The sequence below is a fragment of the Neisseria sp. LACPHL-SPEC-2024-00856 genome (assembly GCF_047915665.1).
In the GTDB taxonomy this organism is placed as follows: Bacteria; Pseudomonadota; Gammaproteobacteria; order Burkholderiales; family Neisseriaceae; genus Neisseria; species Neisseria polysaccharea.
The window spans coordinates 56527-108349 of the sequence record NZ_JBLRPR010000008.1 but is presented as its reverse complement, the minus strand read 5'-3'; the positions used below and the strand labels follow the sequence as shown (position 1 = coordinate 108349).

Sequence of the window (51823 nt, the reverse complement as noted above, 5' to 3'; positions counted from 1 at the left end):
TTCGTCAGCAGCGAAGAAGCGAACTATACGCTTGAAGACGTATACGGTCAATACTTTCAGCGGGATTTTTTTTGGGGAAATTCGTCATATCCCTGTCGGATAAGGGTTTTTATTTCCGCCAAACGCTGTGCCACCTCCAATAATCCCTTCCTCCCCCTCCTCTGACTGGTGCGCCTTTGTGAATATGCCGTCTGAAACTCGAGGCTTCAGACGGCATCTGTTGGCTCTTCTTATCTTTTCAGAATGATTTCCAATACGAACTTGCTGCCCATATAGGCAATCATAAGGCTGACAAATCCGATGATGGTCCACACGGCGGCTTTTTTGCCGCGCCATGCGGTCATGCTGTGCTTGAGCAGCAGTCCGCCGTAAATCAGCCATGACAATATGCCGAATACGGTTTTATGGGTAAAGGTCATGGGTTTGCCGAATACGGCTTCGGCGAAGAATGTGCCGCTGACGACGGAATAGGTCAGCAGGATGAAACCTGCCCACATGACCTGGAACATGAGTTTTTCCAAACTGAGCAGCGACGGCAGGAATCCTGCGAGCTTGGAGAAGTTCCTGCGGTGCAGGCTCCGATTCAGCAGCAGGGTCAAAACGGACAATAATGTTGCGATGCCGAACAGCCCGTATGCGAGCAGCGAAGTTCCGATATGCAGCATAAAGGGAAGGTCGGTAATTTCATATCCCGAGAATTTTCCAGGAAAAACCAAACCTGACAGCAGCATCAGTGCAGCGCAAGGATACAGCAGCAACTGCACTCCGCGCAGCGGATAAAAGAAGCTGCCGGCAAAATAAATAAACAGCATCATCCAAACAATCAGGCTGCCGGAATACCCGAAGCCCATAATGATGATTTTGTCTTGAATGACCGGCATAAGCAGTGCCGCGCCGTGGACGGTCAATGCCGCGCCCAAAACCGGCAATTCCGTCTTCCACGGGTAATCTCGGCCGCGCCCCTGCTGTTGGCAGTGCCATGCAAATGCACCCAATCCTGCGTAAACCGCCGTCAAAAAGATGAAAACTGTCGGCATGGTGGACTTTCTCTAATCTATACTGTTGCGCCGTATGCGGCCGCTTATGAAATATTGGAACTTTTAACGTTGGAATTGTAAAATCCCCGTTTCGGGCAAGCCTTGACGGATTTGCCGATATGCTGTCCGGCACACAAGCCGCATCAAATTATTTTGATTTTATTTTAACAAAGAATGCCCCTGATGGGGCAAGCTATTCTTATTCAGACCAAGGACCAGTATGTTAGACAATTTAACCAGCCGCTTCAGCAATGTCTTCAAAAACATCCGCGGGCAAGCCAAACTGACCGAAGACAATATTAAAGAAGCCTTGCGCGAGGTTCGTCTTGCCCTGCTTGAGGCGGATGTTGCCCTGCCTGTCGTCAAAGAGTTCGTCAACAACGTCAAAGAAAAGGCCCTCGGTCAGGAAGTGGCGGGCAGCCTGACGCCGGATCAGGCATTTATCGGCGTGGTCAACCAAGCCTTAGTCGAACTGATGGGCAAGGAAAACAAAACGCTGGATTTGTCGGTTTCACCGCCTGCCATTGTTTTGATGGCCGGTTTGCAGGGCGCAGGCAAGACGACGACCGTCGGCAAACTCGCCCGCCTGTTGAAAAACGATCAGAAGAAAAAAGTTTTGGTGGTATCGGCCGACGTTTACCGCCCTGCCGCGATTGAGCAGCTGCGTCTGTTAGCCGAACAGGTCGGCGTGGATTTTTTCCCGTCCGATACCAACCAAAAACCGGTTGAGATTGCAACTGCCGCCGTCGATTACGCCAAAAAACATTTTTACGATGTCTTGATGGTCGATACCGCAGGCCGTTTGGCAATCGATGAAGAGATGATGAACGAAATCAAAGCGCTTCATGCGGCGGTCAATCCGGTGGAAACTTTGTTCGTCATCGATGCCATGTTGGGTCAGGATGCGGTGAACACTGCTCAGGCATTTAATGAAGCTCTGCCGCTGACCGGTGTCGTATTAACCAAGATGGACGGCGACTCGCGCGGCGGCGCAGCTTTGTCCGTGCGCCACGTAACCGGCAAACCGATTAAATTTATCGGTGTCGGCGAAAAAATCAACGGCCTCGAACCTTTCCACCCCGACCGTCTTGCCAGCCGTATCCTCGGTATGGGTGATGTATTGACCTTGATTGAAGACGTTCAAAAAGGTATTGATGAAGAAGCCGCCGCCAAAATGGCGAAAAAGCTGCAAAAAGGCAAAGGCTTCGACCTCAACGACTTTAAAGAACAAATCCAGCAAATGCGCAATATGGGCGGCTTGGAAAGCCTGATGTCGAAAATGCCGGGCGAACTGGGTCAAATCTCGAAACAAATCCCCGAAGGCACGGCTGAAAAAGCGATGGGCAAAGTCGAAGCCATCATCAACTCGATGACTCCAAAAGAACGCGCCAACCCTGCCCTGCTCAAAGCCAGCCGCAAACGCCGTATTGCAATGGGTGCGGGCACGACCGTGCAGGAAGTGAACAAATTGCTCAAACAGTTTGAACAAATGCAGCAGATGATGAAGATGTTCAGCAGGAAAGGCTTGGGCAACCTGATGCGTATGGCGAAAGGAATGAGGGGGATGAAAGGGATGTTCCCGGGTTTGTAAGGTTTGAAAACGGATGCCGTCTGAACCGATTTTCAGGCGGCATTTTGTCTGCTACCATATCCGCGTGCCATCTTGCATCATTTTAAAACAGGGCGGCGCGCCTTTTCTTAAATTTCCGAATAGCCGAACTGCCTGCCCGTGCGACAATCCCGCACCGGCAAAATCAGTCGGTTGTTCAAAAAAGCCCCACGGTCGGGGCAGTATGCGGGGGAGTGCCTTGTGCCTGCCCCACTTTCTTAAACCATAAAGGAAACATTATGAACCGTCGTCAATTTTTGGGCAGTGCCGCTGCCGTCTCCCTGGCTTCCGCCGCTTCTTTCGCGCGTGCACACGGACACGCCGACCACCATCATCATCACGATATGCAGCCTGCCGCCGCATCCGCCTACACCGCCGTCCGCCAAACTGCCGCACACTGTCTGGATGCCGGACAGGTTTGCCTGACCCACTGCCTGTCCCTGCTTACCCAGGGCGATACGTCTATGGCCGATTGCGCGGTTGCCGTGCGCCAAATGCTTGCCCTATGCGGTGCGTTGCACGACCTTGCCGCACAAAATTCCCCTCTGACACGCGACGCGGCAAAAGTATGCCTCGAAGCATGCAAACAATGTTCCAAAGCCTGTAAAGAACATGCCGCCCACCACGCGGAATGCAAAGCCTGTTACGAGTCCTGCCTCGACTGTATCAAAGAATGCGAAAAACTCGTTGCCTGATACTGAAAAATGCCGTCTGAATCCTTTTCAGACGGCATTTTTTTGACCGAGAAACTATGCGCCGAACACTTTCAAACGTTCTGCAACGGGTTGGAACGTTTTTTCTCCGGCAGGCGCACCGATTCCCCCGACGACCATTTGCGCGCGCAACAGCCAGTTTTCGGGGATATTCCACGCTTTGGCAATCGCCGCATCGGGCAAGGGATTGTAATGTTGCAGGTTTGCACCTACGCCGACCACGGCAAGTGTCGTCCAGACGGCATACTGTACCATAGCGTTCGCCTGGTCCGCCCAAACGGGAAAGTTAGCGGCATAAGCAGGGAACTGCTCCTGCAAACCTTTGACAACATTTTGATCTTCATAAAACAAAATAGTTGCCGCACCCGCCTTAAACAGCTTCAATTTTTGCGCGGTCGGTTCAAAACTATCGGCAGGCACGACGGCACGCAGCGCGTCTTCGACAAATTGCCACACTTTGTCGTGCTCTTCGCCAAACAGCACGACTACACGGGCAGATTGGGAATTAAACGAAGAAGGCGTGTGCAAAACGGCGTGTTCGACGATTTGGACGATTTCATCTTTGCCGACGGGCAGGTTTTTATTTAGCGAATAAACGGAACGGCGGCTTTCCGCAGCCTGTTGCAGAGATTGACGGGTCATTTCTTTTCCTCAAAAACATTCAACAAAATACACTTTAGGCAGTCCGGTTCAGGCTTTACGCTTAAAAAACAGCCTGTCCAGCGACCATGCTCCGCCGCCCGCCGCCGCGATATAGAGGAATACGAAGCAGAACAGCACTGCGGACTCGCCGCCGTTGGCAATCGGGAACAAAGCATTTCCGGAAGCGTGCGCCATAAAATAGGCAACCGCCATCTGGCCGGACAAAACAAACGCGGCAGGGCGCGTAAACAAGCCCAACACCAGCAAAATGCCGCCGACAATTTCTAAAATACCGGCAAGCAGCATCAACCCTTCGGGCGAACCGCTGCCCATTTCAATGGGGAAGGCGAAGAATTTTGCCGTACCGTGCAACAAAAATAGGTAGGCGGTTACGATACGCAAAACAGAAAGCAGAACAGGTTGGATACGGTTGCAGCAATTAGACATAAAAGCTCCTTCGATATTTGTCTTCATTTCAGGCGGCAGAGTATAGATGTTTCCCCTTTTCAAATATATACTGCTTTTATTGATACAACTTTTCCACACAAGAAAATATGGACACCCTGTTCAGCCTCAAGGTTTTCCGCCAAGTCGTCCAAAGCGGCGGCTTCACACGCGCCGCCGACGCGCTCGGCATCTCCACCGCAATGGCAAGCAAACACGTCAGCCACTTGGAAAACACCGTCCAAGCCAAACTCCTGCACCGCAACAGCCGCAACCTCAGCCTGACCGAAGCCGGGGAAGAATACTACCGGCAATGCAGTTACGCGCTCGACACGCTCGACGATGCCGCGCAAAAAGCCGCCGGGGGGACGGAAAAACCGCAGGGGCTGCTGCGCGTAACGATGCCGCTGTGGTTTGCCGGCAGCCTGATATGCAACTGGCTGGCAGAATACCGCGAACGTTATCCCGAAGTAACATTAGAACTGATTTTGGACAACCGCCACGTCGATTTGATTGCTGAAGGCGTGGATTTGGCGTTGCGCGTTTCCCAAACCCTGTCCCCGTCGCTGATTGCGCGCCCGCTGGCGGAAATCGAATTTGCCCTGCTTGCCTCGCCCGACTTCCTGAGGCGCAACGGCGTGCCGGAAACGCCGGAAGAAGTGGCGGGGCTGCCCGCCGTCCTGCCGACCTACACCAACCAGCAGAAACTTGACCTCACCCGCAAATCGGACGGCAAAAAATACCGGCTTGAGCTGACCCCCGTCATCCGTACCGACAACACGCTGATGATGCGCGAAATGATTAAGGCGGGCGCGTGCATCGGTTATCAGCCGCTTTGGGCGGCGGAACACGATTTGCGTTGCGGTACGCTGGTGCGCCTGCTACCCGAATATACCGTCCCGACCGACCGCCTGAATGCCGTTTATGCGGACAGGGCATTCTTAAGCGCGAAAGTCCGCAGCTTCATCGATTTTCTGAACGAAAAAATCGCCAGCAGGAAAGGCTGCCGAAATGCCGTCTGAAACCGCCCGCCCCCTTTATGCGGACACGCGCGCCGCGCGCACGCTCGTCTGGTTCCGCCAAAACCTCCGCATCCGCGACAACGCCGCCTTATGCGCCGCCGTTGCCGAAGGTTCGCCCATTATCGGTATTTGGATTGACGATGCCGAAACAGACAACCCTCGCCGCGCCGCGTTCTACCGCCAATCCGCCGCCGAACTCGCCCAAGGGCTTGCAGGGCGCGGCATTCCGTTCTATACGGCGGCATCGCCTGCCGGGCTCGTCCGGCTCGCCGTCCACCTCAATATCCGCGCCGTCATCGCCGACGAATCCCATACTTTTGCCGACAAACTCGCCGACAACGCCCTTTGGCACGAATTGGACAAACACGGCATCGCGTTAACCTTCGTCAACGACCGTTCCGTTTTCGGCAAAACCGACCTGATACCCGACGGCGGCACGGCATATGCCGATTTCGACCGCTACCGCGAAGTATGGCTCGACTGCTTTTCCAAGCACCCCCCCGCCGATTCGGACCTATTCGCGGCATACCGCCAACCCCTCCCCGAAAACCTGCCCGCCCCGCAGCCTGCCGCGTTTTCAGACGGCATCTTCCCAATACGGCACGGCGGCAGCTCTGCAGCATGGAAGCAGTGGCAGACCTTTCTCAAACAGGCAGATTTTTATGATGTATTAAAAGATTTTCCTTCGCGCAAACACACATCACTGATGAGTGCCTATCTGAATGCAGGCTGCCTTTCGCCGAGGCTGTTGGCACGGGAAGGCATCAGGTACCGCTTGGATTCGTGGACGGACAACCTGATCCGCCGCGACTTCTTCCTTCAGCTTGCCTTGCAGCACGCGGATGATGCCCCTTCAGACGGCAATCCGGAAAATACCCGATATCTGGCACTCTGGCAGCAGGGACAGACCGGGATCCCGATTATCGATGCCTCTATGCGCTGCCTATATAAGACGGGCGGCCTCCATCCCATACTGCGCCGGCTGTGCGCCGACTTCCTATGCCATACGCTTCGCGTACCTCGTCATGAAGGCGAAGCATGGTTTGCCCGACAGCTGACCGATTTCGATGCAGCAATCAACCAAGGCAACTGGCGGCTTGCCGCCTCACGGCACACCTACCCCGACATTGCCGCCGCCGCACACAAGACCGACCCCGACGGCACCTTTGTCAGACGGCACATCCCCGAGCTTGCCCACCTGCCGGCAGCAGTCATCCATACCCCGTGGCGCGCCGCCGGCAGCATCGACACCCACGGCTATCCCGCCCATCCTGTCGCCGGTATTCCCTAAGCGGTACGGCAACCTAAAACAAATGCCGTCTGAACTTCCGTTTCAGACGGCATTTTGCCCGAATGACTCAATATCTTCCGCTTTTTTCACTTTCAATAATCAGATATGCCCAAATCACCGCCACCCAAGCCGACACCGTTCCCATCGCCAGCAAAAAATGCTGCCAATCCGTCATCGGCGGCACAGGGCAACGGCTGCATTCGATTTCCGCACCGCCCAACAACCGGTACAGCAGCATATCCGCAATCCAAAGCAACAACGGGTATTTCAAACGCCGCAACCAAAAAACCAACCACGTCCGCACGATTTGCCTTCCCCCATTCCGACAACGATATTGTACCGCTTCCGTGCAATGTTAAAATATAGTGGATTAACAAAAACCGGTACGGCGTTGCCTCGCCTTAGCTCAAAGAGAACGATTCTCTAAGGTGCCGAAGCACCAAGTGAATCGGTTCCGTACTATCTGTACTGTCTGCGGCTTCGTCGCCTTGTCCTGATTTTTGTTAATCCACTATAAGCCCACTTCTACCGCCGTACAAAACGCTATGCTCACCGATTTAGAAAAAAACGCCATCCGCGACCATTACCAAAACATCGGCAAAAACCTGCCCGGTTTCCGTCCGCGCGCTTCGCAGCGGGAAATGATTGCGGCGGTTGCCAACGCTTTTTCGCGGACGTTGACGCGTGAAGAAGGCGAAGAAGCACCCAAGCGCGAGGGCGAGAGCATTGCCGTAATCGAAGGGCCGACCGGCGTGGGTAAATCGTTGGCCTATCTTTTGGCCGGCGGCATTATGGCGCAAACGCGCGGCAAGCGGCTGATTGTGAGCAGCGCGACGGTGGCTTTGCAGGAGCAGTTGGTTGACCGCGATTTGCCGTTTCTGGTCGAAAAAAGCGGTTTGGAGTTGAGCTTTGCGCTTGCCAAAGGGCGCGGCCGTTATCTTTGTCCGCACAAACTCTATCAACTGACGCAAAACAACGCCCAGCAAAACCTGCTTGGTTTTGAAGCGCCGGAAGTGTTGTGGGACAGCAAGCCCAAGCCCGAAGAATTGAAGCTGCTGCGCGACATTGCCGACGAATTTTCCGCCCGCCGCTTTAATGGCGACCGCGATGCCTGGCCGGAAAAAATCGATGACGCGATTTGGCTCAAAGTTACCAACGACCGCCACGGCTGCCTGAAAGCCGCCTGTCCCAACCGCGCCGAATGCCCGTTTTACCTGGCACGCGATATGTTGGAAACCGTCGATGTCGTCGTTGCCAACCACGATCTTCTGCTCGCCGACATCAGTATGGGCGGCGGCGTGATTCTGCCCGCGCCCGAAAACAGTTTCTATTGCATAGACGAAGCGCACCATCTGCCCAAAAAAGCCCTCAGCCGCTTTGCCGCCGAACATTCATGGAATATTGCCGTTTGGACGCTGGAAAAACTGCCGCAGCTGACCGGCAAAATTGCCGCGCTGACCGACAAAGCCGAACTTGCCAACCTTGCCGACGAAGCCGCCGCATCATTGCTCGACAGCCTGCACGAATGGCAGTTCCATTTGGCGGAAGAGCCGTCTTTGAGCTTGGGGCCGTCTGAAAACGACAGGCGGAAACACAACGAACCGACTTGGCTGTGGGAAGACGGCAAAATCCCCGAAGGCCTGGAAACCACCGTTTCCAACACCGCCATTGCCGCACGCAGCCTGCTCAAACACGTTATCGGGCTGAACGATGCGCTTTCCGCCGCACGCCGCGAAAAAGAGCAGGACGGCGCGCTCATCGACCGCCTGACCGGCGATTTCGGCCTTTTTATCGCCCGTATCGAACAAATCAGCGCGGTTTGGGATTTGCTCTCCACTGTCCCCCTCGAGGGTGAAGAACCGCTGGCAAAATGGATAACCCGCCGCGCCGACGACAAAAACGACTACATTTTCAACGCCAGTCCCATCAGCAGCGCGTCCCACCTTGCCAACAGCCTGTGGCGGCGCGCGGCAGGCGCGGTGCTGACCTCCGCCACCCTGCAATCCTTGGGCAACTTTAACCTGATGCTGCGCCAAACCGGGCTGCAATGGCTGCCCGAAACCACCACCCTCGCCCTCAAAAGCCCCTTTGACTTTGAAAAACAGGGCGAACTCTACATCCCTCCCATATACGCCAGCCCCAAAGACCCCGAAGCCCACACCGCCGCCATCATCGAGTGGCTGCCCAAGCTCATTTCGCCCACTGAAGCCATCGGCACACTCGTCCTGTTTTCCTCGCGCAAACAAATGCAGGATGTCGCCCTGCGCCTGCCCGGAGACTACCTGCCGCTCTTGCTCGTACAAGGCGAATTACCCAAAGCCGTCCTCCTGCAAAAACACCACCAGGCTATAGAAGAAGGCAAAGCCAGCATCATCTTCGGACTCGACAGCTTTGCCGAAGGACTCGACCTGCCCGGCACCGCCTGCGTGCAAGTCATCATCGCCAAACTCCCCTTCGCCATGCCCGACAACCCCATCGAAAAAACCCAAAACCGCTGGATAGAACAGCGCGGCGGCAACCCCTTCATCGAAATCACCGTCCCCGAAGCCGGCATCAAACTCATCCAGGCCGTCGGCCGCCTCATCCGCACCGAACAAGACTACGGCCGCGTAACCATCCTCGACAACCGCATTAAAACACAGCGGTACGGCCAACAATTATTAGCCGGCCTGCCACCGTTTAAAAGGATAGGGTAAACCTACCGCCCTTCCCGCAACAGAAAGGAAAAGTCATGAACTTCACCCGACTGCTCAACCAAGTCTTAAGCACGGTTCAAAAAAAAGGCAACACATTCTCCGACAGCCCGCTCAATTCATTCGGCGGAGGCGCGCTGGTTGCCGGTGTCGCCTCCATGCTGCTGAACGGTAAAAACCGCAAAACCATTACCAAAATCGGTTCGACCGCCGCTTTGGGCTACCTCGCCTACTGGGGCTATCAGATGTGGCAGCAAAACAAAGGGCAGGCAACCGTAACACAAAGCGATTTCCAACCTGCCGGAGAAACTGAAGAAACATACAGCCGCACCGTATTGCGCACCATGATAGCTGCCGCCGCTTCAGACGGCATGATAGACGAAGCCGAACGCCGGACTATCGAACAGGAAAGCGGCACAGACCCCGAAACTGCCGCATGGCTCGCCGCCGAATACCGCCTTCCCGCAAGCATCGAAGACATCGCCGCCGCCGTCGGCAACGATGAGGCGTTGGCGGCGGAGGCCTATCTGGCGGCAAGACTGGTCTGTGCCGATTTGTCGCGGAAAGAAACCGTCTTCCTCGCCCGCCTGTCGCAAGCTTTGGAACTGGATGACAATCTGGTGGAAAACTTGGAAAGGCAATTGGGGTTTTGATTAAAAACTCCCTCCCGCAGGGGAGGGAAAAGCATTAAGAGAACAGTTATTTCCAACCACTGTCTCTCAAAACAGCAAATGAGAACCGTCCGCCGACCCGAACGGGAAACGGTACACGGCGGCATACGACGGCACAAACGATATCGGACGGCAAGGCAGGTTACTGTAATGCGTTGGCGTGTGAATGCTTGAGCAAGCTTTCATGTTTGTGGAATTCCCGCCCCATATAATAAGAACCGAAATAGGTCAGGTGGTCTTGGTCGCCGTAAAGATAGCGGCCGTGTATTTCGACCGTGTTTTCAGGAAGGTATTTCTGTGCGTCAACCCAATGCACATTGGGGATATCTTTAACCAAATCAAATACCGCCTGATTGCTCTTTTCAATATTACCCATGGCTTGAATAGGTTGGAGATATTGGTTTATAGCAAATCTTTTCAATTTTTCCTCCCTCAAGGGCGAACGGCTGATTGATGCATTATTCGCAAAAACATATACGGGTTTGACGGCGGCTATCCTTATGTCCCGGTATTTTAAAAATGCCGTCTGAACGCGCGTTCAGACGGCATCGGTTTCAATAAACGCTCAAATCCGTTTCGCCAACGCTTCCGCCTTGCCCACATACAGTGCGGGGGTCAGCTCAAGCAATTTGGCTTTGGCTTCGGCGGGGATTTCCAGCGATCCGATGAAGACTTTCAGCACTTCGGGCGTAATGCCGCCTTTGCCGCGCGTCAGGTCTTTCAGCTTCTCGTAAGGATTGGCCACGCCGTAACGGCGCATCACGGTTTGAATCGGCTCGGCGAGCAGCTCCCAAGTGGCATCCAAATCGGCGGCAAGCGCGGCAGGGTTCGGCTCGAGCTTGTTCAGACCGCGCAGATGGGCGGCAAAGCCCAATACGGTATAGCCCACGCCTACGCCCATATTACGCAATACGGTGCTGTCGGTCAGGTCGCGCTGCCAACGGGAAATCGGCAGTTTTTCGGACAAAAAGCCCAATACGGCGTTAGACATGCCGAGGTTGCCTTCGGAGTTTTCAAAGTCTATGGGGTTGACTTTGTGCGGCATTGTGGAAGAACCGACTTCGCCCGCTTTGACTTTTTGTTTGAAATAGCCCAAAGAAATATAACCCCAAACGTCGCGGTTAAAGTCGATGAGAATTGTGTTGATGCGGCTGAGGGTTTGGAAAAACTCCGCCATATAGTCGTGCGGCTCGATTTGGATGGTGTAGGGGTTGAAGGTCAGGCCGAGGCTGATTTCGACGAAGTTGCGGCAGTGGGTTTCCCAATCTACATCAGGATAGGCGACCATGTGGGCGTTGTAGTTGCCGACCGCGCCGTTGATTTTGCCGAGGAACTCTTGCGCTTGCAGGATTTTGAACTGGCGTTGCAGGCGGTACACAACATTGGCGATTTCTTTACCCAGTGTGCTTGGTGTAGCAGGCTGGCCATGCGTGCGGCTCATCATCGGGACGGCGGCAAGGTCGTGCGCCATAGCGGTGAGTTTGCCGATGATTTCGGCAAGTTTGGGCAGGATGACGGTTTCGCGCGCTTCTTGCAGCATTAAAGCGTGGGACAGGTTGTTGATGTCTTCGCTGGTGCAGGCGAAGTGGATGAACTCGCTCACGGCGGCGACTTCCGGCACTTCGGCAAAACGTTTTTTCAGCCAATATTCGATGGCTTTGACATCATGATTGGTCGTGGCTTCGATGGCTTTGACGGCGGCCGCGTCTTCAAGTGAGAAGTTTTCAATCACCGTGTCGATTTCGGCAAGCGTTTCGGCACTGAAGGGCGGCACTTCGACAATCTTCGGCTCGGCGGCAAGGGCTTTGAGCCAGTTTAATTCGACTTTGACGCGCGCCTTCATCAGGCCGTATTCGGAAAAAATCGGGCGCAATGCTTCAACGGATTGGGCATAACGGCCGTCTAAAGGGGAAAGCGAGGCGATGGGGTTGATCATATCGGCATCCTGTTCGGAAAAGACATTAAAAATTGTTAAATTGTTTGCAATTATACATCACTCTCAGGACGCTATGCCGTCTGAAGCCCGTTTTCCGACAGATACGCAACGATTTCTTCTTCATCGTCCGATATGGCAAACAAAGAGGCTGCCCCTTCGGAAATCAGACCGCGCGCCAAAAGCTGCGCGTTTATCCACTCCGCCAAGCCCGACCAAAACGCCCTTCCGACCAAAACGACCGGACGCGGCGGCACTTTGCCCGTCTGCACCAAAGTCAGGATTTCAAACAATTCGTCCAGCGTCCCGAAGCCGCCCGGCATCACGACATAAGCTTGGGAATGGCTGAAAAACGCCGCCTTGCGTTCGGCAAAACGGGAAAACTGCAAGGCGATGTCCTGATACGGATTCGGTTTCTGCTCGTGCGGCAAAACAATGTTCAGCCCCACCGAAACCGACTTCCCTGCAAACGCGCCCTTGTTTGCCGCCTCCATAATCCCCGGCCCGCCGCCCGAAATGACGGCAATGCCCGAATCTGACAGCCGCCGCGCCAGACGACAGGCGAACGCATAATCCGTATGATTCTGCGGCGTGCGCGCACTGCCGAAGATACTGACTGCCGGAAACACGCCCGCCAATGCTTCGTCTGCCTGCCGGCGTTCGGCATCGTAACGCGCCTGCTCCGGCACACGGTTTACATTCTCCATTCCGTCCTCCGTTCAAAAACGGCGATTGTACCCCGTCAAAAACGTATAGTGGATTAACAAAAATCAGGACAAGGCGACGAAGCCGCAGACAGTACAAATAGTACGGAACCGATTCACTTGGTGCTTCAGCACCTTAGAGAATCGTTCTCTTTGAGCTAAGGCGAGGTAACGCTGTACTGGTTTTTGTTAATCCACTATAACGCAAGCACCGCAAAGCCGCGCCAACCCTCCCCCAACCTTTTTTCAGACGGCATTTTCGGTAATCTGCTAAAATCGCCCGCTTGAGTTTCCACAGAAAAATCCGAAAAATGTTTCAACACACAGGACGGCACATAAAGCACCGCCCTATGTGTTGCCCTGATTTGGAAGGGGTTGCGCCCCTCCCAAATAAATTCTGATTCTACCGCCCTAAAGGTTGGGGTTTCAACCGAAAAGGAAACACGATGAATATCTTTTACGAAGAGTCCGGCCAATTCAAAGTTGCCTCCATCGTCCAAAAAAACGATGCCACCTACCAAGTCGATACCCAACACGGCAAACGCACCAAAGTGAAGGCAAACAACGTCTTTGCCGAGTTTGACGGCGATATGGCGGCGTTTTTGGAAAACGCGCAGGCACAGGCGGCGGACATCGACACCGATTTATTGTGGGAAGTATGCGGCGAAGAAGAATTTTCCGCCGAGGCGATTGCCGAAGAATATTACGGCCATGCACCGACCAAAACCGAGCTGGCGGCGACCTTGATTGCGCTGTACGCCGCGCCGATGTATTTCTACAAAAAAGCCAAAGGCGTGTTCAAAGCCGCGCCCGAAGAAACCTTAAAACAAGCGCTTGCCGCCATCGAACGCAAAAAACAGCAAGACGCGCAAATCGACGCTTGGGCGGAAGCCTTGAAACGCGGCGAGATGCCGTCTGAAATCGCGGCGGATTTGAAAACTATCTTACACGCGCCCGACAAGCAATCATTGACCTACAAAGCCTTTACCAAAGCCGCCGACGCATTGAAAACCTCCGCCTACGAATTGGCGAAAAAAACGGGCGGCATTACGTCCATTCCCCAATACCTGCAAGACGGGTTTGAAATCAAATACTTCCCCAAAGGAACAGGCTTCCCCGACCTTCCCCTTCCCGAAATGCCCGACCTGCCCAAAGCCGACGTTACCGCCTTTTCCATTGACGACGAATCGACCACCGAAGTGGACGACGCTTTAAGCCTGACCGATTTGGGCAACGGCATGAAGCGCGTCGGCATCCACATTGCCGCGCCGTCGCTTGCCATTAAACCGGGCGACAAAATGGAACAAGTCATTATGCAGCGGTTGAGTACGGTTTATTTTCCCAACGGCAAAATCACTATGCTGCCCGAAAACTGGATAGCCGCGTTCAGCCTTGATGCAGGCGCGTACCGTCCTGCCGTCAGCATTTATTTTGATGTGGACGGCGAGTTCAACGTCGGCGCACCGGCCTGCAAAATCGAAGCCGTCAACATCGCCGCAAACCTGCGTATCCAAGCCATCGAGCCGCATTTCAACGCCGAAACCGGCTTGGACGAAGCCGGCGAAATGATGTTCGCCCACCATCAAGACCTGATTTGGTTCTATCAATTCGCCACCGCCCTGCAAAAAGCACGCGGCAAATACGAGCCCGACCGTGCGCCGCAATACGATTACAGCATTGAATTGGATGAGGAAGGCAACGTCTCCGTCGTCCGCCGCGAACGCGGTTCACCCATCGATACGCTGGTCAGCGAGATGATGATTCTTGCCAACAGCACTTGGGCGCAAATGCTGGATGAAAACGGGCTGCCCGGCCTTTTCCGCGTCCAACCGGCAGGCAAAGTGCGCATGAGCACCAAATCCGAGCCGCATATCGGTATGGGTGTGCAGCATTACGGCTGGTTTACCTCGCCGCTGCGCCGCGCCGCCGACTACATCAACCAAAAGCAGCTGATCAGCCTGATCGACGACTCTGCCGAGCCGCTGTATCAAAACAGCGATGCCGAACTCTTCGCCGCCCTGCGCGACTTCGATGCCGCCTATACCGCCTACGCCGACTTCCAACGCCAAATGGAAGCCTACTGGAGCCTCGTCTATCTGCAACAGCAAGGCACGAGCGAGCTGACGGCTACTATCCTCAAAGAAGACCTCGTCCGCATCGAAGGCCTGCCGCTGACAACGCGCGCCAACGGCATCCCGTTTGACGCGCTGCCCAAATCACAGGCATTGTTCAAAATCACTGAATTGGATGCCGAGAAGCAGTTTGTCTCGCTCAACTACATCAAGGCAGCCGCACCCGCAGGCAAAACGGCAGGCAATGCCGTCTGAAGCCGTGATGCGGCAAACTCCGGCAACAAAAAACGGACGGCAAAAAGGCAAGATAAAATGTTATATAAATGTAAAATCAAAAAGTTAGATAACACCATTGAAGAGGCAGTATTGATTGAAATAAATGGTTATGAACTACATTGTTTTATATCATACTGCCCATTCAAAATATTTGAAAATCAATTTTATGAAGTGGAATTATCCTATGAAATCTTTAATGATTACATACTGGATAAATCAACTTCAAATATTGGATTTAGAAAAATAGATGATAGTTTCAAGTATGAAATAACGGCAGAATTAAGAAATAATCATCTAACCCTACAAAATATACAATTTGAAGAAGATGAGTATTTAATAAACTACTCTTATCTTGATAATTGTTTGGTTACATTAACGGTTGATAGAATAAGTGTTTCATTTATTAGAGAAATTCAGGCAGCCTGAAACCTGTTGTGGATACCGTTGGCAGTTTAGCGATTGGTTATGCCACAGGCGGCAATGCTGGGGCTTTTACTGGTGCGAATGCAGATTGGAATAATCGGCAGTTGCATTCGAGTGAATATAAATTAGCAGAACAATATGCAGACATAGTAGCTTCTCGTCTAAACATTTCAAAAGAAGAAGCACTTGGGCGAATTATTCGGCATATGCAACGAACCGTAGATTACGCAACAGCTAAAGCGGATAATTTCCGTACTGATGACGCCATTATTTCAATTTTAGGAGCAAACAATTTACCCAAGCAAGATCAACATTACACTAATCCGAACTACAACAAACAATACATTCAAAATTATGTTCGTGATTTCAATTTAGCCAATAAATACAATTATTTTATGCCGTCCGTTTTTACTTTTATCCCGATTTGTGGGACAAGTTTTCCAACTGCATCCCGTCAAAAAATTCCATTATTTTCAAATGATTAAAAGTTAAAAAGGTTGAATTTTTCTTAACAATCAAAAACATTGTTTGACGGAACATTAACTTAAAGAGCAGCCGGAAAACGAGCTTTTCGCCGTCCACCGGAAAACTTTTACGGCGTTTGTTTATTTTTTTCAATATGTTCCACCGCTTCGTCCGCCTGTCTGCCGCCGCAGTTTGAAAAAGCCGTGCCGCCCGAAGGTTGTCGGGACGGCACGGCTTTTCAGTCACGACCGTTTCAGCGGATGTCCACGTAGGCACCGGAATGCAGGTCGCGCAACAGGTCGGCGGTCGCACGCTCCGCCTTCTGTTGGAAAATATACTGGCGCACGGCGTTGCGGACGCGTTCCTGAGGCGTGCCGGCCTCGCGTACTTCGTTCAGCTTGATGATGTGCCAGCCGAACTGGGTGCGTACAGGCGCGCTGACTTGGCCGGGTTTGAGGCTGCGGACGGTTTCTTCAAAGGCGGGAACCATTACGCCGTCGGCAAACCAGCCCAAATCTCCGCCATTGCCCGCGCTCGCGTCTTGCGAATATTGGCGCGCCAGGCTGGAAAAGTCTGCACCGCTGCGTGCCTCTCCGTAGATTTTGCGGATGGTACTTTCTGCGCCGACGGCGGCGTTTTCGCTGTCGGCCTTAATCAGGATGTGTTGGGCGCGGTATTGGCGCATCGGCTCGCCTTCGGGCAGGGTAACGCCCTGTTTCTGCGCCTGTTCGATAAAGCGGTCGACCTCTGCCTCGTTTACCCGGCTGTTCTGCATCACTGCCTGCTGGCGGACTTTTTCGGCAATAATGCTGTCGGCAAGTTCGCGGCGTTGTTCGGCAGACAGGTTCTTAAGCGAGGGGTTTTGCGCGGCGACGGCGGCAATTTCTGCCTCGCCCGCCTGAATGTTGCGGCGTTTGCCCGCCTGTACGATCAGGGATTGGTTGACCAGCTGCATCAGTACTTGTTCGGTCAATGCCGTATCGCTGATTTGTACGCCTTTGGGCAGGTTTGCCTTGGCATCGGCAACAGCCTGTGCCAGCCTGCGGCGTGTGATGACTTCGTTGTCGGCAACGGCGGCGATGCCGTCTGAAAAGTGTATGCCGCCTTCCTGTTGCGCGGTTTCTTGGCGTGCCGTCTCCGCCGACTTGGCGGCTTTTGCGGCAGGTGCGGGTTTTGCCGCACGGGGTGCCGCTTGGCTGTAGGAGGCGCTCAGCAGTGCGGCGGCTATCATCAGGGTTTTTATCTTCATCGATATTTCCTTATCGGTTGGATTCCGCACTTGGGTTCGGCGGAATCGGGGTTGTTCGTCGGACGGCAGGTTCGTTGGAACAGGACGGGGATTCGGTCTGTTTACGGCTGCGTTCTGCGCCTGCCTGAAAGGTCCAGATTCGGGATATAGCCAGGTACGGCAATGTCCATCGCACCTTTGGGAACCCTGCCGATATTGCTCAAGTCTTTTAATTGCAGGGTAAGGAAGACGGCGTTTTTGTAGGTGTTCTCTCCGGTAACGTAACGTTGCGCATACATGCCGGCGCTCCAGCAGCCGCAACTGCTCCGATATTCGGCACCCGCCAGCATCTCTATCGGTTTTTTGGCTTCAAAACCGTAGTTATAGCGGGCGACGGCCGACAGGTTGCGCGTCAGCGGCCATTGTGCGGACAGATCGAGCTGGCTGAGTTTGTCGTAAAAATAGGAGCCGTCGGCCTGCAGGTAGATTTTTTCATTGCGCCCGTATTTGTAACGGGCGTTCAGCACTTTGCCCTGTGCAGGACGGTAGCTTGCACCGACGGCGTAGTTCTCGGCGCGTTTGTCGTTTTGGTTGTAGTGGATGCTGCTGTCGAGAGTGAAACGGCCGCCTATGCCGCCGGATGCGAATGCCACCCAGTCGGAACGGTTGCGCGGATTCCTGCCGATACTGCCGTCAAGCATGACTGCGTCGTTTTTGAAATAGAACTTCTGACCGATGCCGGCGCGGAACCGTTCTTCTCCGGTCGCGTTGTCGAGAATACGGCTCTGCACGGCAGCGGAAAGGCTGTTGGCGGCGTTGATGCGGTCGTTGCCGTAATAGAGGTTTTCGCGGAAAAGCTGCCCGTAGCCGAAGCTGCTTTCCGACGAATCAAAATTGGGCAGGTCGTTTTGGGATTTGGCAGGAATATAGTTGTAGAACAGGCGCGGCTCGAGGGTTTGCAGGACTTCCCCGCCGAACATCCGCGTATTGCGTTCGAAGGTCATGCCGCTGTCGATGTTGACGATGGGTAGAGTGCGGCTGACGCGTCGGGCTTCTTGGCTGCCGAAGCGGTTGAGGCTGTAATAGGTGGCGTGCAGTCCGAGTTTGGGACGGACGTAGCCCCAGCTGTTGCTGAAATCCCATTTGATGTCGGGATACACGACCAGTCGGCTGCCGTCTTGGCGGCTGTCGTGGCTGAAGCGGGTAAATTGTGCGGACACACCGATTTGCGCCCTGCCTGCGTTTTTATGCCAATCGGCGGAAAGGCGCGGCATCAGGGCATACGGTTTGTCTTTGTAGCCGCTTTGGTTTGCCAGCGTCTGGTATTTCTGAACCGAAAGGCCGGCATTCAGGCTGCCTCCCGCCGCCCTGCCGCCATAATCCAGCCATACGCGGCGGTTGAGGTTGACGTTGCCGGCGATTTCTTCGCTGCCGTAAAAGTCGCGGTAGTAGCCGCTGTCGGAGACTTGGTTGAAATCGACACCCGCCTGAAGCGTGTCGGAAATGTCGTGCCGGTGCTGCCATTTTGCCTGATAGCGGTTGTTCCTGCCGCTTTTCTTATCGTGCGGCAGCCAGGCCAGGTCGGCCTGTCCGCTGTAATCGGGACGCAGGTAACGGATTTGTCCGTCAAACATCGCACCGCGTTCGCCGATCACGCCGGGCGCGAACGTGGCATCGAAGTTGGGGGCAAGGTTGAAATAATAGGGAACGGAAAGGGAAACGCCGTCCGAACCGGCGGACAGTGTGGGAACGAGCAGGCCGCTTTTGCGGTTGCCGTCAAGCGGGAAGTCCGCCCAAGGGGTGTAGAAAATAGGAACGCCGCCGAACACGAAGGCGGCGTGTTTGGCAACGCCTATGCCTTTTTCCCGATCGGCTTCGACAGAGGCTGCCTTGACATACCAGCCAGCATCGCCGGCGGAACAGGTGTTGAATTGGGTTTCCGTCAGTTTGTAATGCCCTTCACCCAACATTTCGGCGGTGCGGCTGACGCTTTGCAGCCGCCGTCCGCCTTGTTCGGTTTCCATGCGGACGTTGTGCGCTTCGCCGGTCTGCTGCTCGAGATTGTAGGTCAGGGTTTCGCCCCGAATCAGCGTACCGTCCTGTTGGAGAGCGAACCGGTCGCCTACGGTAACGGTGTCGCCCGACTGGTCGTAATCCGCCCAATCGGCATTGAGGGTCGTCCGGTTGCGTTCGACGACGACGTTGCCTTCGGCACGCACCTGCACCTGCGACTGTCCTTCCATCCTGTCGGCAACAATGCGCGTATAGTCTTCGGGGATGGATGCTTCGCCGCTCCCTCGGACGGCGGCTTCGCCTGTTTCGGACCCGCCGCTTTCGTTACTGCAAAACAGGCAGGTCGAACCGAGGGTCAAATCGGAAGCTTGTGCGGATTCGGACGCGCCCTGCGCGCCGCCTTCTGCGATACGCCCGTCCGCCCCTTCCGCCGCAACGGTATCGGCGGCGCAATGCGTGCCGAAACAGAAGCCCAATGCCAACACCAGTGGTTTGAGTGAAAATAAACGAGCCAAAATCGCCCCTCGAGTCGGTTTACCGGTTAGAATAGCGTTTATTGTAACCTGAAATGCTTTAGTACTGTTATGCAACGACAAATCGAACTGAAAAATTGGCTTCAGACCATCTATCCCGAACGGGACTTCGATCTGACTTTTGCGGCGGCGGATGCTGATTTCCGCCGCTATTTCCGTGCAACGTTTTCAGACGGCAGCAGTGTCGTCTGCATGGATGCACCGCCCGACAAGATGAGTGTCGCACCTTATTTAAAAGTGCAGAAACTGTTTGACATGGTCAATGTGCCGCAGATATTGCACGCGGACACGGATTTGGGGTTTGTGGTATTGAACGACTTGGGCAATACGACGTTTTTAACCGCGATGCTTCGGGAACAGGGCGAGACGGCGCACAAAGTGCTGCTGCTGGAGGCCATCAGCGAGCTGGTCGAATTGCAAAAGGCAAGCCGTGAAGGGGTTTTGCCCGAATATGACCGTGAAACGATGTTGCGCGAAATCAACCTGTTCCCGGAATGGTTTGCCGCAAAAGAATTGGGACGCGAATTAACATTCAAACAACGCCAACTTTGGCAGCAAACCGTCGATACGCTGCTGCCGCCCCTGTTGGCGCAGCCCAAAGTCTATGTGCACCGCGACTTTATCGTCCGCAACCTGATGCTGACGCGCGGCAGGCCGGGCGTTTTAGACTTCCAAGACGCGCTTTACGGCCCGATTTCCTACGATTTGGTGTCGCTGTTGCGCGATGCCTTTATCGAATGGGAAGAAGAATTTGTCTTGGACTTGGTTATCCGCTACTGGGAAAAGGCGCGGGCTGCCGGCCTGCCCGTCCCTGAAGCGTTTGACGAGTTTTACCGCTGGTTCGAATGGATGGGCGTGCAGCGGCACTTGAAGGTTGCAGGCATCTTCGCACGCCTGTACTACCGCGACGGCAAAGACAAATACCGTCCGGAAATCCCGCGTTTCTTAAACTATCTGCGCCGCGTATCGCGCCGTTATGCCGAACTCGCCCCGCTCTACGCGCTCTTGGTCGAACTGGTCGGCGATGAAGAACTGGAAACGGGCTTTACATTTTAAACCCAATCAAAATGCCGTCTGAAAACCAAGTTTCAGACGGCATTTTCCAAACGGGCTTACTGCGCGGCTTTTTGTTCTTCGCGTACTTTGTCCGCCAAAAGGTCGATGGTGTTCATACCAGACTCCCAGTCGGCAAATTCGACTTTATATTTGCCGCCGACGATAACCGTGGGCGTACCGTCGATTTGGAAGGTTTCGGTCAGCTCCTGCATTTTGTCGGCGCGCGCCTGGCTTTCGGGAGATTCGTAGGCGGCAAGGACTTTTTTGCCGTCAAAGGCGGTTTGTTCGCCCAGCCATTTTTTGAGGACTTCCGGCTCTTGCAGCTTAATTTTCTGATTAACCATCGCATCGAAAATATGGCTGTTCGCCACATCTTTGCTGTCGGCGGCAGCCATATCGACGGCGGCGGCAAGGCGGGCGAGCGGCAGCATCTCTTTTTGCCAGACGACATGCTCGGTACGCAGGTACATATCGTCTTTAAAAGACTTGGCGTGTTTGCTCAAAACAGGTTCGAGGTGGGCGCAGTGCGGGCAGAAATAGCCGAAAAACTCAAGGACTTCAACCTTGCCTGCCTGCTGTTGGGGAATCGGGTTGGAAAGGACGGTATAGTTTTGCCCTTCGACCAGCCCTGCCGGGGCGGCGGCTGCCGAAGCGGCAGGCGCGCTGTCGGCGGGGACGCTGGTTTGGACTTTGCTGTCGCACGCGGCAAGGGCGAACAGGGCGGCAACGCCGAGGGCAAGGTGTCTGGATTTCATACGGCTCTCCGTGATGTTGGAAATAAATCGGATATTGGTATTTTATTGTATTTTCGCGTGTTGATACAGTTTGCTTCCGGAAAAGGAAGCTTTCGTATCGGGAAACCGGTTCGGACGGCATGAAACCCTATGCCGTCTGAACCGGTTTCTGTCGTACAATACGCGCCGTTGCCCCAAACGGGTACGACTGTTGAGGAACAATGATGAATATGCTTGGAGCTTTGGCAAAAGTCGGCAGCCTGACGATGGTGTCGCGCGTTTTGGGATTTGTGCGCGATACAGTCATTGCGCGCGCATTCGGCGCGGGCATGGCGACGGATGCGTTTTTTGTCGCGTTCAAACTGCCCAACCTGCTGCGCCGCGTGTTTGCGGAAGGGGCATTTGCCCAAGCGTTTGTGCCGATTTTGGCGGAATATAAGGAAACGCGTTCTAAAGAGGCGACGGAAGCTTTTATCCGCCATGTGGCGGGGATGCTGTCGTTTGTACTGGTCATCGTTACCGCGCTGGGCATACTTGCCGCGCCTTGGGTGATTTATGTTTCCGCACCCGGTTTTGCCAAAGATGCCGATAAATTTCAGCTCTCCATCGATTTGCTGCGGATTACGTTCCCCTATATCTTATTGATTTCACTTTCCTCTTTTGTCGGCTCAGTACTCAATTCCTATCATAAATTCAGCATTCCGGCGTTTACGCCCACGTTCCTGAACGTGTCGTTTATCGTATTCGCGCTGTTTTTCGTGCCGTATTTCGATCCTCCCGTTACCGCACTGGCATGGGCGGTTTTTGTCGGCGGTATTTTGCAGCTCGGCTTTCAGCTCCCTTGGTTGGCGAAACTGGGTTTTTTGAAACTGCCCAAACTGAATTTCAAAGATGCGGCGGTCAACCGCGTGATGAAACAGATGGCGCCTGCGATTTTGGGCGTGAGCGTAGCGCAAATTTCTTTGGTTATCAACACGATTTTCGCGTCTTATCTGCAATCCGGCAGCGTTTCGTGGATGTATTACGCCGACCGCCTGATGGAGCTGCCCGGCGGCGTGCTGGGGGCGGCACTCGGTACGATTTTGCTGCCGACTTTGTCCAAACACTCGGCAAACCAAGATACGGAACAGTTTTCCGCCCTGCTCGACTGGGGTTTGCGCCTGTGCATGCTGCTGACGCTGCCGGCGGCGGTCGGAATGGCGGTGTTGTCGTTCCCGCTGGTGGCGACTCTGTTTATGTACCGCGAATTTACGCTGTTTGACGCGCAGATGACGCAGCACGCGCTGATTGCCTATTCTTTCGGTTTAATCGGTTTGATTATGATTAAAGTGTTGGCACCCGGCTTCTATGCGCGGCAAAACATCAAAACACCCGTCAAAATCGCCATTTTCACGCTCATCTGCACGCAGTTGATGAACCTTGCCTTTATCGGCCCGTTGAAACACGCCGGGCTTTCGCTTGCCATCGGTTTGGGCGCGTGCATCAATGCCGGATTGTTGTTCTTCCTGTTACGCAGACACGGCATTTACCGGCCCGGCAAGGGTTGGGCGGCATTTTTGGCAAAAATGCTGCTCGCGCTCGCCGTAATGTGCGGCGGACTGTGGGCGGCGCAGGCTTGCCTGCCGTTTGAATGGGCGCACGCCGGCGGAATGCGGAAAGCGGGGCAGCTCTGCATCCTGATTGCCGTCGGCGGCGGACTGTATTTCGCATCTCTGGCGGCTTTGGGCTTCCGTCCGCGCCATTTCAAACGCGTGGAAAGCTGACCGGTGCGCCGCCTTTTGCCGGCAAACGCTTTTTCCGCGCCTATATTCGGGCGCGCATCCCCCGCGTCCGCACCGGCCGGACGGGCTGCCGCATCATCAATGCCGTCTGAAAACAGAAAAACCGATACCTTATGATTTTGACACCGCCGGACACACCGTTTTTCCTCCGCAACGGCAATGCCGATACGATTGCCGCCAAATTCCTGCAACGCCCCGCGCCCGCATACCGCCGAGAGCTGCTTCCCGACAGCACGGGTAAAACCAAAGTCGCCTACGACTTTTCAGACGGCATGTCGCCCGATGCGCCGCTGGTCGTGCTGTTTCACGGTTTGGAAGGAAGCAGCCGCAGCCATTACGCGGTCGAACTGATGCTTGCGGTACGCGATCGCGGTTGGCACGGCGTAGTCGTCCATTTCCGCAGCTGCGGCGGCATTGCGAACACCGCCCCGGTGTTCTACCACTTGGGCGATACCGCCGAAATCGCCTTTACTTTGGACACGCTCGCCGCGCGTTACCGTGAAATATACGCCGTCGGCGTATCGCTGGGCGGCAACGCGCTGGCAAAATATTTGGGCGAACAGGGCGAAAACGCGCTGCCGCAAGCCGCCGCCGTCATCTCCGCCCCCGTCGATGCAGAGGCGGCAGGCAGCCGCTTCGACAGCGGCATCACGCGGCTGCTCTACACGCGCTACTTCCTCCGCACCCTGATACCCAAAGCACGGTCGCTCCAAGGTTTTCAGACGGCATTTGCCGCAGGGTGCAAAACACTGGGCGAGTTTGACGACCGTTTCACCGCACCGCTGCACGGCTTTGCCGACCGGCACGACTACTACCGCCAAACTTCCTGCAAACCGCTGCTCAAACACGTTGCCAAACCGCTGCTGCTGCTCAATGCCGTCAACGACCCCTTCCTGCCGCCCGAAGCCCTGCCCCGCGCAGACGAAGTATCCGAAGCCGTTACCCTGTTCCAGCCGGCATATGGTGGTCATGTCGGCTTTGTCAGCAGCACCGGCAGCAGGCTGCACCTGCAATGGTTGCCGCAGACCGTCCTGTCCTATTTCGACAGCTTCCGTACAAACAGGCGTTAACGGTTTGATGCTAATATTCCCCCTTTCCCAGACGAATACGGAACCCGACATGACCGACATCCTCAATAAAATCCTTGCCACCAAAGCACGGGAAGTTGCCGCCCAAAAAGCCGCCGTCAACGCCGAACACATCCGCGCACTTGCCGCAGAAGCCGCGCCCGTCCGCAGCTTCATCGATTCGATACGCGGCAAACACCGCCTCAACCTGCCCGCCGTCATTGCCGAAATCAAAAAGGCAAGCCCGAGCAAGGGGTTAATCCGTCCGGACTTCCGACCTGCCGAGATTGCCCGCGCCTATGAAAACGCCGGAGCGGCGTGTTTGTCCGTACTGACCGACGAACCCTATTTCCAAGGTTCGCCCGAATACCTCAAACAAGCGCGCGAAGCCGTATCGCTGCCCGTGCTGCGCAAAGACTTCATCATCGACGAATATCAGGTTTATCAGGCGCGCGCATGGGGGGCGGATGCCGTCCTGCTGATTGCCGCAGCACTGGAACAGGAACAATTGGAACGCTTTGAAGCGGTGGCGCACGAATTGGGCATGACCGTCCTGCTCGAGCTGCACGACGAAACCGAATTGGAAAAATGCCGCAACCTGACCACGCCGTTGTGGGGCGTAAACAACCGCAACCTGAGGACTTTTGAAGTCTCCCTCGACCAAACCCTGTCGCTGCTGCCCGCGCTGGAAGGCAAAACCGTCGTAACCGAAAGCGGCATTACGGGTAAGGCGGATGTGGAATTTATGCAATCGCGCGGCGTGCACACCTTCCTGATCGGTGAAACGTTTATGCGTGCCGACGATATTGAAGCAGAAGTGGGCAAACTCTTCTAAATCCCGATTTCAGACGGCATATTGCCGCCGACCGACCAACACCCTTACCAAGCACGGAACCATCATGCACCGACCCACCGCCAAACAGATTCTGCACGAAGTATTCGGTTATCCCGAATTTCGCGGCAAGCAGGAGGCTATCGTCAATGCTTTGGCAGACGGCGAGAGTTTGATGGTGCTGATGCCGACGGGCGGCGGAAAGTCTTTGTGTTACCAGATTCCCGCGCTGATGCGCGAAGGCGTGGCGGTTGTCGTATCGCCGCTGATTGCGCTGATGAACGACCAAGTGGCCAGCCTGCATGTGGCCGGGATTGAAGCGGCGGCAGTCAACAGCGGCACATCGGCAGATGAGGCGCGCGAGATTGCCGACAAGCTTGCCCAAGGCCGTCTGAAACTGCTTTATGTCGCGCCGGAACGCTTGGTTACCGACCGCTTTTTGCGTTTTCTCGACCAACAAACCGTCAGCCTGTTTGCCATTGATGAGGCGCATTGCGTCAGCCAATGGGGACACGATTTCCGCCCCGAATACCAACAGCTCGGCATGCTTGCCGAACGCTATCCGAACGTCCCGCGCATCGCCCTGACCGCTACCGCCGATGCGGCCACGCGCGCCGACATCAAGCATTATCTGCACTTGGACAATGCGCCCGAATTTATCTCCAGCTTCGACCGCCCGAATATTTATTATCAGGTTATCGAAAAAAACAACGGCAAAAAACAATTGCTGGATTTCATCCGCAAAGAAATGGCGGGGCAAAGCGGCATTGTGTATTGTTTAAGCCGCAAAAAGGTGGAGGATGTGGCGCGGTTTTTGCGTGAAAACGGATTAAACGCGATTCCGTATCATGCCGGTTTGAGCATGGACGTACGCGAGGAAAACCAACGCCGCTTTACGCATGAAGACAATATTATTGTGGTGGCAACGGTAGCGTTCGGCATGGGCATAGACAAACCCGACGTGCGCTTTGTCGCCCATCTCGATATGCCCCAGAGTGTCGAACATTTCTATCAGGAATCGGGGCGCGCCGGCCGGGACGGGCTGCCTGCCGTGAGCTGGCTGTGTTACGGCTTGAACGATTGGGTGTTGCTGCGCGAACGGATTGCCGAAGGCAACAGCGACGAGGTGCAAAAGCAAATCGAAATGCAAAAACTCGATGCCATGCTTTCCGTCTGCGAAACCGCCGCCTGCCGCCGCGTACTGCTGCTCAAACATTTCGGCGAAGAATCCGAACCCTGCGGCCATTGCGACAACTGCCTGCATCCGCCCGTGCGGTTTGACGGCACGGTGTTGGTGCAAAAACTCCTAAGCTGCGTGTACCGCGCCGGACAACGCTTTGCCGCCGGTTACATCACCAACCTTTTGCGCGGCAAAAGCGACGATTGGATACAGCGCAACGGCCATGACAAGTTATCCACATTCGGCATCGGCAGTGAACAGACCGACAAAGAATGGCGCAGCGTCATCCGCCAGTGCATCAGCCTCGGCTACCTCACCGTCAACATTGCCCGATATCAGGCCCTGCAACTGACCGAAGCCGCCAAAAAAGTCCTCAAAGGCGAAACCGAAGTGATGCTGCGCCCGCTCAAGCGCGACAAGCCCGCCGTCCGCACCCTCAAAGACAACTGGCTGCGTACCGAACGCGAAGAACGCCTGTGGCAGGCATTGCGCGTTTGGCGTATGAAACAGGCAGAAGCCGAAGGCATCCCCGCCTATATGATTTTCGGCGACAAAACCCTGCGCGACCTTGTCGAAAAAATGCCGCAAAACCTCAACGGGCTGCACGACATCTACGGCTTGGGCGAAGCCAAAATCGACCGTTTCGGACACGGCATACTCAAAGTCTGCCAAAACGCTGCCGACTTTAGCCACGATGCCGTCATCCGTCCGCAAACCGAACGCGAACAACAACTGCGTCAAAAACTCGAAGCCTGGCGGTATGAACAGGCAACGGCAGAAAAATGCGCCCTGCATGCCGTCCTCTCCGACGAAAGCCTTGCCGACATGCTTGCCGCCACGCCCGAAACCGAAACCGACCTCGAAGGCGTGCACGGTTTGGGCAGCGTACGCGCCACCAAATACGGACGGGACATCCTCGCCGTCTGCCGTCCGTTTTCAGACGGCATCGATGAAACCGCCAAACGCAAACGCCGCCTGATGCGCGCCCTGATCCGATGGTGCGGCGAAACGGCAAAACACGAACAGTCCGAACCCTACCGCATTCTCAGCAAAGCCGCCCTGCGCGCCATTGCCGCCAAACAGCCGGAAGGTTTGGCGGAGCTTGCCGCCGTATATGGCGTGGGCGAAGAAAAAGCCGCACGTTACGGTGCGGCGGTGTTGGCGGTGTTGGAACGGAATGCCGTTTCAGATGATTTTCCAGTCAATAATTACAGCGCGTAATACTGCCCAAATTATAACAATTTACCGAACCTCCACGATTCGGAGACCAATTCTGCATCATCTGCTGATTGTTTATCATCATTTGATTGCTCATATTATTCATCATTACCGCATTATCTCTAAAAGTATTTGCCAAACTGTTGGCAGACTGTTGGATAGTATTACCTAAATTTATCCACGCCTGTTGCCTTTCTTGACTTTCACGTTCAAGACGCTGCTGTTCAAGTATCTGCAATTCAGCTTGATACCTTCGTTGCTGCTCTTCCTGCTGTTGTGCAAAATACTCCTGTTTTTGCTTTAAAAGCTGTTGTCGCAGCATATCGGCTTGCAGTTCAGCATAGAATGCTTGCCGTGCTGTTTCTTCTTTATTTATCCTAACTTGTTTTACTGTCTTCAAATGTTGCTGCCTTGGAATCTTCTTCTCATGTCTGATTGTTGCGGTATAACCGGAACTGCTGCAGACCATCCATCCTAAAATGCCTGCGGTTATCATCTCCTTTTTCAACATCACTCTCTCCAAATCTTGTCTGCAAAAAGAAAAACACAGGTTACATCAATAACCTGTGTTGCATTGTACAATGCAGGCACGAAATACCACGCCAGATAAAATGCCGTCTGAAGCCCGTTACCAAGTTTCAGACTGCATTGCCTCTATTTAAAAATTCCTGTTTTTATCAAATATTTCAAACAGTTTCTCCTTGTCAGCACAAGACCCCTCCGGTATCAGGTTCAATATCGTTTCCAACGCCTCGGCAATATCTTCCCGCTCTACCGTGTCGATAAAGAGTTTTTTGTCCATTTTGTTGAAACCTCCGGTATAGGCTTTGACCGCCTCTGCCAGCTCCTCTCCTATGTTTTCAGGCGGATTGCCGAGCAGTTTGACCACGCCGGCACGGGTTTTCCGGTACAGCTCCGCCGCTTTTTTGGCATGGCTTTTCGGGATATGCTCCTCGCCGTCCCAATCGCGGAAGGGGTTGTCGAAATTTTGCGCCAGCCATTCGGGTTTTCGGGCTTTTTCTATCCACAGGTCCAGCCCGTCTTCCTTCCGTTTCTTATAAAGTTTCTTCACTGCCTTCGCCGCCTCTTCGGGCAGGCTGCTCATCCACAGCCTGTGCAGCTTCGGCAGCCGGTCGGGATGCGGGATGTCGTCCGCGCCGAAACCGAACAAATCTACGGTAGTGAACACTTCCAAATCCTCAAATCCCGATACGGCGGAAAAATTGGCGATATTGCCCGGTTTGCCCCACAGCCGTATGGTTTTGAGCTTGGGATACGTTTCCGACAGGTTTTGCATATCGAAATCGGCAATGCCCATGACGTTGACGGCGGTCAGGTTTTCCAAACCCCGCACTTTGGGAACGCTTTTGCCCACTTCCAAAATCAGACCCGCGCCCTTTTCGGCGGTACAGACCTTGCAGTTTTCCTTGATTTCGCCTTTCAGGTTCAGGCTGTCCAAGTCTTCGTTCAAATAAAGCGATTCCACGCCGGTCATATCGACAGAAAGGTCGGTTATGCGCGTATTGCTGAAATCCAGCACGGTCTGACCGTGGTTTTCCAGACACAATCGGGTGATAAACGGATATTCCTCCAAATATTCATATAGATTTTTATGCCATTTGGTCAGAAACAGCGAAGTCAGGCAGGGAAACGCCTTCAGTTCCATCGCGTCTTCAAAATCATCCCAAACATCGCTCAAATTCTGTTTGGATATGCCGTATTCCCGTCCGGCAAACATCACGGTCTTTTTGCTTTTGGCGGCTTTTTTGAATGCCTTTCTCTGTTTTTCGGGTATCTGCTGCCATCTCAACTGACGGTACACGTCGTAGCCGTCGCCCCAAAAAGAGGCATACCGCTGCGTGTCTTCACCGCACAGCGGCACGGTATTCCCAACCCGTACATATCCCGTCGGCACGACGGCACTTGCCTTATACATGTGCAGACCACGTTCCCAATACATAAAGTCTTTGTAAAGCGGTTTCAAATCCGCCAGTTCCGCCGCCCCAAGCGGTTTGTTGCCCTGCCAGTCCAAAGCCAGCAGGGTCGCACGTGTTTTTTTGCCACCGTGTTCTTCAACTCGGGTAACCTGGCAGGCAGTGTACTGCTTCAGTCTGATGTTATAGACGCAATATACGTCTCCGGCATCGGCATACATCGGCATTTCCTTTATTTCTGTCGGTTTTCACAGACAGATGCCGTCTGAAACTTGGAAACGGCTTCAGACGGCATCTGCACATCATCTCTTCGGAAAAAACTGCACCACGTTCTCCCCTTGCGGCAGCATCAGTTTTTTCACGGCGTGTCCGTACACCGTTTCCAGCGTAATGCTCAAACCGCCTTCCCGCTCAAATATTGTCCCGACACACGAACGCGCGGCGTTTTCATCGTTCCACGCCATCGCCCGCCAAACGCCCAGCGTATCCATATCCGCCCAAAACGTTTCCGCCTTTTTGTAATCCAACACCAGCTTCGCCGTATCGGTAACGGGGTCGTAAAAGCCGTTTTCAGCAAGCATATCGCCCAAGTCATGCATATCGGGGAAAAGCGCGCTGCGGCTCTCAATACCGTTTTCTTTCAGACGGCATTTCAGTTCCGCCAAGGTATCTCGCCCGAAGCAGGTGAAAAACAGCAGCCCGTCCGTCTTCAGCGCGCGCGCCCAATTTTGCAGCACGGGGACGATGCTTTCCGCCTCCGTCAAACCGAGATTGGACCACAACATATCGGCACACGCTTCGGGCAGCGGCGCGGTCGGGGATTGGCAGTGTTGCACCACGCCCTTACCCGTAAACCTTTGCCAAAAACCGCCTTTGCGGGCGGCGGCAGCCGCCGCCAAAAAATCCGCACGGGAATCGTATTCTTCAAATACCGCCTGCGGATAGCGTTTCGCCAGCAGGCTGCGGCTGATGTCCGCATCCGCCCCGGCAAGCAGGATATGCTTGGGCGCGTTGCGGACAAGTGTCAGCCGTTGGTCGGCATGTTCGGCGAGATGGCGGTGAACCTGCCAGCATTTATCCTGCGGATTCATGTCAAACCCCTTCGACAAAGTCGCGGTACAGCGCGGCAAACGCTTCCGCGTGGCTCAAAAACGGCGCGTGTGCCGCCTTTTCCATCACAACCAGCCTGCTTCCTTTCAAATGCCGGTGCAGATACTCGCCCATGCGCGGCGGCGTAATCGCGTCTTTGCCGCCGAACACCAGCAGTACCGGAACATCTATCTTGTCCAACAAATACCGCGCATCCGCCCTTTCCGCCGCTTCCAAAGCTTCCTGTAAGGCTTGAGGCGTGCCGCACCGTGCCAAATCGGGCAGGATTCTGCCGATGATTTCGGCGGCATCGGGCGTGTGCAGAAGCTGGAGTTGTAGAAACTGTTTGATATGTTTGGCATAATCCGTTCGGAACGCGCCGACCATTTTGCCCAATGCGGGCGCGGCAAGCCCTTCGGGATAGTCTTCGTCAGCCGTCAGCCGTGCAAAACTCGCCGTCAGGCAGAGCGAACGGACTTTGTCGGGATGGCGCGCCGCCAGATACAGCGCGACCAATCCGCCGAGCGACCAGCCGAGAATGTCGGCGGGCGTATCGATTTGCGCGGCAACAGCGTCGGCGGCTGCCTCAATATCGAAAGGTTGCACGAAGGGCGCGTCGCCGTGTCCGGGCAAATCGACGGCGGACACCGCCCACGTTGCGGGCAGGCGCGGCATCAAATCGTCAAACACGTGGCGGTTCGCCCCCCAACCGTGTATCAGGTAAACTTTTTTGACGGCATCAGGCATGGATTTTCTCTCTTGTTGGCGGCGCATCGCAGACGCGGCCGCAGTCAGACACTGCGTATTATGCCACGATTCATCAGACGTTTCAGACGGCATCTGCGCCGGCTGCAATACCGATTTGGCAAGTTTCCGCACCGACGCGGCAAACAGCTGCCCCCTGTGTTTCAGACACATTCAAGGCGGATCGGTGTGCGGCATTTGCCAAAAGAAACCGCCCGCATTCGACCGGATGTGGGCCTCGCTGCATTACGAACCACCCGTCAGCAACATGATACGTACGCTGAAACACTTGGCAGATTTGGGCATGGTTCGCCCGTTGGCAAACCTGATGGTACAAAACCCGCCCGACTGGCTTTCAGACGAATGTTTCGATTTCGTCCTGCCCGTTCCGCTAAGCAGGGAGCGGCTGCTGCAACGCGGGTTCAACCAAAGCGAGAGCATCGTCGGGTTGTTGGCGCAACGCTACGGCTGGCAGATACTGCCCCGACACACCGTATTCCGACACCACCGTCCGCCGCAAAGCACGCTCAAAGGCGGCGAACGGCGGCGAAACATCAAAAACGCCTTTGAAATCCGCACACCGCCGCCGAAAAACTGTAATATTTTGTTAATCGACGATGTCTTTACCACCGGCGCGACGCTGGACGAATTGGCAAAGACGCTGAAAAAATCGGGCGCAAACCGAATCTGCTGCTGGACACTGGCACGCACGCCAATGAAAAAATAACTAAATTTTTTGACACCCCATCCGCCTTGTGGCAAGGTTACGCGCCTATAAGTGATTGATATTTATGTTTACCATCGTTTTATACCAACCGGAAATCCCCCCGAACACGGGCAACATCATCCGCCTGTGCGCCAATACCGGCGCGGATTTGCACCTTGTCAAACCGCTCGGTTTCCCATTGGATTCCGCCAAAATGAAACGCGCCGGACTCGACTACCACGAGTTCGCCAGCCTGACGGTGCACGAAAACTTCGACGACTGCCTCAAGGCACTCGCAGGCAGGCGCATTTTCGCCCTGACCACCAAAGGCACGGCGCGCCCCGATGAAACCGCGTTTCAAAAAGGCGACGTTTTACTGTTCGGGCCGGAAACGCGCGGACTGCCTGCCGACATCCTCGACAGCCTGCCCGCCGCGCAAAAAATCCGCCTGCCCATGCAGCCCGGCAGCCGGAGTATGAACCTTTCCAACACCGTCGCCGTGATTCTCTTTGAAGCGTGGCGGCAACACGGTTACGCAGGCGGCGTTTGAACGCAGGTTCATGCCGTCTGAAAACCGTTCGGACGCATTCCGAACCGCTGCCGCAGCGTGCGGCGGTTCGGAACGTGTCCGTAGGGCATGATGCCCATTCGTCTTCAACTCAAGAACGGAACACGTTTTGACTTTAACCCGAAAAACCCTTTTCCTCCTCACCGCCGCATTCGGCATACATTCCTTTCAGACGGCATCCGCCGATGCAGTGGTCAAAGCAGAAAAACTGCACGCCTCCGCCAACCGCAGCTACAAAGTCGCCGGAAAACGCTACACGCCGATAAACCAAGTTGCCGAATTCACGCAAACCGGCAACGCCTCGTGGTACGGCGGCAGGTTTCACGGGCGCAAAACTTCCGGCGGGGACCGCTACGATATGAACGCCTTTACCGCCGCCCACAAAACCCTGCCCATCCCCAGCTATGTGCGCGTAACCAATACCAAAAACGGCAAAAGCGTTGTCGTCCGCATCAACGACCGCGGTCCCTTCCACAGCAACCGCATCATCGACGTATCCAAAGCGGCGGCCCAACAATTGGGCTTTGTCAGCCAAGGTACGGCACATGTCAAAATCGAACAAATCGTCCCGGGCCAATCCGCACCGGTTGCCGAAAACAAAGACATCTTTATCGACTTGAAATCTTTCGGTACGGAACACGAAGCACAAGCCTATCTGAACCAAGCCGCCCAAAACCTGGCTTCATCGGCATCAAACCCGAACCTATCGGTTGAAAAACGCCGTTACGAATACGTCGTCAAAATGGGTCCGTTTGCCTCGCAGGAACGCGCCGCCGAGGCCGAAGCGCAGGCGCGCGGTATAGTGCGGGCGGTACTGACCGCCGGTTGACGGTTATTTGATGCCTTATTAATATCCACTTTTTCCAACCCCCGATTTATAATGGATTAAATTTAAACCAGTACAGCGTTGCCTCGCCTTGCCGTACTATCTGTACTGTCTGCGGCTTCGTCGCCTTGTCCTGATTTAAATTTAATCCACTATACAAAGGCAAAATATGAACATCAAACACCTTCTCTTGACCGCCGCCGCAACCGCACTGCTGGGCATTTCCGCACCCGCGCTCGCCCACCACGACGGACACGGCGATGACGACCACGGACACGCCGCACACCAACACAACAAACAAGACAAAATCATCAGCCGCGCCCAAGCCGAAAAAGCAGCGTTGGCACGCGTCGGCGGACGTGTTACCGACATCGATCTCGAACACGACAACGGCCGTCCGCACTATGATGTCGAAATCGTCAAAAACGGACAGGAATACAAAGTCGTTGTCGATGCCCGCACCGGCCGCGTGATTTCCTCCCGCCGCGACGACTGAATTTGATACAATCCGTGCCGTCTGAAGCCCGAACCGGTTTCAGACGGCATTTTGCACCCGACACTTCAGGATCCTTCATACATGATCAGCAGACTGACCGGCAAACTGGTTGAAAAAAACCCTCCGCAAATCGTCATCGATGTCAACGGTGTCGGCTATGAGGCCGACGTATCGATGCAGACCTTCTACAACCTGCCGCCCGCGGGTGAAAGCGTACAACTGTTTACCCAGCTTATCATTCGGGAAGACGCACACCTGCTCTTCGGTTTTGCCACTGCGGAAGAACGCAAAACATTCCGCCAACTGATTAAAGTCGGTGGCATCGGCGCGAAAACGGCTTTGGGCATTTTGTCGGCAATGACTGCCGACGAACTGGCGCGGGCGGTTGCCGAAGAAGACGTGAAACGGCTCTCCTCCGCCCCGGGAATCGGCAAAAAAACCGCCGAACGTATGGTTTTGGAACTGCGCGGCAAGCTGGTCGCGCATACGGTAACGGACGGGCTGTTTGCCGCCGCACCCGCCGCCGACGGAACAGACGACATCGTCAGCACGCTGCTTGCGCTGGGTTACAGCGAACGCGAAGCAAAAGCGGCGGTCAAAGGCGTTCCGAAGGGGACGGACGTGAGCGAAGGCGTGCGCCTTGCTTTGAAAAACCTGCTGAAATAATGCCGTCTGAAGGCGGCGCGGCGTTTGCCCTGCCGAAACCCTGCGTTTCCGCCCCGCGCTGTCTTCCCGACGGCTTTTCCCGTAAAATGGCGTTATTGTCCTTCCTTTCAGACGGCATTGTGTTTGATGCCGTCTGAAACTGTTTTACCGAAATCGAAAACAATGTTGAACAAAATATTTTCCTGGTTCGAATCCCGAATCGACCCCTATCCCGAAGCCGCCCCGAAAACGCCTGAAAAAGGACTGTGGCGGTTTATCTGGAGCAACATCAGGGGTTTGCGCAAATGGATTGCCGTTTTGGCGGCATTTACCGCAGGCATCGGCATCATGGAAGCCCTGCTGTTTCAATTTATGGGCAAAGTCGTGGACTGGCTCGGCAAATACACGCCCGCAACCCTGTTTGCCGAAAAAGGCTGGGCTTTGGCGGCGATGGCGGCGATGATGGTGTTTTTCGCCCTCTGGACCTTCCTCGCGTCCAACGTGCGCCTGCAAACCCTACAAGGCGTGTTCCCCATGCGCCTGCGCTGGAACTTCCATCGCCTGATGCTGGGACAGAGCCTCGGCTTCTATCAGGACGAATTTGCAGGACGCGTGTCCGCCAAAGTCATGCAGACCGCGCTGGCGTTGCGTGACGTGGTGATGACGGTTGCCGACATGGTCGTGTATGTGCTGGTGTATTTCATCACGTCCGGCGTGATTCTGATTTCGTTCGACGGCTGGCTGCTGCTGCCCTTTATCGGCTGGATAATTGGATTCACCCTGATTATGCGTTTCCTGATTCCCAAGCTCGGCAAAACCGCCGCGCGTCAGGCGGATGCGCGCTCGCTAATGACCGGCCGCATTACCGATGCCTATTCCAACATCACCACCGTCAAACTCTTCTCCCACGGCGCGCGCGAAGCGGCCTACGCCAAGCAGTCGATGGAAGAATTTATGGTGACGGTACACGCCCAAATGCGTTTGGCGACGCTTCTGCACACCTGCAGCTTCATCGTCAACAGCTCGCTGACCGCTGGCACGACCGCGCTGGGCATCTGGCTTTGGTATCACGGGCAAGTCGGCGTGGGCGCGGTCGCCACCGCCACCGCCATGGCGTTGCGCGTCAACGGTTTGTCGCAATACATCATGTGGGAATCCGCCCGATTGTTTGAAAACATCGGCACCGTCGGCGACGGCATGGCAACCCTATCCAAACCGCACACCATCCTCGACAAGCCGAACGCCCTGCCGTTGAAAGTGTCGCAAGGAGAAATCAAGTTCGAACACGTCGATTTTTGCTACGAAGCAGGCAAACCGCTGCTCAATGGCTTCAACCTCACCATCCGCCCGGGCGAAAAAGTCGGCTTGATCGGCCGCAGCGGCGCGGGCAAATCCACCATCGTCAACCTGCTCCTGCGTTTTTACGAACCGCAAAGCGGCACGATTTCGATCGACGGACAAACCGTGGACAGCGTGACCCAAGAAAGCCTGCGCGCCCAAATCGGTTTGGTCACGCAAGACACCTCGCTGCTGCACCGTTCCGTGCGCGACAACATCGTTTACGGCCGCCCCGATGCAACTGATGCCGAAATGATTTCCGCAGCCGAACGCGCCGAAGCCTCTGATTTCATCCCCAACCTTTCCGATGCCAAAGGGCGGCGCGGCTATGACGCCCACGTCGGCGAACGCGGCGTGAAACTCTCCGGCGGCCAACGCCAACGTATCGCCATCGCACGCGTCATGCTCAAAGACGCGCCCATCCTGCTGCTCGACGAAGCCACCAGCGCGCTCGACTCCGAAGTCGAAGCCGCCATCCAAGAAAGTCTCGACAAAATGATGGACGGCAAAACCGTCATCGCCATCGCCCACCGCCTCTCCACCATCGCCGCGATGGACAGGCTCATCGTCTTGGACAAAGGCCGCATCATCGAAGAAGGCAGCCACACCGAGTTGCTCGAAAAACAAGGCCTGTACGCCAAACTTTGGGCACACCAAAGCGGCGGTTTCTTGAGTGAGCATGTCGAGTGGCAGCATGACTGAAACCTTATTGTCTGGAAACCGCCGTTTTCAGACGGCATTCCCGTTCCCCTACCCGTCAAAACCATGACCGATACCGCCCAAATCATCACCAGCTACGGCCGCCGCTACATCGTGCGTACGCCAGACGGCAAAACCTACGAAGCCAGCACGCGCAAAAAGCGGGTCGATTTCGCCTGCGGCGACCGCGTGCATATCCAAAACATTAACGCCGAACAGGCCGTCATCGAAGACTACCTGCCGCGCGAAAGCCTGCTCTACCGCCAAGACGCTTGGAAAACCAAACTTATCGCCGCCAACGTCAGCCAGCTCCTTATCGTTACCGCCGCCGTTCCCTCGCCCAGCGAAGCCTTGTTGCAACGTGCCCTCCTAGCTGCCGAAGCCGCGGGCATCCAAGCCGTCATCATCCTGAACAAAGCCGACCTGCCCGAAACCGCCCTCTGGCGCGAAAAACTCAAATTCTACGAAACGCTCGGTTATCCCGTCATCGAAACCCGCGCGCTGGAAAACGCCGACATCCTGCGCCCCGTCCTGCAAGGGCATAGCAACATCCTGCTCGGACAAAGCGGCATGGGTAAATCCACCCTGACCAACGCCCTCTTGGGCAACCAAACCGCCCGCACTGGCGACATTTCCACCGCGCTCGATTCCGGCAAACACACCACCACCCACGCCCAGCTTTACGATTTAAACGAAGAAACCCAATTAATCGACTCCCCGGGTTTGCAAGAATTCGGCCTGCACCACCTCCAAGCCGCCGATTTGCCGCGCTATTTCCCCGATTTCCGCCACCTTGTCGGGCAATGCCGCTTCCACAACTGCACCCACCGCGCCGAACCCGGCTGCGCCTTCAAAACCGCCGCCGAAACCGGGGCGGCACTTCCCGAACGCCTCGCCTTTTTGCAGGGCATCACCGACGAACTGCTCGGGTAACGCCTTGCCGTTTGCAGGACAAAACAATGCCGTCTGAAGCCGGATTCGGGTTTCAGACGGCATCCGTTTGGCAAAAATGCTACAATCCGCTTTTTACTGGAACACCCGAAACTATGAAGAAAAACGCCCCGAAATCGTTTGAAGAGGCCTTGTCGCGCCTTGAATCGCTGACGCAGTCTATGCAGGGCGAAATGCCCTTGGAAGACGCGCTTGCCGCCTATCAGGAAGGCAACGAGCTGGTCAGGTACTGCCAAACCAAGCTGGCCCAAGTCGAACAGAAATTACAGGTTTTGGATGCGGACGGACCGAAGGAGTTGAACCTTGAATCCGACGAATGATTTGAAAGCATGGCAGCTTAGGGCGCAGGCGCAGACAGAGCTGCTGCTGGAACGCTTTTTGCCGTCTGAAAACGAAATCCCGCACACGCTGCACGAAGCGATGCGTTATGCGGCTTTGGACGGCGGCAAGCGTCTGCGTCCGATGCTGGTGCTGGCGGCTTCAGAATTGGGCGGGGCCGTGGCGGATGCGGTCGGACAGGCAATGGCGGCAATCGAAATGATCCACGTCTATTCTTTGGTTCACGACGATATGCCGGCGATGGACAACGACAGCCTGCGGCGCGGCAAACCGACCTGCCACATCAAATATGGCGAAGCCACCGCGCTACTGGTCGGCGACGCTTTGCAAACCCAAGCCTTCGACGTATTGGGCCGTCCGACAGAACTGCCCGCCGCACGCCAGTTGGCAATGTTATCGGTGTTGGCGAAAGCGGGCGGAAGCAGGGGTATGGCGGGCGGTCAGGCAATCGATTTGGCAAACGTCGGCAGGCAGATGCCGCAAGCCGATTTGGAACAGATGCACAGCCTGAAAACAGGTGCGCTAATCCGTGCGGCGGTTTTATTGGGGGCGACGGCGTGTCCTGATCTATCAGATGCGGAACTTGCCGTATTGGACGCTTACGCGGCAAAACTGGGGCTGGCGTTCCAAGTCATTGACGATGTGTTGGACTGCGAAGCGGACACGGCGACTTTGGGCAAGACGGCGGGCAAAGACGCAGACAACGACAAGCCGACTTATGTGAAACTGATGGGCTTGGAAGCGGCGCGCTCATACGCACACAAACTGGTTGCCGAAGCGGTCGCGCTGCTCGAACCCTTCGGCGACAAAGCCCTGCGCCTGCGGCAGTTGGCAGGATTTGCAGTCGCCCGCAAATATTAAAACCGGCGTATATCGCCGGCTGAAACGTGCCGGCACAGCGATGCCGGCCTACACTTGAATGAAACAATGCCGTCTGAACAGGTTTCAGACGGCATTCCTATGCCTGCCTATTCCCTGTTGCGCGTATGCCAGAAATACCGCCACACAAAACATGGAAACGCAAAAATCAGGTACAGGCAGACGACTGTAGCGTAAAACTCCCAATCCTGATCGTGTACCGATCCTGCACGGGATTCGAGAATATAAGCAAGAATGGCGGTCAGTGCGAAACCTGCCGCCAGCTCGATCAGGTGATGTCCGAAATGTTTGCGCTTGAGCGCGGCCACGCCGAACAGTCTGGTCGTGAGAAAGGGGACGTTGGCAAAGATGAGTGCCAAGACCAAAAGGATGTACATGGATGCGGTCATGGTGGGCTTTCTGTTTGGGCATTGTCGGCGGCGATGCCGTCTGAACTGCATTGCGGAACGGCATATCTTAACAAAAACGGCAGCCTCTGACACGGCTGCCGTTGCGGCGGCTTACAGCGTGTTCTCCAACGCCTTGGCGCACCAGTCGATAACGGTTTGCGGCATAATGCCCCACAGCACCAACAGCAGCGCGTTGATGCTTAAGAGGAATTTTGCGGCATTGTTGCCGCCGGCGGCGGGACGGGCGCGGCCGGATTCGTCAAAATACATGACTTTGACCACGCGCAGGTAGTAGAACGCGCCAATCAGGGACATGATGACGGCAAATACGGACAACCAAACATAGCCTTGTTTTAAGAGTGCCATAATCACGCCGAATTTGGCGTAAAAACCCATCAGCGGCGGAATGCCCGCCATAGAGAACATAACCAGCAGCATCAAAAAAGCAAGCCATACGCGGTGTTGGTTCAGCCCTGCCAAATCGCTGATGTTTTCGCACTCGTTGTCCCCGTCCGACAACACCATCAACACACCGAACCCTGCCGCTGCCATCAGTGCGTAGGTAATGGCGTAATAGAGGCCCGCCGCAAAGCCGACCGCGCCCGCCATAAACGCCAACAGGATGAAACCCATATGCGATACGGTGGAATAGGCGAGCATACGTTTGATATTGGTCTGCATGATGGCGGCAAGGTTGCCGACCAGCAGCGAAGCGGCGGCAAGCAGGGCAAACATCGGCGACCAGTCCTGATGCACCGTACCCAAGCCGGTAACGAGGATGCGGAAGGCGAAAACGACGGCGGCGATTTTCGGCAGCGTGCCGGCCAGCGCGGCGACGGAAGTGGGCGCGCCCTGATAGACATCGGGCACCCACATATGGAACGGCGCCGCACCCAGCTTGAACGCGACGGCGACGACGATAAACACCAAACCCAGTTTTAAAAGCCAAACATTTGCCTGTTCGTTATACGAGTTTGCCAATACTGTGGCAAATTCCAGCGAACCGGTCGCGCCGTAAACCATAGAAATACCGTAAAGCAATAATCCGGAAGCCAAAGCACCCAAAACAAAATATTTCAAGGCGGCTTCGGCGGCAAAGCCGGAATCGCGGCGCAGGGCAATCAGGGCGTAAAGCGCGAGCGACAGCAGCTCCAAACCGATATAGGCGGTAAGGAAATGCCCCGCGCCCACCATCACGCCCATACCCAACAGGGCAAACAATGACAGGGTGTAAAACTCGCCTTTAAACAGGTTGCGCGTTTGATTATAAGGCTTGGCATAAACAAACAGGGCAAACGTCAAAGCATATAAAACCATTTTTGCCAAACGCGACATACCGTCCGCAATATACATCCCATTGAATGAAGACGTACTGCCCTGCTCCCAAACGGCAAGCTGCACCGCCGCCGTAACCGCCACCGTTGCCAGCGCGCCGTAATGCGTCAAACGGCGTTTGTCATCACTGACCCACAAGTCCGCCAGCAACAATAACACCAGCAGCGCAAACAGCACGATTTCGGGCAACGCGGGCATTAAATTCAAATCAGACCAGTTCATTTACACACCTCAAATCTTGCTTTGCGCCACATGGGCAATCAAATCGTTTGCCGCCTGATGCACCACTTCGATAAACGCGTTCGGATACAGACCCATGCCCAAAACAGCAATCGCCAAAACCGCCAAAATCGCAAATTCGCGGCAATTGATGTCTTTCATTTCAGCAACGTGCGGATTGCGGATTGCGCCGAAAATCACGCGTTTGTACATCCACAGGGTGTAAGACGCACCGTAAATCAGCGTCATAGCCGCCAACGCGCCTACCCAGAAATTCACTTTGACCGCGCCCATAATCACCATAAACTCGCCCACGAAGCCGGAAGTTGCAGGCAGACCGGCATTGGCCATACCGAACAACATCATAAACGCCGCAAACTTAGGCATCACATTGACCACGCCGCCGTAATCGGCGATATTGCGCGTGTGCAGGCGGTCATACATCACGCCGATACACATAAACATCGCGGCAGACACGAAGCCGTGGGAAATCATTTGAATGATTGCGCCTTTCAATGCCCAGTCGTCCAACTGCCCGTTAACAAACAAAAACATCCCAAGCGTTACAAAACCCATATGGCTGATGGACGAATACGCCACCAGTTTTTTCATATCGGTTTGCACCAAAGCCACCATACCGATATAAATCACGGCAATCAGGCTCAATACAATGATCACAGGGGCAAAATAGCGTGCCGCATCCGGCATAATCGGCAGGATAAAGCGCAAGAAACCATACGCACCCAGTTTCAGCGTAATTGCCGCCAACACCATCGAACCGCCGGTCGGCGCTTCAACGTGGGCATCCGGCAACCAAGTGTGCACGGGGAACATCGGCACTTTTACAGCGAATGACAGGAAGAATGCCGCAAACAAAAGCTGTTGTACGCCCAACGGAATCTGTTTGATGTTTTGGAAATCGACAATAGAGAAGCTGCCTGTTTGATAGTACAGGTAAACCATAGCAACCAGCATCAGGAGCGAACCCATCAGCGTATAGAGGAACAGCTTGACCGACGCATAGACGCGGCGCGGGCCGCCCCATACACCGATAATCAGGTACAGCGGAATCAGCATACCCTCGAAGAACACATAAAACAGAATCGCATCCTGCGCGGCAAACGCACCGTTAATCAAACCCGACATCATCAGGAAAGCGGCCATATACTGCGCCGGACGTTTCTGAATAACTTCCCAACCGGCCAATACCACCAACAGCGTAATAAACGCATTCAAGATGATAAAGAGCACTGAAATACCGTCCACGCCCAATGCATAGTTGATTTTCAGAAGCGGAATCCACTCGTGGAACTCGGTAAACTGATAGCCGCCGCTCAAACGGTCGAAACCGGTAAACAGGGGCAGCGTTACCAAGAAACCGGCAAGCGCACCCATGAAGGCAAGCACACGCGCCAGCGGCGCACGGCTGTCTTTACCGGTCGCCAAAACCAGCACACCTGCGGCGATGGGTATCCATATTGCCAAGCTGAGTAGGTAGTTGGAAAACATAGTGGTTAACCTGTGGTTAAAATAAAAATGTGTTTATGTGGATATTTCTTCGTTTCAGACGGCCTGAAGGTTTAAGGCCGTCTGAAACCTTATTCTTATCGGAACAAGCCCCAGAAGGTCATGCCGAGCAAGACCAATACGCCAAACACCATAGCGGCGGCGTAAGTGTAGATAAAGCCGGTTTGGACTTTACGCACTTGCGCGGCAACCGCGCCGACCAGTTTGGCGGAGCCGTTGACGATGCCGTTGTCGATAATGGCGGTATCGCCGACTTTCCAGAAGAAGGTACCCAACGCGCGCGTGCCTTTGGCAAAAACGTTGAAATACAGGACGTCGAGGTAGTATTTGTTTTCAAACAAAACGTAAATCGGACGGAATGCCTGTGCAATTTTCGCAGGCAGGTGCGGCAGTTTGACGTACAAAAGCCATGCGCTCAATACGCCTGCGATAGCGAGGTAGAGTACAGGCGAATGCAGGCTGTGCGACACCATCGCCAATGCGCCGTGGAACTCTTCCTTCATGATGTGCATGGTCGGATGCGCGTCGGCATTGACAAAAATCACGTCTTTGAAGAAATCGCCGTAAAGCATGGGTTCGATGGCGATGTAACCAATGATGACGGACGGAATCGCAAGCAGAATCAGCGGCAGGGTAACGACCAACGGGCTTTCGTGCGGATTGTCGTTTTTGCCCAAGCCGTGATGCTCTTCGCCATGATGATCGTCATGATGCTCAGGCAGGCTGCGCCATTTCTCTTCGCCGTGGAACACCATAAAGTATTGGCGGAACGCGTAAAACGCGGTAACAAACACACTGGCAAGGACGGCAAAATAAGCAAAGCTGCTGCCCGGCAGGGTGCTGTATTTCGCTGCTTCGATAATCGAATCTTTAGAATAGAAGCCGGAGAAGAACGGCGTACCAATCAGCGACAAGTTACCGATCAGCATAGTCAGCCAAGTAACCGGCATATATTTTTTCAGATTGCCCATATGGCGCATATCTTGGTCGTGGTGCATACCGATAATCGCGCTGCCTGCCGCCAAGAACAGCAAGGCTTTAAAGAAGGCGTGGGTCATGACATGGAACATCGCCACGGAATAGGCGGACGCGCCCAAAGCCACGGTCATATAGCCCAGTTGCGACAGGGTGGAATACGCAACCACGCGCTTGATATCGTTTTGAATCACGCCCAAGAAACCCATAAACAGGGCGGTAATCGCGCCGATCACCATAATGACCGACAGCGCGGTGCTGCTCATTTCGTAAATCGGCGACATACGCGACACCATAAACAAACCCGCCGTAACCATGGTTGCGGCGTGAATCAATGCGGAAATCGGGGTCGGGCCTTCCATCGAATCAGGCAGCCAGACGTGCAGCGGGAATTGTGCCGATTTACCCATCGCACCGACAAACAGGAGTAAACAGGTTACAGTAATCAAAGACCATTCCACACCGGGGAACAGTTGGATAGTGGCCGTCTGAACATTAGGCAGATAAGCGAATACATCTTGATAGCGCAGGCTGCCGCCGAAATAGGCAAGCACCAAACCGATACCGAGCAAAAAGCCGAAGTCGCCGACACGGTTGATCAGAAAGGCTTTCAGGTTGGCAAATGTTGCGCTTGGACGTTTGAAATAGAAACCGATCAAGAGATACGACACCAAGCCCACAGCCTCCCAGCCGAAGAAGAGCTGGATGAAGTTGTTGCTCATAATCAGCATCAACATGCTGAAAGTAAACAAAGAAATATAGCTGAAGAAGCGTTGGTAGCCGACTTTTTCATCGTGCATATAGCCGATGGTGTAGATATGCACCATCAACGACACGCCCGTTACCACGACCATCATCATCGCCGTCATCGTATCGACCAAGAAGCCGACGGAAAAATCCAAACCGCCCATCGTCAGCCAAGTATAGACATTCTCGTCAAACTTGGCGCGGCTGCCGTCGATAAAGCCCCACAGCACATAAGCCGACAGCACGGCGGATACCGCCACGCCGAGTATCGTAACCGTATGTGCGCCGGCACGTCCGATTTTATTGCCGAACAAACCTGCAATCAGCGAGCCTACCAAAGGCACAAGGGCAATGATGAGATATAAAGTCATGTCGTTCATTTGATTGAACCTAATCGATTTAAAAATTCACGTTCAAGGGAAGGGTTAAGCCACCCGAGAAAAAACCAACAGTAAGGGCAAAATAGCACCGGCAGCATAAATCAAGACCCAAACAGGCAGATTGTCGGTGAACCGTCGCAGCAGAAAAAAATAGGCCCATGCGTACAATCCGGAAATCGCGCCGCTAATGAGTGCGGCAAAAATTCCGCCCGCCAAGGAGAATAACGAAATCACAACAGCAAAAGCTGCCGCCCACATCCATGTGGCGGAACGGTCTGCGTAATACTCCTGCATTTTACCGAATATCAATAATATGATTACCGTAATCATGAACGTTTCCCTTCTGAGGTCGTCCGAAACCGTCCGAACCCGCTTTCAGACGGCATTCAACCTTTCTCATACCCTTCGTAATAATATGACTGCTCAATACCTTTAAAAATGATTTCACGGTTGTCCACATCGTCGGTCAGATTGTCCTTTAACAAAAAGCGCAGTTCTAAATCGTTGACGGGGCTGCGTTCCATCGCCTGCAAATACAAGGTTTTGCTTACATTTTGCCAGTTCACGACTTTTTTCAGGTTTTTTTTCAGCACCAAATCCAGCCAGATGCGGGTACTTCTGCCATTACCCTCCAAAAACGGATGGGCAATGTTCATTTCAACATATTTGGCGATGATTTCTTCAAAAGTCCGCTCGGGCATCTGCTCGATTTTAACCAAAGCCTCTTTTAAATACATGGCGTTGGCAAAACGAAAACCGCCTTTGGAAATGTTGTCTTCCCTGATTTGACCCGCAAAATCATATAAGCCGCCGAACAGGTAACGGTGAATCTGTTGCAGGCCCGCGGTGGTACCGACTTCGATACGGTCGATGTCGCCGCTTTCAAACAGGCGGCGGGCATTATGCAGGCTTTGTTCGTCTATGGATTTCATCGTTTTTCCTATCGGGTTTTCAGACGGCATCGGTGTCTTGTCAGGTCTCGACCCAACCTACCTTTACCCTTTCAACTCATCCAAATCGGCAACGTTGATTGTTTGTCGGTTGCGGTACACCAGCACCATAATCGCCAAACCGATGGCGGATTCGGCAGCAGCAACGGTCAATACGAAGAATACAAAAATTTGTCCGGCAGTATCGCCCAAATGTTGCGAGAAGGCGATAAAGTTGAAGTTCACCGCCAAGAGCATCAGCTCGATGGACATCAGCAATACCAGCACGTTTTTGCGGTTCATAAAGATACCCATTGCGCTGATACCGAACAGGAGCGCACCCAATACCAGATAATGCGTCAAGGTAATCATGCTTTGCCCTCCCCTTCCGGCTTGAGGCCGTCTGAAACTTCGCTTTCTTCGGCAGATTCGACTTGCGGTTTGACCGCTTCCATTTTCACCAGACGCATACGGCCTTGATCGGCACGTACTTTAACTTGGTCGGCAGGATCCATGCGTTTCGGATTAGTGGTTTTACGGTGAACCAGTGCAATCGCCGCCACCATACCCAACAGCAGCAATACCGCCGCCAATTCAAACGGCAACAGGTAGTCGGTATAAATACGGCTGCCCAAATCGCGGATATTGTTGTAATCGGCGGGAATGTCTTTCATCAGACCAAATGCGGCAAGGTCGGTTTTCGGGTTGACCAAAATCAGAATCAGGGCAACTGCCAACAATGTGCCGACCACGCCGGCAACAGGCGCGTGCCGCCAGAAACCGGCGCGCATTTCTTCAATGTCGATGTTCAACATCATCACGACGAACAGGAACAACACCATCACGGCGCCGACGTAAACCACCACCAGCGTAACGCCCAAAAACTCAGCCTGCATCAGCATCCAAAGCATCGCGCTCACGCAGAAGGTCAGCACCAGATGCAAAGCGGCGTGAACAGGGTTTTTAGCGGTAACGGTACGAACCGCACCGTACAAAACGATGGTGGCAAGGATATAGAACAGAATCGCGGAAAAAGTCATTCGTCTGCTCCTTAACGATACGGCGCGTCAGCGGCTTTGCGTTTGGCGATTTCAGCTTCGTATTTGTCGCCGATTGCCAAAAGAATCGGCTTGGTCATGTGCAAGTCGCCTTTTTTCTCGCCGTGGTATTCAAAAATATGGGTTTCCACAATCGCATCGGTCGGGCAGGCTTCTTCGCAGAAACCGCAGAAGATGCATTTGGTCAGGTCGATGTCGTAACGCTTGGTGCGGCGCGTGCCGTCTTCGCGTTCTTCCGATTCGATGTTGATCGCCATTGCCGGACAAACCGCCTCGCACAATTTGCACGCGATGCAGCGTTCCTCGCCGTTCGGATAACGGCGTTGCGCGTGCAAGCCACGGAAACGCACGGATTGCGGCGTTTTCTCTTCGGGGAAATAAATCGTGTCTTTGCGGGCAAAAAAGTTTTTGAGCGTTACGCCCAAGCCTTTTACCAATTCGCCAAGCAGAAAGGTTTTTACTAAGTTAGCCATATTATGTTCCCTCAAAACAGGGATTTCGTTAGGTATTCAAAATCTCTTTGTTCAGACGGCCTCAAGATGCCGTCTGAAACTTATTTCCACAAATTCAGCGGTGAAATCATCCACACGCCCAAAATCACGATGTAGGCGAAGCCGATCGGAATCAGCACTTTCCAGCCCAAACGCATGATTTGGTCGTAACGGTAGCGCGGGAAGGTTGCACGGATCCACAGATACCAGTACAGCACCGCCGCCATTTTCACGAACATCCAGAATGCGGAAGGTGTGCCGATAAAGCCCCAACTTTGCGGGAACGGGGACAACCAGCCGCCGAGGAACATCAGCGAGGTCAGTGCGGCAATCAGAATCATGAAAATGTATTCGGCGAGGAAGAACAGCGCGAACGCGAAGCCGGAATATTCGACGTGGTGGCCGGCAACGATTTCGGACTCGCCCTCTGCTACGTCAAACGGTGCGCGGTTGGTTTCGGCTACGGCGGAAATCAGATAGACGATGAAGATTGGGAACAGCGGCAGCCAGTTCCACGAGAATACGGAACCGCCCGCGATGCCTTTTGCCTGCGCAGCGACGATGTCGGAGAAGTTCATGCTGCCCGACACCATCACGACGCACACCAGCGCGGCGCTCATGGCGATTTCGTAGGAGATGCTTTGCGCGGAAGCACGCATTGCGCCCAAGAACGAATATTTTGAGTTGGAAGCCCAGCCCGCGATGATCACGCCGTAAACCGACAGCGAGGTAATCATCAGGATGTACAAAAGACCGATATTTATGTTGGTCAGCACCCATTCTTCGTTGAACGGAATCACTGCCCACGCCGCGAAAGACGGTGCAAGCGACATAATCGGGCCAATATAGAACAGGGCTTTGTTTGACAGCTTCGGACGGGTTACTTCTTTAAACAAGAGTTTGAACACGTCGGCAAACGGCTGAATCAGACCCCACGGGCCGGTTACGTTCGGGCCGACGCGAAGCTGCATGAAGCCGATGACTTTACGTTCGAAATACGTCAGGTAGGCGACGGTCAGAATCAGCGGAATCAGGATAATCACGATTTTGACGATGACGGATACCACCAAGCCTACGGTGATGCCCAAATCGCCCAGACCGAGCGTTGCGGCAAAGAGGTTTTGGAACCATTCCTGCATGATCAAGCTCCCGCCAGTTCAATAGTGTCCATCAACGCACCCAGTGCGGCATTTTCGGTATGCAGCGGCAGATGCACCACGTTTTCAGGCAGTCCGGCATCGGCTTTGACGGCAACCGATACGCTTGCGCCGTTTTGTTTGGCGACAGCGGTTTGTCCGTCTTGCAGGCCCAAGCGTCCCAAAGTGTTCGGATTCACACGCGCGGCAGGCACGGCGGCATGGACGGTTGCCTGCAACGGTGCGGAACGGCGCACGATGGCATCGGTGTGATAGATGCCCACTCCGCCCACGCGCACGAGGCGGCTTGATGCCGTCTGAAAATCTTTTTGAGTCGAAGACACGCGGTTGTCCAGTTTGGACGGCAGGCTTTCCGCGTCCAGCGCGTCTTTCAGAATCGCGGCGGTATCGTGGTATTCAAAACCTTGCAGGTCAAACAGGTTGCCCAATACGCGCAACACTTTCCACAGCGGACGCGAGTCGCCGAAGCCTTGTACCACGCCGTGAAAGGATTGCAGACGGCCTTCCATATTGATGAAGCTGCCCGATGTTTCGGTAAACGGCGCAATCGGCAACAACACGTCGCACACATCCAGCAGCGTTTCGCTGACAAACGGTGTAAACGCCATCACGCTTTTCGCCTGTTTCAACGCGGCCACGGCTTTTGCACCGTCAACCGTATCGATTTCCGGCTCGACGTTGAGCAGCAAGACTGCCTGTTTCGGCGCGTTTGCCATTTCGGCAACGCTCTCGCCGGAGTTTACATTCAAGACATCCGCACCAACACTGTTGGCGGCTTGCGGCAAAATACCCAGCACTGCGCCGGTCGCGTCCGCCAGCTCTTGCGCGGCGGCATAAATGGCGGCGTAATCAGGATGGTTTTGCACTTCCGCACCCAAAATCACCGCTGCTTTTTCAGCATTTTTCAGGCTGGCGGTAACGGCGTGTTCCGCATTGGCAGACAGGTTTTTCAGACGGCCTGCCCACTCGTCGGGATGTGCGGCTTCTTGAGAGAGAAGCGGCATCAACAACTCTTCCTTGCTGCCGGCCAATACGCTCAATGCCATACGGTCTTTGGCGGCGCGGCGCAGGCGGGCGGTCAGGAGCGGCTGTTCTTTGCGCAAGTTCGCACCGACTACCAATACGGCATCATTGTCAGCCAAAGATTCAATGCTTTGTCCCAACCATTGCGCACCTTTAAGGCCGTCTGAAAGACGTTTGTCTTGTTGGCGCAAACGGGTTGCAAAGTTTTTAACGCCCAAGCCGTCGGCGAGTTTTTTCGCCAGATACAGCTCTTCAACCGTATTCATCGGGTTCGCCCAAATGCCGACTTGGTTTTGGTTGCCGTCTTTGGCGATACATTCAAGCGCGCTGCGGACATATTCCAACGCGGTTTTCCAATCCACGTCCATCCACTCGCCGCCCTGTTTGATTTTCGGTTTTTTCAGACGGCTTTCGTGATACAGGCCTTCGTAGGCAAAACGGTCGCGGTCGGACAGCCAGCATTCGTTGATGGCTTCGTTTTCCAACGGCAGCACGCGGCGGACGGTATGGTCTTTGGTTTGCACAATCAAATTGCTGCCCAAAGCGTCGTGGGCGGAAACGGATTTGCGGCGGTTCAGCTCCCAAGTACGCGCGTTGAAACGGAACGGTTTGCTGGTCAATGCGCCGACAGGACACAAATCAATGACATTGCCTGACAATTCGGTTTCCACTGCTTTGCCGATAAAGGGCATGATTTCGGAGTGTTCGCCGCGATTGACCATCGCGATTTCCTGCAAGCCGGCGATTTCTTCAGTGAAACGAACGCAACGGGTACAGTGGATACAACGGCTCATTTCCTCGGCGGAAACCAAAGGCCCCATGTCCTTGCCGACGACAGAACGTTTTTCTTCGGTATAACGGCTGGTGGTTTTGCCGTAGCCCACCGCCAAATCCTGCAACTGGCATTCGCCGCCTTGGTCGCAAGTCGGACAGTCGAGCGGATGGTTGATGAGCAGGAACTCCATCACGCCTTCCTGCGCCTCTCGGGCTTTTGCCGAATGCGTACGCACAATCATGCCGTCCGTTACCGGCGTGGCGCAGGCGGGCAGCGGTTTGGGGGCTTTTTCCACGTCCACCAAACACATACGGCAGTTGGCGGCGATGGAGAGCTTTTTGTGGTAACAGAAATGCGGAATATAAGTACCGAGCTTGTGCGCGGCTTCAATCACCGTCGCACCCTGCTCCACAGATACCTGTTTGCCGTCGATTTCGATTTGTAACATGGTTCGTTCCTAGTTACGGGTATTTGATAAATAATCTTTTCTGGAGGTCGTCTGAAAACTTAGCACCATTTATTCGGTTTCATCGGCCCGCCGTGTTCGATGTAATGCACAAACTCATCACGGAAATGCTTGGTAAAGCTGCGGACGGGGAAGACGGCGGCATCGGCGAGGGCGCAGATGGTGCGGCCTGCCATTTGGTTACCGATAGAATCGAGCAAATCCAAATCTTCCATTTTACCTTTGCCTTCTACGATGCGGTGGACGATACGGTAGAGCCAGCCCGTACCTTCTCGGCAAGGCGTACATTGGCCGCAAGACTCGTCGTAGTAGAAGTAGCTCAAACGCTCAAGGGCTTTCACCATGCACACGTCTTCATCCATCACGATAATCGCACCGGAACCCAGCATCGAGCCCGCCTTGGAAATCGAGTCATAGTCCATATTGGTCTGCATGATGATATCGGCAGGCAATACGGGCGCGGACGAACCGCCGGGAATAACGGCTTTGAGTTTTTTGCCGCCGCGCATACCGCCTGCCATTTTCAGGACTTCGGCAAACGGCGTACCCAATGGCACTTCATAGTTGCCCGGACGTTCGACATGGCCGGAAATACAGAACAATTTGGTCCCGCCGGCATTCGGAATGCCTTTGTCGGCAAATGCCTGTCCGCCGTCACGGATAATGAAGGGGACGGAGGAGAACGTTTCGGTATTGTTGATGGTGGTCGGTTTGCCGTACAGGCCGAACGAAGCAGGGAATGGCGGCTTAAAGCGCGGCTGGCCTTTTTTGCCTTCCAACGATTCGAGCAATGCGGTTTCTTCGCCGCAAATATATGCGCCGTAACCGTGGTGGGCGAAGAGTTCAAATTCAAAATCCGAACCCAAAATATTTTTACCCAAAAAGCCTGCGGCACGCGCCTGCTCCAAAGCGGCTTCAAAACGTTGGTAGCCTTCGAAAATTTCGCCGTGGATGTAGTTGTAGCCCGCTTTCGCACCCATCGAGTAACCGGCAATAATCATGCCTTCAATCAGGGCATGAGGATTGAACATAATGATGTCGCGGTCTTTAAATGTACCCGGCTCGCCTTCGTCGGTGTTGCAAACGACGTATTTTTCGCCCGGGAAAGAACGGGGCATAAAGCTCCATTTCAAACCGGTCGGGAAGCCCGCACCGCCGCGCCCGCGCAAGCCGGAGGTTTTGACTTCGTCAATCACGTCGGTTTGCGAGATGTTTTCGGACAGGATTTTACGCAGGGCGGTATAGCCGCCGCGTTTGACGTATTCGTCCAATGTCCAGCAGTCGGGATTGGCGGTATCCACTTGGTCAAAAATCACGCCTGATTGGTAAATAGCCATTTTTGGTGTGCCTGTTTGTTTTCGTATCGGTTGCAGCTGCCTGCCGTCTCAATGTTCCTGATGCCGTCTGAAACGGTTTGTCTGTTTTCAGACGGCATTTTCCTGTCTTCGTTTAATCTGAACCAAACCTGCGTTTGTTCTTCCCGTCATCAATCAAAATTACC

General features: G+C 54.4%; 50 protein-coding genes and 2 pseudogenes (1 of these 52 cut by a window edge). 25 read left to right on the top strand and 27 right to left on the bottom strand.

All coding sequences use genetic code 11. The features are described from left to right. Positions 1-230: 230 nt before the first annotated feature. Positions 231-1037, bottom strand: coding sequence for a cytochrome C assembly family protein (locus ACNAU7_RS08255; protein WP_416301920.1), 807 nt, complete (start codon positions 1035-1037; stop codon positions 231-233). A 220-nt stretch (positions 1038-1257) separates the two neighbouring features. Between ACNAU7_RS08255 and ffh the strand changes: the two genes are divergently transcribed. Beyond that, positions 1258-2628: a signal recognition particle protein gene (gene ffh, locus ACNAU7_RS08250; protein WP_416301919.1), complete on the top strand. Its 1371-nt coding sequence runs from the start codon at positions 1258-1260 to the stop codon at positions 2626-2628. A gap of 257 nt (positions 2629-2885) precedes the next feature. Continuing rightward, complete coding sequence (locus ACNAU7_RS08245) at positions 2886-3341, top strand: four-helix bundle copper-binding protein (protein ID WP_416301918.1); 456 nt, start codon at positions 2886-2888, stop codon at positions 3339-3341. A 54-nt stretch (positions 3342-3395) separates the two neighbouring features. Here ACNAU7_RS08245 and ACNAU7_RS08240 read toward each other — a convergent pair whose 3' ends face one another. Then, the gene (locus tag ACNAU7_RS08240; protein ID WP_301669399.1) at positions 3396-4001 is read right to left on the bottom strand and encodes a nitroreductase family protein; all 606 of its coding nucleotides are present in this window, start codon (positions 3999-4001) and stop codon (positions 3396-3398) included. A gap of 48 nt (positions 4002-4049) precedes the next feature. Then, on the bottom strand, positions 4050-4448 hold the full coding sequence (locus ACNAU7_RS08235; RefSeq protein WP_118786425.1) for a DoxX family protein: 399 nt from the start codon (positions 4446-4448) through the stop codon (positions 4050-4052). 107 nt (positions 4449-4555) lie between these two features. Between ACNAU7_RS08235 and ACNAU7_RS08230 the strand changes: the two genes are divergently transcribed. From ACNAU7_RS08230 to ACNAU7_RS08210, 5 genes are all read left to right on the top strand, one after another. Beyond that, positions 4556-5467: a LysR family transcriptional regulator gene (locus tag ACNAU7_RS08230; RefSeq protein ID WP_025458310.1), complete on the top strand. Its 912-nt coding sequence runs from the start codon at positions 4556-4558 to the stop codon at positions 5465-5467. Next, positions 5457-6758, top strand: a complete 1302-nt coding sequence (locus ACNAU7_RS08225; protein WP_416301917.1) for an FAD-binding domain-containing protein — start codon at positions 5457-5459, stop codon at positions 6756-6758. Before ACNAU7_RS08230 ends, ACNAU7_RS08225 begins: the two co-directional genes overlap by 11 nt. A gap of 62 nt (positions 6759-6820) precedes the next feature. Beyond that, positions 6821-7117 carry a hypothetical protein gene (locus ACNAU7_RS08220; protein WP_416301916.1) on the top strand — a complete coding sequence of 99 codons (297 nt, stop codon included), beginning with the start codon at positions 6821-6823 and terminating at the stop codon, positions 7115-7117. 186 nt (positions 7118-7303) lie between these two features. Beyond that, on the top strand, positions 7304-9454 hold the full coding sequence (gene dinG / locus ACNAU7_RS08215; RefSeq protein ID WP_416301915.1) for an ATP-dependent DNA helicase DinG: 2151 nt from the start codon (positions 7304-7306) through the stop codon (positions 9452-9454). A gap of 35 nt (positions 9455-9489) precedes the next feature. Further along, positions 9490-10104: a tellurite resistance TerB family protein gene (locus ACNAU7_RS08210; RefSeq protein WP_416301914.1), complete on the top strand. Its 615-nt coding sequence runs from the start codon at positions 9490-9492 to the stop codon at positions 10102-10104. A 160-nt stretch (positions 10105-10264) separates the two neighbouring features. Here ACNAU7_RS08210 and ACNAU7_RS08205 read toward each other — a convergent pair. The 3 genes and pseudogenes from ACNAU7_RS08205 to ACNAU7_RS08195 form a co-directional block, all read right to left on the bottom strand. After that, a pseudogene (locus ACNAU7_RS08205) lies at positions 10265-10621 on the bottom strand (SGNH hydrolase domain-containing protein); the annotation flags it as partial. Positions 10622-10687: 66 nt separating this feature from the next. Continuing rightward, entirely contained in the window at positions 10688-12058 is a 1371-nt protein-coding gene (purB, locus tag ACNAU7_RS08200) for an adenylosuccinate lyase (RefSeq protein ID WP_416301913.1), read from the bottom strand. A 71-nt stretch (positions 12059-12129) separates the two neighbouring features. Next, a complete protein-coding gene (locus ACNAU7_RS08195) occupies positions 12130-12762 on the bottom strand; it encodes a TIGR00730 family Rossman fold protein (protein ID WP_416301912.1) in 633 nt (210 codons plus the stop codon). A gap of 443 nt (positions 12763-13205) precedes the next feature. On the opposite strand from ACNAU7_RS08195, the gene ACNAU7_RS08190 reads away from it, so the two are divergent. The 3 genes and pseudogenes from ACNAU7_RS08190 to ACNAU7_RS08180 all read left to right on the top strand — a co-directional run. Then, positions 13206-15086 carry a ribonuclease catalytic domain-containing protein gene (locus ACNAU7_RS08190; RefSeq protein WP_416301911.1) on the top strand — a complete coding sequence of 627 codons (1881 nt, stop codon included), beginning with the start codon at positions 13206-13208 and terminating at the stop codon, positions 15084-15086. A gap of 57 nt (positions 15087-15143) precedes the next feature. Continuing rightward, entirely contained in the window at positions 15144-15533 is a 390-nt protein-coding gene (locus ACNAU7_RS08185; RefSeq protein WP_416301910.1) for a hypothetical protein, read from the top strand. A 20-nt stretch (positions 15534-15553) separates the two neighbouring features. After that, positions 15554-15925: pseudogene (locus ACNAU7_RS08180) on the top strand (hemagglutinin); the annotation flags it as partial. Positions 15926-16248: 323 nt separating this feature from the next. Here ACNAU7_RS08180 and ACNAU7_RS08175 read toward each other — a convergent pair. After that, positions 16249-17244 (bottom strand): peptidylprolyl isomerase, encoded by a 996-nt coding sequence (locus ACNAU7_RS08175; RefSeq protein WP_416301909.1) that lies wholly within the window; start codon positions 17242-17244, stop codon positions 16249-16251. A gap of 101 nt (positions 17245-17345) precedes the next feature. Then, on the bottom strand, positions 17346-19751 hold the full coding sequence (locus ACNAU7_RS08170) for an LPS-assembly protein LptD (RefSeq protein ID WP_416301908.1): 2406 nt from the start codon (positions 19749-19751) through the stop codon (positions 17346-17348). A gap of 69 nt (positions 19752-19820) precedes the next feature. On the opposite strand from ACNAU7_RS08170, the gene amgK reads away from it, so the two are divergent. Further along, a complete protein-coding gene (amgK, locus tag ACNAU7_RS08165; RefSeq protein WP_416301907.1) occupies positions 19821-20825 on the top strand; it encodes an N-acetylmuramate/N-acetylglucosamine kinase AmgK in 1005 nt (334 codons plus the stop codon). A 56-nt stretch (positions 20826-20881) separates the two neighbouring features. On the opposite strand, the gene ACNAU7_RS08160 is transcribed toward amgK, so the two are convergent. Next, positions 20882-21580 carry a thiol:disulfide interchange protein DsbA/DsbL gene (locus ACNAU7_RS08160; protein WP_304679391.1) on the bottom strand — a complete coding sequence of 233 codons (699 nt, stop codon included), beginning with the start codon at positions 21578-21580 and terminating at the stop codon, positions 20882-20884. 203 nt (positions 21581-21783) lie between these two features. Here ACNAU7_RS08160 and murJ point away from each other — a divergent pair, with 203 nt between their 5' ends. The 4 genes from murJ to recQ all read left to right on the top strand — a co-directional run bounded on the left by murJ (position 21784) and on the right by recQ (position 27640). Then, complete coding sequence (gene murJ / locus ACNAU7_RS08155; protein WP_416301923.1) at positions 21784-23322, top strand: murein biosynthesis integral membrane protein MurJ; 1539 nt, start codon at positions 21784-21786, stop codon at positions 23320-23322. A 131-nt stretch (positions 23323-23453) separates the two neighbouring features. Further along, entirely contained in the window at positions 23454-24410 is a 957-nt protein-coding gene (locus ACNAU7_RS08150) for a YheT family hydrolase (RefSeq protein ID WP_416301906.1), read from the top strand. A gap of 49 nt (positions 24411-24459) precedes the next feature. Next, positions 24460-25242, top strand: coding sequence for an indole-3-glycerol phosphate synthase TrpC (gene trpC, locus ACNAU7_RS08145; protein WP_416301905.1), 783 nt, complete (start codon positions 24460-24462; stop codon positions 25240-25242). A gap of 64 nt (positions 25243-25306) precedes the next feature. Next, positions 25307-27640, top strand: a complete 2334-nt coding sequence (recQ, locus tag ACNAU7_RS08140; protein WP_416301904.1) for a DNA helicase RecQ — start codon at positions 25307-25309, stop codon at positions 27638-27640. On the opposite strand, the gene ACNAU7_RS08135 is transcribed toward recQ, so the two are convergent. The 4 genes from ACNAU7_RS08135 to bioH all read right to left on the bottom strand — a co-directional run bounded on the left by ACNAU7_RS08135 (position 27621) and on the right by bioH (position 31407). After that, positions 27621-28148: a hypothetical protein gene (locus ACNAU7_RS08135; RefSeq protein WP_416301903.1), complete on the bottom strand. Its 528-nt coding sequence runs from the start codon at positions 28146-28148 to the stop codon at positions 27621-27623. The two genes, recQ and ACNAU7_RS08135, sit on opposite strands and share 20 nt — an antisense overlap. A gap of 147 nt (positions 28149-28295) precedes the next feature. Continuing rightward, on the bottom strand, positions 28296-29792 hold the full coding sequence (locus tag ACNAU7_RS08130; protein WP_416301902.1) for a gliding motility protein: 1497 nt from the start codon (positions 29790-29792) through the stop codon (positions 28296-28298). 81 nt (positions 29793-29873) lie between these two features. After that, positions 29874-30662, bottom strand: a complete 789-nt coding sequence (locus ACNAU7_RS08125) for a class I SAM-dependent methyltransferase (RefSeq protein ID WP_416301901.1) — start codon at positions 30660-30662, stop codon at positions 29874-29876. Position 30663: 1 nt separating this feature from the next. Further along, on the bottom strand, positions 30664-31407 hold the full coding sequence (bioH, locus tag ACNAU7_RS08120; protein ID WP_416301900.1) for a pimeloyl-ACP methyl ester esterase BioH: 744 nt from the start codon (positions 31405-31407) through the stop codon (positions 30664-30666). Here bioH and ACNAU7_RS08115 point away from each other — a divergent pair. From ACNAU7_RS08115 to ACNAU7_RS08070, 10 genes are all read left to right on the top strand, one after another. Continuing rightward, complete coding sequence (locus ACNAU7_RS08115; protein ID WP_416301899.1) at positions 31406-32131, top strand: ComF family protein; 726 nt, start codon at positions 31406-31408, stop codon at positions 32129-32131. The genes bioH and ACNAU7_RS08115 overlap by 2 nt on opposite strands. A 64-nt stretch (positions 32132-32195) precedes the next feature. After that, on the top strand, positions 32196-32660 hold the full coding sequence (trmL, locus tag ACNAU7_RS08110; protein ID WP_002218664.1) for a tRNA (uridine(34)/cytosine(34)/5-carboxymethylaminomethyluridine(34)-2'-O)-methyltransferase TrmL: 465 nt from the start codon (positions 32196-32198) through the stop codon (positions 32658-32660). 127 nt (positions 32661-32787) lie between these two features. Then, on the top strand, positions 32788-33507 hold the full coding sequence (locus tag ACNAU7_RS08105) for a septal ring lytic transglycosylase RlpA family protein (RefSeq protein ID WP_416301898.1): 720 nt from the start codon (positions 32788-32790) through the stop codon (positions 33505-33507). Between the two features lie 166 nt (positions 33508-33673). Beyond that, positions 33674-34000, top strand: coding sequence for a PepSY domain-containing protein (locus ACNAU7_RS08100; protein WP_416301897.1), 327 nt, complete (start codon positions 33674-33676; stop codon positions 33998-34000). An 81-nt stretch (positions 34001-34081) separates the two neighbouring features. Beyond that, positions 34082-34666, top strand: a complete 585-nt coding sequence (gene ruvA, locus ACNAU7_RS08095; RefSeq protein WP_416301896.1) for a Holliday junction branch migration protein RuvA — start codon at positions 34082-34084, stop codon at positions 34664-34666. Beyond that, positions 34666-34803 carry a hypothetical protein gene (locus tag ACNAU7_RS08090; protein WP_101115934.1) on the top strand — a complete coding sequence of 46 codons (138 nt, stop codon included), beginning with the start codon at positions 34666-34668 and terminating at the stop codon, positions 34801-34803. The genes ruvA and ACNAU7_RS08090 overlap by 1 nt, the downstream gene beginning before the upstream one ends. A 25-nt stretch (positions 34804-34828) precedes the next feature. Then, positions 34829-36685, top strand: coding sequence for an ABC transporter ATP-binding protein (locus tag ACNAU7_RS08085; protein ID WP_416301922.1), 1857 nt, complete (start codon positions 34829-34831; stop codon positions 36683-36685). A gap of 63 nt (positions 36686-36748) precedes the next feature. After that, the gene (rsgA, locus tag ACNAU7_RS08080; protein ID WP_416301895.1) at positions 36749-37615 is read left to right on the top strand and encodes a ribosome small subunit-dependent GTPase A; all 867 of its coding nucleotides are present in this window, start codon (positions 36749-36751) and stop codon (positions 37613-37615) included. A gap of 26 nt (positions 37616-37641) precedes the next feature. Next, positions 37642-37953, top strand: a complete 312-nt coding sequence (locus ACNAU7_RS08075; RefSeq protein ID WP_416301894.1) for an exodeoxyribonuclease VII small subunit — start codon at positions 37642-37644, stop codon at positions 37951-37953. Then, positions 37937-38833 carry a polyprenyl synthetase family protein gene (locus ACNAU7_RS08070; protein ID WP_416301893.1) on the top strand — a complete coding sequence of 299 codons (897 nt, stop codon included), beginning with the start codon at positions 37937-37939 and terminating at the stop codon, positions 38831-38833. Before ACNAU7_RS08075 ends, ACNAU7_RS08070 begins: the two co-directional genes overlap by 17 nt. Positions 38834-38940: 107 nt before the next feature. On the opposite strand, the gene ACNAU7_RS08065 is transcribed toward ACNAU7_RS08070, so the two are convergent. The 14 genes from ACNAU7_RS08065 to ACNAU7_RS08000 all read right to left on the bottom strand — a co-directional run. After that, positions 38941-39240: a DUF2818 family protein gene (locus ACNAU7_RS08065; protein WP_416301892.1), complete on the bottom strand. Its 300-nt coding sequence runs from the start codon at positions 39238-39240 to the stop codon at positions 38941-38943. A gap of 111 nt (positions 39241-39351) precedes the next feature. After that, complete coding sequence (nuoN, locus tag ACNAU7_RS08060; protein WP_416301891.1) at positions 39352-40797, bottom strand: NADH-quinone oxidoreductase subunit NuoN; 1446 nt, start codon at positions 40795-40797, stop codon at positions 39352-39354. A 9-nt stretch (positions 40798-40806) separates the two neighbouring features. After that, positions 40807-42303 (bottom strand): NADH-quinone oxidoreductase subunit M, encoded by a 1497-nt coding sequence (locus ACNAU7_RS08055; protein WP_101126770.1) that lies wholly within the window; start codon positions 42301-42303, stop codon positions 40807-40809. Between the two features lie 95 nt (positions 42304-42398). Further along, positions 42399-44423: an NADH-quinone oxidoreductase subunit L gene (gene nuoL / locus ACNAU7_RS08050; RefSeq protein ID WP_416301890.1), complete on the bottom strand. Its 2025-nt coding sequence runs from the start codon at positions 44421-44423 to the stop codon at positions 42399-42401. Positions 44424-44468: 45 nt separating this feature from the next. Further along, the gene (locus ACNAU7_RS08045) at positions 44469-44753 is read right to left on the bottom strand and encodes a hypothetical protein (protein ID WP_025458230.1); all 285 of its coding nucleotides are present in this window, start codon (positions 44751-44753) and stop codon (positions 44469-44471) included. A gap of 56 nt (positions 44754-44809) precedes the next feature. Next, on the bottom strand, positions 44810-45385 hold the full coding sequence (fic, locus tag ACNAU7_RS08040; RefSeq protein ID WP_002215631.1) for a protein adenylyltransferase Fic: 576 nt from the start codon (positions 45383-45385) through the stop codon (positions 44810-44812). A gap of 33 nt (positions 45386-45418) precedes the next feature. Beyond that, complete coding sequence (gene nuoK, locus ACNAU7_RS08035; RefSeq protein ID WP_002215628.1) at positions 45419-45724, bottom strand: NADH-quinone oxidoreductase subunit NuoK; 306 nt, start codon at positions 45722-45724, stop codon at positions 45419-45421. Further along, positions 45721-46392 (bottom strand): NADH-quinone oxidoreductase subunit J, encoded by a 672-nt coding sequence (locus ACNAU7_RS08030; RefSeq protein ID WP_416301889.1) that lies wholly within the window; start codon positions 46390-46392, stop codon positions 45721-45723. Before ACNAU7_RS08030 ends, nuoK begins: the two co-directional genes overlap by 4 nt. Positions 46393-46403: 11 nt before the next feature. Further along, complete coding sequence (nuoI, locus tag ACNAU7_RS08025; protein WP_002218650.1) at positions 46404-46883, bottom strand: NADH-quinone oxidoreductase subunit NuoI; 480 nt, start codon at positions 46881-46883, stop codon at positions 46404-46406. A gap of 80 nt (positions 46884-46963) precedes the next feature. Then, positions 46964-48040: an NADH-quinone oxidoreductase subunit NuoH gene (gene nuoH / locus ACNAU7_RS08020; RefSeq protein ID WP_002216340.1), complete on the bottom strand. Its 1077-nt coding sequence runs from the start codon at positions 48038-48040 to the stop codon at positions 46964-46966. 2 nt (positions 48041-48042) lie between these two features. Next, complete coding sequence (gene nuoG / locus ACNAU7_RS08015) at positions 48043-50304, bottom strand: NADH-quinone oxidoreductase subunit NuoG (RefSeq protein ID WP_416301888.1); 2262 nt, start codon at positions 50302-50304, stop codon at positions 48043-48045. Between the two features lie 59 nt (positions 50305-50363). Continuing rightward, entirely contained in the window at positions 50364-51659 is a 1296-nt protein-coding gene (gene nuoF, locus ACNAU7_RS08010) for an NADH-quinone oxidoreductase subunit NuoF (RefSeq protein WP_416301887.1), read from the bottom strand. After that, positions 51635-51757 (bottom strand): hypothetical protein, encoded by a 123-nt coding sequence (locus ACNAU7_RS08005; protein ID WP_416301886.1) that lies wholly within the window; start codon positions 51755-51757, stop codon positions 51635-51637. The genes nuoF and ACNAU7_RS08005 overlap by 25 nt, the downstream gene beginning before the upstream one ends. A 61-nt stretch (positions 51758-51818) precedes the next feature. Continuing rightward, positions 51819-51823, bottom strand: the end of a protein-coding gene (locus ACNAU7_RS08000) for an excalibur calcium-binding domain-containing protein (protein WP_416301885.1). It continues 571 nt past the right edge of the window; only the last 5 of its 576 coding nucleotides appear in the window; its start codon lies off the right edge, out of view; the stop codon is at positions 51819-51821.

Excerpts from the sequence above, each read along its gene's own strand:
- ACNAU7_RS08255 (WP_416301920.1), bottom strand. The coding sequence starts at position 1,037 with ATGCCGACAGTTTTCATCTTTTTGACGGCGGTTTACGCAGGATTGGGT.
- ffh (WP_416301919.1), top strand. The coding sequence starts at position 1,258 with ATGTTAGACAATTTAACCAGCCGCTTCAGCAATGTCTTCAAAAACATC.
- ACNAU7_RS08245 (WP_416301918.1), top strand. The coding sequence starts at position 2,886 with ATGAACCGTCGTCAATTTTTGGGCAGTGCCGCTGCCGTCTCCCTGGCT.
- ACNAU7_RS08240 (WP_301669399.1), bottom strand. The coding sequence starts at position 4,001 with ATGACCCGTCAATCTCTGCAACAGGCTGCGGAAAGCCGCCGTTCCGTT.
- ACNAU7_RS08235 (WP_118786425.1), bottom strand. The coding sequence starts at position 4,448 with ATGTCTAATTGCTGCAACCGTATCCAACCTGTTCTGCTTTCTGTTTTG.
- ACNAU7_RS08230 (WP_025458310.1), top strand. The coding sequence starts at position 4,556 with ATGGACACCCTGTTCAGCCTCAAGGTTTTCCGCCAAGTCGTCCAAAGC.
- ACNAU7_RS08225 (WP_416301917.1), top strand. The coding sequence starts at position 5,457 with ATGCCGTCTGAAACCGCCCGCCCCCTTTATGCGGACACGCGCGCCGCG.
- ACNAU7_RS08220 (WP_416301916.1), top strand. The coding sequence starts at position 6,821 with ATGACTCAATATCTTCCGCTTTTTTCACTTTCAATAATCAGATATGCC.
- dinG (WP_416301915.1), top strand. The coding sequence starts at position 7,304 with ATGCTCACCGATTTAGAAAAAAACGCCATCCGCGACCATTACCAAAAC.
- ACNAU7_RS08210 (WP_416301914.1), top strand. The coding sequence starts at position 9,490 with ATGAACTTCACCCGACTGCTCAACCAAGTCTTAAGCACGGTTCAAAAA.
- purB (WP_416301913.1), bottom strand. The coding sequence starts at position 12,058 with ATGATCAACCCCATCGCCTCGCTTTCCCCTTTAGACGGCCGTTATGCC.
- ACNAU7_RS08195 (WP_416301912.1), bottom strand. The coding sequence starts at position 12,762 with ATGGAGAATGTAAACCGTGTGCCGGAGCAGGCGCGTTACGATGCCGAA.
- ACNAU7_RS08190 (WP_416301911.1), top strand. The coding sequence starts at position 13,206 with ATGAATATCTTTTACGAAGAGTCCGGCCAATTCAAAGTTGCCTCCATC.
- ACNAU7_RS08185 (WP_416301910.1), top strand. The coding sequence starts at position 15,144 with ATGTTATATAAATGTAAAATCAAAAAGTTAGATAACACCATTGAAGAG.
- ACNAU7_RS08175 (WP_416301909.1), bottom strand. The coding sequence starts at position 17,244 with ATGAAGATAAAAACCCTGATGATAGCCGCCGCACTGCTGAGCGCCTCC.
- amgK (WP_416301907.1), top strand. The coding sequence starts at position 19,821 with ATGCAACGACAAATCGAACTGAAAAATTGGCTTCAGACCATCTATCCC.
- ACNAU7_RS08160 (WP_304679391.1), bottom strand. The coding sequence starts at position 21,580 with ATGAAATCCAGACACCTTGCCCTCGGCGTTGCCGCCCTGTTCGCCCTT.
- murJ (WP_416301923.1), top strand. The coding sequence starts at position 21,784 with ATGAATATGCTTGGAGCTTTGGCAAAAGTCGGCAGCCTGACGATGGTG.
- ACNAU7_RS08150 (WP_416301906.1), top strand. The coding sequence starts at position 23,454 with ATGATTTTGACACCGCCGGACACACCGTTTTTCCTCCGCAACGGCAAT.
- trpC (WP_416301905.1), top strand. The coding sequence starts at position 24,460 with ATGACCGACATCCTCAATAAAATCCTTGCCACCAAAGCACGGGAAGTT.
- recQ (WP_416301904.1), top strand. The coding sequence starts at position 25,307 with ATGCACCGACCCACCGCCAAACAGATTCTGCACGAAGTATTCGGTTAT.
- ACNAU7_RS08135 (WP_416301903.1), bottom strand. The coding sequence starts at position 28,148 with ATGTTGAAAAAGGAGATGATAACCGCAGGCATTTTAGGATGGATGGTC.
- ACNAU7_RS08130 (WP_416301902.1), bottom strand. The coding sequence starts at position 29,792 with ATGTATGCCGATGCCGGAGACGTATATTGCGTCTATAACATCAGACTG.
- ACNAU7_RS08125 (WP_416301901.1), bottom strand. The coding sequence starts at position 30,662 with ATGAATCCGCAGGATAAATGCTGGCAGGTTCACCGCCATCTCGCCGAA.
- ACNAU7_RS08115 (WP_416301899.1), top strand. The coding sequence starts at position 31,406 with ATGGATTTTCTCTCTTGTTGGCGGCGCATCGCAGACGCGGCCGCAGTC.
- bioH (WP_416301900.1), bottom strand. The coding sequence starts at position 31,407 with ATGCCTGATGCCGTCAAAAAAGTTTACCTGATACACGGTTGGGGGGCG.
- trmL (WP_002218664.1), top strand. The coding sequence starts at position 32,196 with ATGTTTACCATCGTTTTATACCAACCGGAAATCCCCCCGAACACGGGC.
- ACNAU7_RS08100 (WP_416301897.1), top strand. The coding sequence starts at position 33,674 with ATGAACATCAAACACCTTCTCTTGACCGCCGCCGCAACCGCACTGCTG.
- ruvA (WP_416301896.1), top strand. The coding sequence starts at position 34,082 with ATGATCAGCAGACTGACCGGCAAACTGGTTGAAAAAAACCCTCCGCAA.
- ACNAU7_RS08090 (WP_101115934.1), top strand. The coding sequence starts at position 34,666 with ATGCCGTCTGAAGGCGGCGCGGCGTTTGCCCTGCCGAAACCCTGCGTT.
- ACNAU7_RS08085 (WP_416301922.1), top strand. The coding sequence starts at position 34,829 with ATGTTGAACAAAATATTTTCCTGGTTCGAATCCCGAATCGACCCCTAT.
- rsgA (WP_416301895.1), top strand. The coding sequence starts at position 36,749 with ATGACCGATACCGCCCAAATCATCACCAGCTACGGCCGCCGCTACATC.
- ACNAU7_RS08075 (WP_416301894.1), top strand. The coding sequence starts at position 37,642 with ATGCCGTCTGAAGCCGGATTCGGGTTTCAGACGGCATCCGTTTGGCAA.
- ACNAU7_RS08065 (WP_416301892.1), bottom strand. The coding sequence starts at position 39,240 with ATGACCGCATCCATGTACATCCTTTTGGTCTTGGCACTCATCTTTGCC.
- nuoN (WP_416301891.1), bottom strand. The coding sequence starts at position 40,797 with ATGAACTGGTCTGATTTGAATTTAATGCCCGCGTTGCCCGAAATCGTG.
- ACNAU7_RS08055 (WP_101126770.1), bottom strand. The coding sequence starts at position 42,303 with ATGTTTTCCAACTACCTACTCAGCTTGGCAATATGGATACCCATCGCC.
- nuoL (WP_416301890.1), bottom strand. The coding sequence starts at position 44,423 with ATGAACGACATGACTTTATATCTCATCATTGCCCTTGTGCCTTTGGTA.
- ACNAU7_RS08045 (WP_025458230.1), bottom strand. The coding sequence starts at position 44,753 with ATGATTACGGTAATCATATTATTGATATTCGGTAAAATGCAGGAGTAT.
- fic (WP_002215631.1), bottom strand. The coding sequence starts at position 45,385 with ATGCCGTCTGAAAACCCGATAGGAAAAACGATGAAATCCATAGACGAA.
- nuoK (WP_002215628.1), bottom strand. The coding sequence starts at position 45,724 with ATGATTACCTTGACGCATTATCTGGTATTGGGTGCGCTCCTGTTCGGT.
- ACNAU7_RS08030 (WP_416301889.1), bottom strand. The coding sequence starts at position 46,392 with ATGACTTTTTCCGCGATTCTGTTCTATATCCTTGCCACCATCGTTTTG.
- nuoI (WP_002218650.1), bottom strand. The coding sequence starts at position 46,883 with ATGGCTAACTTAGTAAAAACCTTTCTGCTTGGCGAATTGGTAAAAGGC.
- nuoH (WP_002216340.1), bottom strand. The coding sequence starts at position 48,040 with ATGCAGGAATGGTTCCAAAACCTCTTTGCCGCAACGCTCGGTCTGGGC.
- nuoG (WP_416301888.1), bottom strand. The coding sequence starts at position 50,304 with ATGTTACAAATCGAAATCGACGGCAAACAGGTATCTGTGGAGCAGGGT.
- nuoF (WP_416301887.1), bottom strand. The coding sequence starts at position 51,659 with ATGGCTATTTACCAATCAGGCGTGATTTTTGACCAAGTGGATACCGCC.
- ACNAU7_RS08005 (WP_416301886.1), bottom strand. The coding sequence starts at position 51,757 with ATGCCGTCTGAAAACAGACAAACCGTTTCAGACGGCATCAGGAACATT.